The organism is Alteraurantiacibacter lauratis, assembly GCF_037154155.1.
In the GTDB taxonomy this organism is placed as follows: domain Bacteria; phylum Pseudomonadota; class Alphaproteobacteria; order Sphingomonadales; family Sphingomonadaceae; genus Alteraurantiacibacter; species Alteraurantiacibacter lauratis.
Genome location: NZ_JBANRN010000001.1, coordinates 229,942 through 286,860, shown reverse-complemented (window position 1 = coordinate 286,860; position 56,919 = coordinate 229,942). Strand labels below are relative to the sequence as shown.

The window sequence follows — 56,919 nt, the reverse complement described above, 5'->3', positions numbered from 1 at the left end:
GGCACCGATGAACGCGCCTATCACCACCTTGCCGCCGAAGTGCTCGACAACGCGATGGACGAGGCGGTGGCAGGCCATGCGACCCGCATCGAAATGGTGCTGGAGGAAGTGGACGGCCAGCCCCGCCGCCTGACCATCACAGATAACGGCCGCGGAATGCCGGTGGACGAACATCCCAAATTCCCCGGCAAATCCACACTCGAAGTCATCCTGTCTACGCTCCATTCAGGCGGCAAGTTTTCAGGGAAAGCCTATGCCACCAGTGGCGGCCTGCATGGCGTGGGCGTATCGGTGGTGAACGCGCTATCGGTGGAAACGCGGGTCGAGGTCGCACGCGGCAAGGAACTGTATGCGCAAAGCTTCTCACGCGGGGTGCCGCAAGGGCCTTTGCAGCGCCTTGGCGCGGCGCCCAACCGGCGCGGCACGAGCGTGTCTTTCGTGCCCGATGCCGAAATTTTCGGCGACCGCGTGTTCAACGCCAAGCGGCTGTTCAAACTGGCCCGGTCCAAGGCCTATCTGTTTGCCGGCGTCGAAATCCGCTGGCGCTGCTCGCCCTCGCTCGCCAGCGAAGATGTCCCGGCAGAGGCGGTGTTCCAGTTCCCCGGCGGGCTTTCCGATCATTTGCGCGAACAGGTAGGCACGCGCGAATGTGTCACCAGCGATTTCTTCACCGGCAGCCAGGATTTTCCCCTGAACGAGGCGGGAGAGACGCAGGGCCGCGTCGAATGGGCGGTCGCCTGGCCGCTGTGGTCGGATGGATCGACCAGCTGGTATTGCAACACCGTGCCCACCCCCGATGGCGGCACGCACGAGGCGGGCCTGCGCACCGCGCTCACCCGCAGCCTGCGTGCTTTTGGCGAATTGGTGGGGCAGAAAAAGGCCAAGGACATCACGGCGGATGATGTGATGACGGGCGCGGAAGTCATGCTGAGCGTGTTCATCCGCGATCCGCAATTCCAGAGCCAGACGAAGGATCGCCTCACCTCCCCCGAAGCCGCCCGGCTGGTCGAAAACGCGGTGCGCGACCATTTCGATCATTTCCTCGCCGACAATATGGAACGCGGCCGCGCGCTGCTGGGCAGCGTGATGGAGCGGATGGACGAACGCTTGCGTCGCAAGGCGGAACGCGAAATCAAGCGCAAGACCGCCACCAGCGCGAAAAAGCTCCGCCTGCCCGGCAAGCTGACCGATTGCAGCGGCGAAGGTGACGCGGAAACAGAGCTGTTCATCGTCGAAGGCGACAGTGCCGGCGGCAGCGCCAAGCAGGCGCGCGACCGGAAGACGCAGGCGATCCTGCCCATTCGCGGCAAGATCCTGAATGTTGCCTCAGCCAGCGCCGACAAGATCCGCGCCAACAGTGAAATCGCTGATCTCGCTCTCGCGCTCGGCTGCGGGATGCGCAAGGATTGCGACCCGTCGCAGCTCAGATACGACCGCGTCATCATCATGACCGATGCCGATGTCGACGGCGCGCATATCGCCACGCTGTTGATGACATTCTTCTTTCAGGAAATGCCCGAACTGGTGCGGCAGGGGCATCTCTATCTGGCGCAGCCGCCGCTCTACCGCCTGACCGCGGGCAAGGAGAGCGCCTATGCCCGCGACGACGCGCATCGGGCGGAACTGGAGGCAGGCCGGTTCAAGGGCAAGAAGGTCGAGGTCAGCCGGTTCAAGGGCCTTGGCGAGATGAATCCGCAGCAATTGCGCGAAACCACGATGGATCCGGCCACGCGCAGCTTGATCCGCATCACCCTGCCCGCCGAACATGAACAGCGTTACGCGGTGAAGGAACTGGTCGACCAGCTGATGGGCAAGAACCCCGAACACCGGTTCAATTTCATCCAGAACCGCGCCGGAGAAGTGGACCGCGACCTGATCGACGCCTGAATTCCGTCCGGCTCAGACCTGATAGGAAATCTCGTAATCGCCCCAGCGGCGGCCGTTGATGATGATCGGCACATTGACCTGCCGCACCACGATATAGCCATTGCCGTTCCCTTCGTGGCGGTACACCGCCATCGTATAGTCGGCGTTGCTCTGCTTGATGCGCTTGTCCATCTCGCTGATGATCAGGCGCCCGTTGCGGCAAAAGGCGGTGTCATGCGCCAGATCCCCAGTAGGCGTGCGGCTGCGCTCGGTCAGATGCGTGGGCAAATAGCCGTTGCGGTCGTCGCATACGGTGGTGAGTATCGCCGGGTCGGACGCCTTCACCTTGTCGAGCACCGGGCGCCAGTGCTGGTGCGCCCAGTCGCAGAAGCGGTTGCGGAAACGCGGCGGATTGCTGCCGGGGATTTCGATGTAGTTTTCGTCATACAGCGCATCGGCGGTGATCTCGCCCCGCGCCAGCGCGGCAGAGGCAAGATCGGCCACTTCCTTTGCGGCTTTCTTGGCAGCTTCGACCATGTCCAGATCGCGCGGGCACAGGCCGGCATGGACAATGCGGTCGAACATCAGGTTCGACATTTCCTCCAGATCGACGATGCGCGTGCGTGCCTGCGCCAAACGCGCCTCGTTATCGAGCGCAGCCTTGTTGAATCCTTCGATCGTGTCCTGCACGGTCAGCACATGATGCGTCATCATGCTGGAGGCGCGGGCAATCTGGTCGTTCTGGTCATCGACTTCCTCGACCAGACGGACAACGTCACTGATCGTTTCCTCGATGCGGCTGACCGAATTGCGCGCGGTCTGGCTGGCCTGCGAGCCGTTTTCGATCTGGCCGATCACCTGGCTTGCCTCGATCCCCAGCGCATCGACCGTGCGGGTGATTTCGTCGGTTGCCTTGTGCGTCTTGAACGCCAGCTCCTTCACTTCGGATGCAACCACGGCAAATCCGCGCCCGGCTTCACCTGCCCGCGCCGCCTCGATCGTGGCGTTGAGTGCGAGGATGTTGGTCGTCTCGGCAAGGTCGGCAATATCGCGCGAACAGCGCTGTACCTGCTGCATGGCGGCGGCAAAGCCGGTAACATGGAGGGACAATGCCTCCACCAGTTCCACCAGCGAGGTGATCTGCCCCAGCGAGGACTGGATCAGGCTCGCCCCTTCGCCAAGGCTGGCGAGCGCGCGCTGCGACAGCAGGCGCGATTCGTCGCAGGCCTGCGCGACCTGCCGCTGATCGGCTTCCAGCGTGGATATCGTGCCCTGCAAAGCCTGGTGCTCGTCACGCAGGCGGCTGGATGCTTCCATCACCGATTGCACGATCCCGGCCAGATCGGCACATCCGACGATGACTTCGCCGCAGCTATCGGGAATAAGGTCGATAGCTTCGTGGCCCGATAATTCGATCTTGCCCAGTTCCATGTCCCGTTCCCCGGAGTAGGTTATTCTCTCGTGCCAAGGGGGCTAAACAAGTCTGGTTACTTTTATGATAACGCTGCCTGTCTGTTCTTTCCGCCGCCTGTGCGCCATCCTTCTGGCATTGCTGACAATTCCAGCGAGCGGCGCGGTGGTTTCCACCGCTGCGCAGAGCGAGGCGGAATTGCGCCAGCGCGCGGCCGATGTGGTGGCGGTGATCGCGGGCGAGAAACCCTATGCCGAGGTTTTCGCCGACAGTTTCGTGATGGCGGTGCCCGAAGCGCAATTTGCCATGATCGGCCGGCAATTGACCGCGCAGGTTGGCGCACTGGTGGGGCTCGATGCGGTCGAACCGGGCGCGCAGCGCGGCGCGGCCACCGTTTCCATCCGGTTTGAACGCGCGATCGTGCGCGGGCCGATGCAACTGGAAGGCACCGCGCCTTACCGTGTGGCGGGCTTGCTGCTCAACGATCTTGCGCCAGTGAACGATCGCGGCCTTTCAATGGAAGAACAATTGCGCGAATTGCGGGGCGATACCGCGATGCTGTTCGCGCGGCTGGACGGAAGCGAAGTGATCGCCGCGCATAACGCCGACCAGCAATTTGCCGTCGGCTCCACTTTCAAACTTTACGTCCTGTCCGCGCTCTCCCGCTCGATTGCGCGGGGCGAGCGGCGCTGGCATGATGTGGTGGAATTGACCGAGCGCAGCTTTCCCAGCGGGCAGATGCAGGATTGGCCGCGCGGCAGCCCGGTGACGCTGCACACGCTGGCCACGATGATGATTTCGATCAGCGACAACACCGCCACCGATCAGCTTATGGCAGTTCTGGGGCGCGAAGCGGTGGAGGCGGAACTCGTCGAATCGGGCCATTCGGCGCCTGCGGCTACCCTGCCCTATCTCACCACGCGCGAACTGTTCCTGCTGAAGCTGGGGGAGGACGCCGCACTGGCCCGGTATGAAGCAGCCGACGAGGCGGAGCGGCGCGCCATTCTGGCAGGATTGCAAGACAGGCAGCTCGACATGGCCGATATCCAGCGCGTGTTCGCATCGGGCCCGCGTTTCATCGGCGTCGAATGGTTCGCCAGCGCGCAGGATATCGCGCGCATCTATGCTCGCCTTGTCGAAGTTCCCGTTGCGCTGGATATTCTGGGCGTGAACCTCGGCATGGATCGGCAACGCTTTTCCGGCTGGAACTATGCCGGATACAAGGGCGGGTCGGAACCGGGCGTGCTCAATTTCAGCTGGTTGCTGCGCGACGATGCCGGGGCGTGGTGGGTTCTGGCGATGAGCTGGAACAACCCGGCCGCACCGGTTTCGGAAATGGAGTTTCTGGCGCTGGCGCAGGCGGCGCTGGCAGAACGCGAAAGACGCTAGACCTCGGCCTAAAATTCCCGCGGCACATTTGCGAACAGGCGCTGCACTTGTGGGCGCGCGTTGATCTGTTCGATCCAGCGCACCAGATGCGGCGCGTCTTCGCGGTTCACCATGTCTGCAAACCCCTTCTCCATGCCGTTGGCGATGGAGAAATTGCAGATATCGGCCAGCGAATAGACGCCGCCCGCCAGCCATTCATTATCCGCCAGATGATCGTCCAGCTTGCGCACACTGACCGCAATCTTGCGCATTTCTTCGTCGAGCAGGTCCTGCGGGAAGCCTTCGCGCGCGCGGCGCCATTTCACCTGCTGTTCGGGGATAGGCACGCGGGCAACCATTTCCTCGAACTCGGCATCGGAGAGGTTTTCGACCATTTTCGAGACATGGCGGTGCCAGCCAATCGTGGACACGCACCAGCAGAAATATTCGTCCACCCACTTCGTCCAGATGCGCATCTGCGCGACATCATAAGGATCGGCGGGGCGCAGTTTCAGCGCCGTGGGATGCGCGTCCTCCAGATATTCGCAGATCACCGTGCTTTCGGTGATGATGCGCCCCTTATCTTCCAGCGCAGGGACTTGGCCGCGTGGATTGATCGCCTTGTACCAATCCAAATGGTGCTCGAACTTGCGCGGGTTCAGCAGCTTGTGCTCAAACTCCAGCTCCTTTTCGTAAAGGGCCAGCATGGGCTTCAAGGAATTGGCACCGGGGCCGAAGCTGTAGAATCTGAGCATATGCGTCCTCTCCCACACATGGGATAACCCGGCATTGCGCCAAGACAAGAACCTTAATCAGCGCTCCTTCGCGCGGCCAGATACAGCCAATCGCCCTGCCCCAGCCATTTGCCCAGCACCGCCACCGGCGCAAACGCGAGCGCATAGGGCACCATTTTGGGGCTGACTTTCCAGCTGGCAGGGGTGCCGAAGGTGTAATCAAGCCCTATCATCGTCCGGTCGGCGCGTGTCACATCAAGGCCCGCCCTTTGCGTCATCGCGGACAAGGTGCGGGCGGAGAACTGGAACAGGTGCCAGGGCGGCTCCGGGTGCGGCCAGTAGTCAATCGCCTTCGCCACTTTCAGCGACACACGGGGGAACAGCCCGTCGATATCAGGCGTGGATTGCAGCAACAGCCCGCCCGGCTTTAGCAGGCGCCGCACTTCGCGCAGTTCGGCCATCGGATCGGTCAGATGTTCGATCACGTCGAACAGAGTCACCACATCGAAACTGGCATCCGCATATCCGGCATTGCGCCAGTCCCCGGTATGCACCGGCAGGCCGAAATGCGTGCGCGCAAACGCCGATGTTTCGGGCGAAAGTTCGGCACCGTGGGCATCGTATCCCGCCTTTCGCGCTTCATCGAGAAACAGCCCGTTCGCGCAACCGATATCGAGAAGGCGCAGCCCCTTTGCCGCGCCGATACTGCGGGCGAGGATGGCGATATGCTGCCGGGCAATAGCGCGCATCCGGGCAAACGATGCGGATGCGGGGTCGAGCAGGTCGTCGTGATAGGATGCCTTGGCGGTGTAGAGAGCGGTTATGGCCGCGGCATCGGGCGGGTTGGCAATGAAGGCAAGGTCGCAGGATTGACACATGACAAGCCGGTATCCGGCCTTGGTGAACAGGTGCCGCGCCTCGCGCGCGCCGCACAGATTGCACGGCGGAACGGATTGGGTTGCGGCAGCGGGGGTCAGTGTCGCGGTCTGATCCATCCGCGCGTTGTATCATCGCAGCCAGGACAAATGGTTAAGCCGATGCGCCAAGTCTCCGGCCTAGGCCAGTCGGCCTAGGATCAATACAGCAGCAGATCCGCAATTTCCGCCTGCCACGCCTGTTCATCGCCCGCGGCCAGCGCGTCAAGGTCGCGGGGCGTGGCGGCGGCATCGTCCACCCATTCGCGCAAGGACGGGCCGCCATTGATGACATCGATCGCCAAGCGGTCGAACTCGTATTCATACGGGAAGTCGCGCCAGATTGGGTAATCCGGGTAAAGGCGGCGGATCGCCTTGAACGCCAGCGCCTGCAAGCGCCACGGACGAAACGCGGCGTGATCGTAAAAGCGCCCTTCGGCATGGATCATCAGAGCGCTGCATAACTGGCCCGAATGTTTGTGGAAGGTAGGCGTGAACCAGCATTCGCGGATTGCGCAACCTGCCAGCCAGGCAGGTGCAAGCCGGTGCATTTCGGCCAGCACGGCCCGTGCATCGACATCGGGCGCGCCGAATAGCACTTCCAGCGGACGCGTGGTGCCGCGTCCTTCGGACAGCGTGGTGCCTTCCAGCATCACCGTTCCGGCATAGGCGCGCGCCATGTTGATGCTGGCCGCGTTGGGCGATGGGTTGATCCAGATGCGGCTTTCCGGCCAGCCAAAACCGGGCGCGGCATCGGGCTGCCACCCCTGCATCGAAACCACACGGTATTCCACATCCAGCGCGAACTGGCGAATGAACCAGTGGCCCATTTCGCCCATGGTCAAGCCGTGGCGCATCGGCATGGGGCCGGCGCCGACAAAGCTTTCCTGTCCTGGCAGGAGCGTGGTGCCTTCCACCGGGCGGCCCGCCGGGTTGGGGCGGTCGAGCACCCAGACTTCCTTGCCTGCCTTTGCCGCCTCTTCCAGGAGGTAAAGCAGCGTGGTGACGAAGGTGTAGATGCGGCAGCCCAAATCCTGCAAATCGAACAGGAACACATCCGCGCTGTCCATCATCGCGGGCGTGGGGCGACGCACTTCGCCATACAGGCTGAAGACGGGGATATTGTGCAGCGGATCCAGTTCGTCCGCAGTTTCGACCATATTGTCCTGCTTGTCGCCCTTCAACCCGTGCTGCGGGCCAAAAGCGGACGTGACATTCACCCCTGCCCCGATCAGCGCGTCGAGCGAATGGGTGAGGTCTTCGGTGACCGAAGCCGGATGCGCCACCAGCGCCACGCGGCGTGCCACAAGCGCCGCAAGCAAGTCCTGTTCCGCCAGCAGGCGATCAATTCCGAATTTCATCACACTCCGGTGCCGCAAGTGCCGCGGCGAAGCAAGCGGGCTGGTGGAAATCGGGCTGCGCGCTTTCCCCGTGATCCATCGCCCAAAAAGTCTTTGAATCGCCCTCCTCCTCGATCACGCAGGTAAGCGACAGAGCCGCGGGCAGCGGCGGCAGATCAGCCAGCGGAATGGCCACATCCACGATCAGCACGCCTGCCGCCCGGCGCGGAGTGATGACCGGCGCATGGCTGATAGCGCGCTCCGCCATCCCTTCGCGCCAACCCGCAAAATCATAGGCAGCATAGGCCTCGGACGGGCTGAAATTGTACTCGGCATAGGTTTGCCTGCCCTCTGGCCGGACAAACATCTCGAAACAGGTGGTCTGCCACAGCCCGTCACGCCGCACGCGTCCTGCAAAGGGCGGCACGATCACTCGTGCGGCTCCCTCGACCCGCCAGCGCAATTGCAGCCAGGACCCCACCAAGCCCCAGCGCACCTCCACCGCAGTAACGGAAAGCGGCGCATGCGCACGATGGCAGGACAAGTGGTGTGTTTGCATATGGCGTTGCCGCTTGCTAACCGGCGCGGCAACGAAAAGAGAGAAGCATGAGCCAATTCCAGTCCGACCTGCTCAACCTGCTCGACCAGCGGGGATATATCCACCAAGTAACCGATGCCGGGGCGCTCGACGCACTGGCCGCTGCCCAGGTGGTGCCGGGCTATATCGGCTTCGATGCCACCGCGCCATCCCTTCATGTCGGCAGCCTGGTGCAGATCATGATGCTGCGCCGCCTGCAGCAGACCGGGCACAAGCCGGTGGTGCTGATGGGCGGCGGCACCACGCGCATCGGCGATCCCACCGGGCGCGACGAAAGCCGCAAGATGTTGAGCGACGAGGCGATCGAGGCCAATATCGCGGGCATCCGCAAGGTGTTCGAGAAGCTGCTGGTGTTCGGCGACGGCCCCACCGATGCGGTGATGGTCAACAACCATGACTGGCTGGGCAAGCTCGGCTATATCGAGCTGCTGCAGAAGGTGGGCACGCATTTCACCGTCAACCGGATGCTCACCTTCGATTCGGTGAAGCTGCGGCTGGATCGCGAACAGCCGATGACCTTCCTCGAATTCAACTACATGATCCTGCAGGGCTACGATTTCCGCCATCTGGCGCACGAGATGGGCGTGCGGCTGCAGATGGGCGGGTCGGACCAGTGGGGCAACATCATCAACGGCGTGGAACTGACGCGCCGGATGGACGGGGTGGAGGTATTCGGCCTCACCACTCCGCTGCTGACCACGGCGGACGGGGCGAAGATGGGCAAGACCGCGGCGGGCGCGGTGTGGCTGAACGAGGAGCAATTGCCGGCTTACGATTTCTGGCAATATTGGCGCAATGTCGACGACCGGGATGTGGGCCGCTTCCTGAAGCTGTTCACCGATCTGCCGCTGGACGAGATCGCCCGTCTTGAAGCCCTTCAGGGCAGCGAGATCAACGCCGCCAAGGTGGTGCTTGCCAATGAAGTCACCCGGCTGGTGCGCGGCCGCGATGCGGCGGCGAAGGCGGAAGCAACCGCCGCGCAGACCTTTGGCGAAGGCGGTCTGGGCGGTGACCTGCCGGTTCTGGAGGTGTCGGGCGAAGGCGTGCGCATCGGCAATGCGCTCACCGCGCTGGGTTTCACCGCATCCAATGGCGAGGCCAAGCGCAAGATCGCCGAAGGCGCGGTCAAGCTGGATGACGAGCCGGTGCACGATCCCGCGCAACTGGTGGAACTGTCCGCCGGGCAAGAACGCAAACTCAGCCTCGGGCGCAAGAAGCACGCCGTGCTGCGCGGGGTTTGACCAAACGCAGTTCCGGCGCCTTTACCCTTTATCCAGCTTTTTGCGGCAATGCGTTTTGCGGGTCGGCAATAAACGCAAGGGAGCGCAAAACTATGGGATACGGAGCTCAGCTTTCCGTCACCGATTTGCGGCGTTCATCGCGGCATCCGGTGGATTACCCGGTGATCGCGGAACACCGCGTGGCCGGCGACATGAAGCTGCATGTCTGCAATATCTCCGCGCACGGCTTCATGGTGGACAATGCGCCCGCACTGGCGCGCGGCGACCGACTGATCGTGCGCCTGCCGGTGGTGGGCCGGATCGAGGCCTATTGCATCTGGACGACGGAAGACCGGGCAGGTTTTCAGTTCGAACGCATCATCCGCGTGGATGTGTTCATGGCGATGATCCGCGAGCTTCAGCCCAACCCCAAACTGCGCAGGCGCGGCTGAACTTTCCACCACCAAACGCCTAACTTCTTGGCAAAGACCGGGCGTGCTGCCATGGCGCGGGCGTGACTGACACGCCCGCCCCATCCGCTCATCCGGCTTCCTCCCCCTTCCGCAACCCCAATTTCCGCGCCTTCTGGGTCGCGCGGCTGACGATGACGCTGGCGCAATATGCCATGCTGCTCATCATCGGCTGGCAGACCTATAATCTGGCGCGCGATGGGGGCATGAGTGTAGGCGGCGCGGCGGGCCAGTTGGCGTTCATCGGCCTGTTGCAATTCGCCCCGCTGTTCGTGCTGACGCCGTTTTCCGGCCTCGCCGCTGACCGGTTCGACAGGCGTAATCTGGCGCGGCTGACAATCCTGCTGCAACTCGCCTGCGCGGGCGTGCTCGCCTGGTTGACATGGAGCGCGGCGGTCTCGATCCCGGCATTGTTCGGCGTGGCGATAGCGCTCGGCGTCGCGCGCGCCTTTACCGGCGCATCGCTGGGCGCCTTGGCCCCCAATCTGGTGCCGGCAGGGCAATTGCCGCAAGCGATCGCCTTGTCATCCATTGCCTGGCAGGCGGGCATGATCGTGGGGCCGGCGGTGGGCGGCTATTTCTACGAAATGGCACCGCACCTGCCCTATACGGTGGCGGCGGTACTGTTCGCGCTCGCGTTCTCCGCGCTGGGACTGATCGGGCCGATTCCGCGCCGCGCGCTGACCGGCTCGCAAAACCCTATCGGCCAGATACGCGAGGGGCTGGCCTATGTCTGGCACAACAAGATGGTGCTGGGCTCGATCTCGCTCGATCTGTTTGCCGTATTCCTGGCTGGTTCCACCGCGCTCTTCCCGGTCTATGCGCGCGACATCCTGCAAGTGGGCGCAACCGGCCTGTCGCAACTGGCCATGGCCCCGGCCATTGGCGCGGCGCTGACGGCCATTTTCTTCTCCTTCCGTCCGCTCAAGCACAATGTCGGCCCGCGCATGCTGTATGCGGTGGGGGTATTTGGGTTTGCGACGATTATCTTCGGCCTATCCACCTCGATGCCGCTGAGTCTTGCCATGCTGTTCATCATCGGCTGCGCGGATATGTTCTCGGTCTATATCCGCCAGTCTCTCATCCAGCTGCATACGCCCGATGACAAGCGCGGGCGCGTGTCGGCGGTGTCGCAGATGACGATTTCGGCCTCGAACGAGTTTGGCGATTTCTTTTCCGGCACGCTCGCCTGGCTGATTGGCCCGGTTGCCGCAGTGGTGCTGGGGGGTGCTGGCGCAGTGATTACCGTCGCCGCATGGGCCAAGCTGTTTCCGATCCTCAGAACCACACGAACCTTCGATCCGCCCGAACATGTGGTAGACAACAGTTTGAAAAGCGATTCCAAGGGAGCCTGAGAGATGAAGTTTGGCAGCGTCCTCGACACTATCGGCCATACGCCGCATATCCGGCTGGCCCGCCTGTTCCCCGATCACGAAGTCTGGGTAAAGAGCGAACGCACCAATCCCGGCGGATCGATCAAGGATCGCATCGCGCTTGCCATGGTGGAAGATGCCGAGGCGAGCGGCGCGCTCAAGCCCGGCGGCACGATTGTCGAGCCGACCAGCGGCAATACCGGCATTGGCCTCGCCATGGTGGCGGCGGTCAAGGGCTACAAGCTCATCCTCGTCATGCCCGAAAGCATGAGCGTGGAGCGCCGCCGCCTGATGCTCGCCTATGGCGCGAGTTTTGATCTGACACCGCGAGAAAAGGGCATGAAGGGTGCGCTGGAACGCGCGGCGGAACTTGTGGAACAGACGCCCGGCGCATGGATGCCGCAGCAGTTTGAAAACCCGGCCAATGTGGCCGTGCATGCGCGCACCACCGCGCAGGAGATCCTGGCGGACTTTGCCGATGCGCCGCCAGCGCTCCTCATCACCGGCGTCGGCACGGGCGGGCATCTGACCGCTTGCGCCGAAGTGTTGAAAGAGCACTGGCCCGACATGAAAGCCTATGCGGTGGAGCCGGAACTGTCGCCGGTCATTTCGGGTGGTCAGCCCGGCCCGCACCCGATTCAGGGCATTGGCGCAGGGTTCATCCCCGGCAACCTCCACACCCGCGCGATTGACGGGGCCATTCAGGTAAATGCCGATGCGGCCAAGGAGATGGCCCGCCGCTGTGCGCGCGAAGAAGGGCTGCTGGTCGGCATTTCGAGCGGGGCAACACTGGCCGCGATTGCCACAAAGCTGGAAGGCGCGCCCGCCGGAACGCGCGTGCTCGGCTTCAATTACGATACGGGCGAGCGGTATCTTTCGGTGCCCGATTTCCTGCCGACCGAATAGCGATGGAACAGGTTGCCTATACCGATGGCGCCACCGCACTGACCGGACTGCTGTTCCGGCCGCAGGGGGGCGCGCGCGCGGCAGTGGTCGTGTTCCCGACGATCATGAACCCCACGCCTTCGGTTATCGCCAAGGCGCAGGATCTGGCGGCACATGGCTATCTGGCGCTGGTGGCCGATTTCTATGGCCAGACGCCTGAGGACTTTGACCATTCGCGCCAGCTCGCCGCCGGGATTCGCGCCACTCCTGCTGCCTACCGCCAGCGCCTGCGCGCCAGCCTGAAAGCACTCGCCACCCTGCCCGAAGCCGCAGGCCTGCCCATTGGCGCAATCGGATTTTGCATGGGCGGGCAGGCTGCGCTTGAACTGGCGCGCGAAGGTGCGCCGATGTTTGCCGCGGTGAGTTTCCACGGACTGCTCGGCACCGACCTGCCCGCCGAACCGGGTGCGGTGCGCGCGCGCATTCTGGTGTGCCACGGCGATGCCGACCCCATGGTGCCGCGCAGCCAGGTGATCGCCTTTTGGGAGGAGATGGACGCAGCCGGAGCCAACTGGCACTTCCATTCCTACGCCGGGGTGAAGCACGGCTTCACCAATCCCGGCCCCACAACCAACCCTGCCACCGCCTACGACGCCAGCGCCGACCGGCAGAGCTGGGCGGCGATGTATGCGCTGTTTGACGAGGTTTTGGCCTAGAGCCTCACCCCCGCAGGAACTGCTCCGGCGTCAAAGCCATCATCGCGCCCGCCCCTGCCTTCACCCGGTGGCGCAGCGCGGTGCACAGCGGCAATTGCTGTTCCGCATAGAAGCGGGCGGTCGCCAACTTTGCTTCGAGGAAGGCCGCATCGCCCTCGCCCGCATCCAGCATCGCCTTTGCGGTGGAGGCAAGCTGCAGCCACGCCCAGCCCACGGCCAGCGTTCCGATAAGCTGCAAATAGGCGTATGCGCCGCCCGCCATATCGACCGGATTGGCCCCGGCATGCTCCAGCAGCGCCTTCACCGCCGCTTCGCCGTGATGCACCGCCTTGCCCAGCGGATCGGCGATAAAGGCAAGCGACGGATCGGCCGCCTCACACTCGCCAGCGATCATATGCAGGAAGCCCAAAGCCACCTGCCCGCCATCCTTAGCGGTCTTGCGCGCCGCCAGATCGAGCGCCTGCACGCCGTTTGCGCCTTCATAGATCATCGCGATGCGCGCATCGCGCACGATCTGCTCCATACCCCATTCGGTAACATAGCCGTGCCCGCCCAGCACCTGCTGCATGTTCACCGCAACCTCAAAGCCGCGGTCGCTGCCGAACGCCTTGATGACCGGGGTAAGGAAGGAGACCAACGCATCGGCGCGCTTGCGTTCTTGCGGATCGCTTGCGCCATGCGAGACGTCAATCTGCACCGCGCTCCACAGCACCAGCGCGCGGAAACCTTCGGCAAAGGCACGCGCATCCATCAGCATCCGCCGTATATCGGGATGCACGATCAGCGAATCGGCGGCGGAGTTGGGATCGGGCCGCTGGCCCAGGGCGCGGCCCTGCTTGCGGTCGAGCGCATAGGCGGCGGCGCGCTGGTAAGCGTGTTCAGCATGCGCCAGCCCCTGCACACCCACGGCGAGGCGCGCGGCGTTCATCATGATGAACATGGCGGCGAGGCCCTGATGCGGCTGTCCCAGCAGCCAGCCTTTCGCGCCATCGAAATTGAGCACGCAGGTGGCGCTGCCATGCAGGCCCATCTTGTGTTCGATCGAGCCGACAGACACGCCGTTGCGGCTGCCATCGGGCAGGATCTTGGGCACCAGAAACAGCGATATGCCGCGCGTTCCCGCAGGCGCATCGGGCAGGCGTGCCAGCACCAGATGCACGATATTCTCGGTCAGGTCGTGGTCACCGCCGGAAATGAAAATCTTCTCGCCCGACAGTGCGAACGAACCATCGTCCTGCGGCACGGCTGCGGTCTTCATCAGCCCCAGATCGGTGCCTGCATGGCCTTCGGTCAGCGCCATGGTGGCGAGCCATTCGCCGCTGACCATCTTGGGTAAATACGCCGCCTTCAGCTCGTCCGATCCGGCGGCCTCCACCGTCGCCACCGCGCCTGCCATGATGCCGGGATACATAGTGAAGCCCGCGCAGGAGGAATTGAGATATTCCTCGATCACGGTGAACAGTGCGTGCGGCATCCCCTGCCCGCCCCATTCCTCCGGCTGAGCCAAAGTACCCCACCCCGATTCGGTCCAGGCACGGTAAGCGGCAGCGAACCCTTCGGGCGTGGTCACGCGGCCATCGGCATGGCGGGTGCAGCCCTGCTGGTCGGACATGGTGTTGAGCGGGGCGACGATATCGCGGCAGAAGCGCCCTGCCTCGTGCACCACGGCGTCGATGATATCCTCGTCCACCATGGAATAATTGGCCGGATCCTGCCGGTCCTGCACGCGCAGGACATGCTTGAGGATGAAGGCCACATCCTGGGCCGGCGGATTATACGCAGTCATGATCAGGCTCTCTCCCAGGCGCAATCAATCGGTTGTGAATTAATCCAGGCGCGAAAGGCCGTCCGGACCAAGCTCGCGGTAAAAGCATGTCGGCGCGCCCGTGTGACAGGCAGGCCCGGCGGGCAGCACCTTCAGCACCAGCGCGTCCTGATCGCAATCGACCAGGATCTGCTGCACGAAAAGGAAATGCCCGCTCGTCTCCCCCTTTAGCCACAACTTGCCCCGGCTGCGCGACCAGAAATGCGCCCGGCCCGTGCGGCGTGTCGCGTCGAGCGCCTCGGCATTCATGTAGGCAAACATCAGCACCTCGCCCGATTCGGCGTGTTGGACGATGGCCGCAACCATTCCATTCGCGTCATATTTTGGCAGGAATAGCGATCCGGCTTCGCGCGCCAAGGAATCATTCGTGTCTGTCATGCCCGCCCTTTAGCGCTTTGTTGCAGGATAAACACAGGGATTTGGCAAAATGTATCACATCCCGCATCACCTGTTTGAGTCTTGCCACTTCAATGGAATGAAGAGCTCAGCGGCTGGACGGGCCGCCTTTCGTTTCAGTGGTCGCACTTCGGTGCGGGGCCAAGGATCGGGAGGAATTGGCACTGCCAAAGGCAGGCCGTTCATGAGGGATTGGAGCCCGCTGCTGACTGGGGGGTTTGAAGCGCGGCTCCAGCGATATCGTCACGCGAACGCCCGGTGCTGAGACGCTCCGGGCGTTTTGCGTTTTGCCGCACTAAATGGCCTCGTCCATCACCTGCGCGAAGCAGGCGATATGCACCTGCGCCGCGCCTGCCTGACGCAAGGCATTGCAGCAGGATGTCGTGGTCGCCCCGCTGGTCATCACATCGTCAACCAAGAGGATATTCGCGCCGCGCAGACGCTCAAGGTGTCGCGGATTTGCACGAATTGCGCCGTCCAATACGCGGGCGCGTGCCGCCTTCCCCAGACCGCCAAGGCTGGGCGTGGCACGGTGCCGATGGAGCGCATCGACCACCAAGGTCTTGCCCCGCGCCCGCGCAATTTCCTGTGCCAGCAGGGCAGACTGGTTATAGCCGCGCGTCCACAGGCGGCGGCGGTGTAGCGGGACAGGAACAACCAGCCACTTCCCTTCCAGCACAGGCAGACGCGCGAGCATCAGGCGCGACAACAGCCCTGCCAACGCAAAGCGCCCGCCATGCTTGAACGCCAGCACGAGTTGGCGCGAGGTGTCGTTATATACCGTTGCGGCGCTGATCTGCGTATTCCCTTCGCCTTCGCCTGAGACCGGGAATACCAGTCCCGACCAGCAGGATTGGCACAGCCCGCCGTGCTCGCCCACCGCCTCCCCGCATATCGGACAGCGCGGCGGATAAAGCAGGTCCACTACCGGGGCGAGCGATTGGCGAAGGAGTTTGCGCGTCTGCATAAGGCCAGCCACGCTGCCGCCCGCCGCGGCATCTGGCAAGCGCGGACCGTGCGGCCGTGTTGCGCGGCCACCGCAGAAGGGGCAAAGCGGCGCGCATGACGATGCAATCGGTGCCGCAAATTTTCAGCCGCAAACGCCGCGCCGCGCGCCGCGCGCGCCACCTTGCCTTGCGCGCCGCCGATCCGCAGGCGCAATTCCTGCGCGCGCACATGGCGGCGGAAATCGTCGACCGGTTGGATTTCATGCAGCTCACCCCGGCGCTGGCGCTGGTGCTGGATGACGCGCCCGATCCGCTGGCCGACTTGTTGGCACAAAGGGGCAGCGCCATCGCCGATATGCCACTGCCCGATGAGGAACTGCCCTATCCGCGCGGCGGGTTCGACCTCATTGCCAGCCTGGCCCAACTCGACACGGTGAACGACCTGCCCGGCGCGCTGATCCACGCGCGTGCCGCTCTGGCGCCCGGCGGCCTGTTCATTGCCTGCCTGTGCGGCGCGGGAAGTCTGCCTTCGCTTCGGCAGATCCTCATGGTGGCGGACGGCGAAAGGCCCGCCGCGCGCATCCACCCGCAGATCGACAATCTGGCCGCCAGCGGGCTGATGGGCCGCGCAGGCTTCAGCCGGCAGGTGGTTGATTCGCACAGCCTGACCGTCAGCTATCGCAGCCTTGAGCGGATGCTGGCCGACCTGCGCGCGCAGGGCCTCACCAATGTGCTGGCAGATAGCCCCCCACCGCTGACCCGCGAAGCCATGGCGCGCGCCCGCGCCGCCTTTGCCGAAATGGCAGACAGCGAAGGCCGCGTGACCGAGACCTTCGAGATACTCACCCTGACAGGCTGGCGTTAGCCCAGCGCTGCCTGCGCCGCAGCAAGCCGGGCAATCGGCACCCGATACGGACTGGCCGAGACATAATCGAGCCCTACTTCCTCGCAAAAGCGGATACTGGCCGGGTCGCCGCCATGTTCCCCGCAAATGCCCAGCTTTATGTCGCTGCGCGTGCCCCGGCCCCGTTCGGCGGCAAGGCGCACCAACTGCCCCACACCTTCCACATCGAGGCTGACAAAGGGATCGCGCGGGTAAATGCCCTGCTCCACATAGGGCGCCAGGAACCGGCCCGCATCATCGCGCGAAACGCCCAGCGTCGTCTGCGTCAGGTCGTTGGTGCCGAAGGAGAAGAAACGCGCTTCCTCGGCAATCTCGCCCGCCATAAGCGCGGCGCGCGGCAGTTCGATCATCGTGCCGACGAGGTAATCGAGCGTGCGGCCCTGTTCGGCAAAAACCTCCGCCGCCACCCGGTCCACCAACGCACGCAGGATTTCCAGTTCGCGCTTGGTCGCCACCAGCGGGATCATGACTTCGGGCACCACCGGATCGCCGCCCTTGGCGCTGACCGCACAGGCCGCCTCGAATATGGCGCGCGCCTGCATTTCGTAGATTTCGGGAAAGGTGATGCCCAGGCGGCACCCGCGATGGCCAAGCATCGGGTTGAACTCGTGCAGTTCCTCCGCCCGGCGCTTCAGATGTTCGACACTTACGCCCACATCGGCGGCAAGATCGGCAAATTCCTCGTCCCGCTGCGGGAGGAATTCGTGCAACGGTGGGTCGAGCAGGCGGATCGTGCAAGGCAGTCCCGCCATCGCGGTGAAAATCTGCACGAAATCGGCGCGCTGTTCGGGCAGCAACTTGGCCAGAGCGCGGCGACGCCCCGCCTCGTCATCGGCAAGGATCATCTCGCGCACCGCCATGATCCGGCCTGCGTCAAAGAACATGTGTTCTGTGCGGCACAGGCCGATGCCTTCCGCGCCAAAGGCCAGCGCCATCCGGCAATCTTCGGGCGTTTCGGCATTGGTGCGCACTTTCATGCGGCGATGCTTGTCTGCCCATTGCATCAGCGTGCCGAAATCGCCCGCCAGTTCCGGCTCGATCATTGGGACAAGGCCCGCCATCACCTGGCCGGTGGAGCCGTCAAGCGTGATGAAATCGCCTTCCTTCAGCGCCCGCTCGCCAATTTTCAGGCTGCGCGCGCCCATGTCGATCGAAACCGCAGCCGCGCCCGATACGCAAGGCCGGCCCATGCCGCGCGCCACCACGGCCGCGTGGCTGGTCATCCCGCCGCGCGCGGTCAGGATGCCTTGCGCGGCGTGCATCCCGTGAATGTCTTCGGGCGAGGTTTCCACGCGAACAAGGATCACCTTGTCGCCATTATTCGCCCATTTCTCCGCCAGATCGCTGTCGAGCGCGATCTTGCCGCTGGCCGCACCGGGGCTGGCGGGCAGAGCGGTGGCCAGCACATCGCGCGGCGCATCGGGATCGAGCATGGGGTGGAGCAACTGGTCGAGCGCCATCGGATCGACGCGCTTGATCGCGGTCACTTCGTCGATCAGCCCCTCGCCCACCATGTCCACTGCCATGCGCAGCGCCGCCTTGGCAGTGCGCTTTCCGCTGCGGGTTTGCAGCATCCACAGCTTGCCCCGCTCCACGGTAAACTCGATGTCCTGCATGTCTTTATAATGGCGTTCGAGCAGGTCGAATACGGCCACCAGTTCGGCATAAGCTTCGGGCATGGCTTCTTCCATGCTGGGCAATTCGGCCTTTGCCGCCACGCGCGCATCGCGGGTGAGGTATTGCGGGGTGCGGATGCCCGCCACCACATCCTCGCCCTGCGCATTGACCAGCCATTCGCCGTAATAGGCGCGCTCCCCCGTGGCGGGATCGCGGGTGAAGGCGACGCCGGTGGCGCTGGTGTCGCCCATATTGCCGAACACCATGGCCTGCACATTGACCGCCGTGCCCCAATCGCCCGGAATGTCGTTCAACCGGCGGTAGACCTTGGCCCGGTCGCTGTCCCAGCTGTCGAATACCGCGCGGATCGCGCCCCACAACTGTTCGGTCACATCCTGTGGGAAAGGATGCCCCAGTTCGCCCTCGGCCAGACGCTTGTATTCGGCGACCAGTTCCTGCCAATCCTCGGCCAGCATTTCGGTATCGGACAGGTATCCGCGATCTTCCTTGGCAATTTCCAGCGCTTCCTCGAACATTCCGTGGTCGATGCCGAGCACCACATCCGAATACATCTGGATGAAGCGGCGGTAGGAATCCCATGCAAAGCGGTCGTCCCCGCTGGTAGCGGCAAGCCCCTGCACCGTGGCATCGTTGAGGCCAAGATTGAGCACGGTATCCATCATGCCGGGCATGGACACCCGCGCCCCCGAACGCACCGAAACGAGCAGCGGATCGGCCGCATCCCCGAATGTCTTGCCGACGGCGCGCTCGATATGCGTCAGCGCTGCGGCAACCTCGGTCTTCAAGGCATCGGAAAAGTCGGCGCCATCCTGCAAATAACGCACACATTCTTCGGTGGTGATGGTAAAGCCTGGCGGCACCGGCAGGCCAATGCCCGCCATTTCGGCAAGGTTCGCGCCCTTGCCGCCCACAATGGTCTTGTCCTTTGCGCGCGGGTCGTCATGCACCGCGCCGCCACCGAATGTGTAAACCGACTTCGCCATTACGCTCTCATGTTCCCCGACTGCGGGCGGCGGTGTGCCGCTTCGCCCTTCCACCATCGCCCATAGCGGGACGAGGAGCGCGAAGTCGAATGTTTCAGCGGTGACGGTGGCGCCTCACACTATCAGCATTCAAACGATCCGCGCTCAGCCCTCGATACGGGAGAAATCCGCCACATTGTGCACCGCAGCACGGAATCGCGCAAGCAAGGCAAGCCGGGCGGCGCGTTTGGCCGGATCGGTATCGTTCACCGTCACGCTTTCGAAAAACGCGTCGATGGGCCCGCGCAAGGTGGCGAGCGCGGCCATGGCGGCGGTGAAATCCTCCGCCGCGATGGCGGCGGCGGCCTGCGGCTGCGCGTTGTCGAGCGCGGCGATCAGCGCCGCCTCGGCGGGTTCGGGCGCGTAAGTCAGCGCATGGCGCATCGCCATCTTCTCCGCGATGGCATCGGCCACCAGCGGATCGTCAACACCCGCCAGCGGGTCTTCCTCACCCGTCTGCGCAATCTCGCCTTCGACGCCCTGCCAATCCTCCTTCTTCAGGATATTGGCCGCGCGCTTGTAACCGGCGAGGAGGTTTGCCCCGTCTTCGGTGGTGATGAAGGCTTGCAGGGCATGGACACGGGAGAGCAGGCGGACGAGAGCATCCTCTCCGCCGAGAGCAAACACCGCGTCGATCAAGTCGTGACGGACGCCCGCTTCGCGTTGCTGGACTTTCAGGCGTTCAATGAGGAAGGTGGCAATATCGCGGCCGGCATTTACCGAACCTGTCGGATGCGCCGCCGCCGTGATCAGGTCGAAAATCGATATGCGCAGGCCATTGTCGAGGATGATCCGGAGGATACCCAAGGCGGCGCGGCGAAGGGCGAAGGGGTCTTTCGAGCCGGTGGGCGTCTCGTCAATCTGGAAGAACCCAACCAGCGTATCCAGCTTGTCCGCAAGGCTCACCGCCACCGTCACCGGGGCAGTAGGCACATCGTCGCCCTGCCCCACCGGCTTGTAATGGTCGCGGATGGCATCGGCCACTTCGGCCGGCAGGCCTTCCTTGGCCGCGTAGTATCCGCCCATCAGCCCCTGTAATTCGGGGAATTCGCCCACCATTTCGGTGACGAGATCGGCCTTGCACAGGCGCGCGGCCTGTTCGGCCAGTGCCGGGTCGCCCTTGACGATTCCTTGCTCGCACAGCCAGCGCGCCAGCTTGGCCACCCGCGCGACCTTGTCGGCAACCGTGCCCAGCTTTTCGTGGAAGGTAATTCGGCTCAGTTTCTCGGCGTGGCTTGCCAGCGTCTTTTTCTGGTCCTGTTCCCAGAAGAATCGCGCGTCCGAAAGCCGCGCGGCCAGTACCTTGCGGTTGCCGTCCACCACCACCGCCGGATCGACTGCGGCGATATTGGCGGTGCAGACGAAAGCGTTAGCCAGAGAACCATTGGGCTTTGAGCACACGAAATACTTCTGGTTCACCCGCGCGGTCAGCTGGATGACTTCGGGCGGGACATCCAGAAACGCTTCGTCAAAACGGCCGAGCAGCGGCACCGGCCATTCGGTCAGGCCGGCATTCTCGATCACCAGCCCTTCGTCCTCCACCAGCGCCAGCCCTTCGGCAGCGGCCACGGCAGCGGCCTCGCGCCGGATCGCATCCTGCCGTTCCTCGTGATCCACGATCACATGGCAGGCGCGCAGCTTGTCCTGATAGTCAGCGGCGCTGCCGATGGTGATTTCACCCGGCGAATGGAAACGATGGCCGCGGGTGGCATAGCCGCTGGCGATGCCATCGACTTCGCATTCCACCAGTTCCTCGCCCAGAAGGGCAACAATGCCCGACAGCGGGCGCACCCAGCGCAAGGACTCGGTCGAAAGCGAGGCCGCGCCCCAGCGCATCGATTTGGGCCAGCTGAAGCTGCGGATGATTGCGGGGATCGCCTCGGCCAGCACCTCGGCCACCTTGCGGCCCGGCTTGTCCACAACGGCGAACAGTACCCCGTCGCGTTCCACCAATTGATCGGCGGACAGGCCGGTCTTGCGCAGGAACCCCTCCAGCGCCTGAGGCGGCGCGGCTACACGCGGGCCCTTTGTCTCCTCGCGCACCGCCTCGGTCGTTTCAGGCAGATCGCGGGCAATTAGCGCCAGACGCCGCGGGGTTGACCACACGGTCAGCGTGCCGAAAGAAACACCCGCCGCCTGCATCGCGCCGCGGAACAGCTTTTCCAGTTCCGCGCGCGCACCCGCCTGCATTCGGGCAGGGATTTCTTCGCAGCGCAGCTCAAGAAGGAAATCGCTCACAGGCTCCACTCCGGATAGGCGGCCTGCCATTGCGGAGTCATCTTCGCCGCATATGTCTCGCAGGACGAGCGCGCCAGATCGCGCACGCGGGCCATGTAGCTGGCGCGTTCCTGCACCGAAATCACGCCGCGCGCCTGAAGCAGGTTGAACAGATGGCTCGCCTCCACCGCCTGTTCATACGCGGCAATCGGCACGCCTGCCTCCAGCGAGCGCTTGCACTCTGCCTCGGCCTTGGCGAACAGGTCAAACAGCGCATCGGTATCGGCAACTTCAAAGTTCCATTTCGACATCTGCCGCTCGTTCTCTAGGAACACATCGCCATAGGTTACGCGTCTTTCGCGTCCTACCGCTTCGCTACTTGAGGACGTGCCCCCGTTGAAATTGAGGTCGAACACATTGTCGACGCCCTGAATATACATGGCGAGCCGTTCGAGGCCGTAGGTCAGCTCGCCCGCGACCGGCTTGCAATCGAACCCGCCCATCTGCTGAAAGTAAGTGAACTGGGTCACTTCCATCCCGTCGCACCAGACTTCCCAGCCCAGCCCCCATGCGCCCAGCGTGGGGCTTTCCCAGTCATCCTCGACAAAGCGGATGTCGTGTTTCAGCGGATCGACACCGATCACCGCGAGGCTTTGCAGATACAGATCCTGAATGTCGGGCGGGCTGGGCTTCAGGATGACCTGGTACTGGTAATAATGCTGCAAGCGGTTGGGGTTTTCGCCATAGCGGCCGTCGGTCGGCCGGCGGCAGGGCTGCACGAAGGCGGCATTCCACGGTTCCGGCCCCAGCGCGCGCAGCGTGGTTGCGGTGTGGAATGTGCCTGCGCCCATGCGCATGTCGTAAGGTTGCAGGATCAGGCAGCCTTGCGCGCTCCAGAAATCGTGGAGCGCGAGGATCATGTCCTGAAAGCTGGTGGCCGGATTTCTGTTCATGGTGCCGTTCATGGCTGGCGGCTTTGGCTCAAGGCGCGAAAAGCGTCAATGGGGCGGGCTGGTGCGCTGTGCCCGCTTGACAGGATGCCCCCGTGAAGGCCTGATGCGGCCATGCCTCTTTCGCGGATCGAACACGTCATGCGCGCTGCCCTTGCTGCTGCGGCCTATGCGGCTCTCGCATTTGCCCATCCCGCCGCCGCCCAAGCGAGCAATGCTGCCGACCGGCCCGCTGACTGGTGGGACGATGACGAAGAAATCATCTCAGCTCCCCTGCCGGGCCTATCGCAGGATTACGATCCTGCCCCTGCCCTTTGGCGGCTGAGCGATGATGACACCACGATCTATCTGATGGGCACGGTGCATCTGCTGCCCTCCGGCTTCCGCTGGCGCAATCCGCAGCTTGACGCGGTAGTGGCCGAGGTGGACGAACTGGTGGTGGAAACATCGGATGGCGATGCGCCGCTGATGATGGAGGCCGTTGCCACCAAGTCCGCCAACCTTCTGGCGCAGCGAACCCCAACCTCGCAGCAACTTGCTCCCGCCGCGCGCAGCAAATGGCGCAGCCTGATCGAAATGCAGGGGATGAGCTTTGCCGAAGTCGACCGCCTGCCGGTGATGGTGGCACTGATGGGGTTCGGCATGGGCGACGATTCAGGAGCCTCCTCGTCTTACGAATTCGGGGTGGAGACAATCCTGGAAGCCGAATTCGCGGCAACTGGCAGGCCTGTTCGGTCGATTGAGGATACGGGCCGGGTTGCCCTGTCGCTCTACCGACTCGATGACCGCCTCATCCTTCCTGATCTGGAGCGCGAATTGATCCGCTGGGACGGGCGCAACCTGAACGCCTTCCTGGGCGCCGGAGAGACGTTGGGCGAAGCGGGGAACTGGGAACTGGAACACGCTTGGGCTCGCGGCCAGTTGCAGGATGCGGTAAATCTGGGGCTGGATGATGGCAAGGCCGCTGCGGCCTTTAACCGCGCCCTGCTGACCGATCGTAACCGGCGCTGGGCAGGCTGGCTGGCGCGGCGTCTTGAGCAACCGGGCAAGGTGCTTGTCGCCGTGGGGGCAGCGCATTTCGAGGGGCGGGGATCGTTGCTCGACGGACTGGAAGCTCTGGGTCTATCCGCAGAGAGGCTGAATTCGCCGGTGCCGTAAGCCACCCCGATGTCATCTGTTCGCGACACAATGTAAGGTTATGTTGACATAGTCAACAAGTCACGACATAACGTCATGCATACCTGACACCGAGTCGGGTTGCCATGATGGAGATTGCCGTGAAAACGCCGCCTCAGTCCTGCCGGAACTTGCCTGCCGTTACCGCGCTGGTGATGCTGGCCATGGCTGGCCTTGCGGCCTGTTCCTCCTCTCCGGCGCAGCAACCGGATCAGCCTGTCCTGCCGCTGTTCATGCCGCAACCCGCCTGATCCGCACGCGACGAGACAAGGACTTCGCACCTGTGAACAACCGCCTGAAAGTGCTGCGCGCGGAACGCAACTGGAGCCAGGCCGAGCTTGCCCTGCGGCTCGACGTCTCGCGCCAGGCCGTCAACGCCATTGAGACCGGCAAGCACGACCCCTCGCTGCCACTCGCCTTCCGCATCGCGCGCTTGTTCGAAATGCCGGTCGAGGAGATTTTCCATGATTGATCATGCCGATTCTGCCCTGCCCCCCGCAGACGAAACTTCCGCGCGGCCCCGGCCATTCGTGCTGGCGCTGCTGAGCCTGCTTGCCGTTTTTGCACTGGGCGCGGCCTTCGGCATAGGCAGCACAATGGCAGAGGACGGCGCCACACCTGTTGCGCTTCTTCTGCTGGCCGTGGCGGTCAGCATTGCCGGGCTTACCGCATGGGCCGCTTTCCGGCTCTATGCACGCGCCACAAGCGGGCCGGAATCCCCGCGTGTCCGGTTCAGCCGGATGCTGCTGATCGCGGGCGGTGCAATGGGCCTGGTAATGGGCATCGCCTTCTCGGTCGCCACTGACACCACAGGTTCGGCCGATTTGTTCGGCAGCGGCCCCCTGCCCGGCTGGCTCGCCGCATTGACCATCGCGGTCTATGTGCTGATCGGCGGCGGGTTGACGCTGGCGTGGCTGCGCAGCATTGACGAGCACGAGATGCAGGCCAACAATGCCGGCGCGTTGGCGGGCCTGTGCACTTATCTGTTTGTCGAGCCGAGTTGGTGGCTGGGTGCGCGCGGCGGGTTTCTGCCCGATCAGCAACCGATGGTCACTTTCCTGCTGGTGTTGACCGTCTACACCGCCGTCTGGCTCTGGCATCGCAGCCGCTGAGCAAATCGAAGGTTTCCCTTACTCCGCCTCCCCCTTGGAGCCACCACCATGCGCCTGAAGCCCATCCTTGCCGCTGCCCTTGCCCCCTTTGCCCTTCTGGCTGCCTGTGCCACGCCCGCCGATGCCCTTGCAGAGGATGTGCGCCCGGCTGATGCCGCCCCTGCCCCTGCGCTCTGGCGCCTGGGCGATGCGGACACCACGATCTACCTGTTCGGCACGGTACACGTGCTGCCCGACGGGGTGGACTGGTATGACGCGCGGATCGCCGCCGCCTTCAACGCTTCGGACGAACTCGTGACCGAGGTTGATGTGAGCGACCAGGCCGCGATGGCAGGCTATGTCGCCAGCGCTGCCGCGCTCGATGATCCGCGTGGCCTGCGCGGTCTGATGTCCGAGCAAAGCCGCTCCAGATACGATACGGCCCTGACCGGTCTGGGCCTGCCGGTGGAAGCGTTCGATTCCTATCAGCCGTGGTTTGCCGCGCTCAATCTCAGCGTGTTGCCGCTGCTGCAGGCGGGATATAATCCGGCCGCTGGCGTGGAAATGGCGCTGGCCGCGCGGGCGGGCGGAAAGGCGCGCACGCATCTGGAAACGATCGAGGAACAAATCAGCATCTTCGCCGGGCTGGAGCGCGATTACCAGCTCACCTATCTCGACCTGACGGTGGACGGGATAGACAATGTCGTGCCGATGATCGACGAAATGGTGGCGGTCTGGCTGGAGGGCGATGCCGAAAAGCTGGCCACCATCATGAACAGCGAAATGACCGACGATTATCTCTACAACCGCCTGCTGGTGCAGCGCAATTCCAATTGGGTCAACTGGATCGAGAACCGCCTGGAGCAGCCCGGCACCGTGTTCATTGCCGTGGGAGCAGGGCATCTGGCCGGTCCAGGAAGCGTGCAGGACCAGTTGCAGACCCGTGGGCATCGCGTGGTGCGCATCTGGAAATGAGCGCCCTGCGTCGCCTCGCCCTCGCGCTTGTAGCGGCGCTGTGGCTCAGCGCCTGCGGCGGGACGGACGCGGCGGCGGATCGGGCTTGGCCCCCGCCTGCCCCGGCGCTGTGGGAGGTTGCCGCACCGGGAGGGGAGCGCGCCTGGCTGTTCGGCACGGTTCATTCACTGCCCGAAGGGGTCGAATGGCGCAGCGATGCGGTCGACGCCGCCTTTTCCCAAGCCGGCCTGCTGGTGGTCGAAATCGCCGACCTTGGCGATACGGCCCAGTCCTTTGCAGCGTTTCAGCGCCGCGCCTACAGCTCCGGCCTTCCCCCTCTGATGCGCCGTGTGCCAGCAAACAGGCGGGCCGAAGTGGAAGGCTTGCTCGAAAAAGCGGGCGCGCGCGAAGGGGATTATGCCGAGATGAAGAGCTGGGCCGCCGCCATGGTGCTGGCAGGCGGCCTGCGCATCGGCGATCCCGAACGCGGGGTCGACCGGCAATTGCTCGCGCGCGGCAAGCCGGTGGAAGGGCTGGAAAGCTACGAGGCGCAATTCGCGCTGTTCGATGCGCTGCCCGCGTCCGAACAATCCGACCTGCTGCTCGCCGTGGCGCGCGAGGCGTCCGCGCCCGATCCGGCATTGGGTCTGGTGCATTGGCTGACGGGCGACATGGAAGCGTTGGAGGCATTGGCGCAGGCAGGGATATTGGGCGATCCGGAACTGCGCGCCGCGCTGATGGATGGCCGCAACCGCGCCTGGATCGAACGGCTTGTGCCCCTGATCGACGATGGCCGACATCCCTTCGTGGCGGTAGGCGCAGCGCATATGCTGGGGGAAGCGGGCCTTCCGGCGCTGCTCGCCGCGCGCGGATATGCGGTGCGCCGCATCCAATAGTTGCATTTGCACCGCTTCCTGCTATGCGCGGCGCTCCCCTGTCATGGTCATCCCTGGAGGCGTGGCGGGCGGATAACCAACTCGCATTCGAAAGGCTTGTGTTATGAGCGACGCTCTTACTCTGCCGGCCGAGCTGCGCGAACGGGCTGGCAAGGGAGCCTCCCGTGCACTGCGTCGCGAAGGCCGTGTACCTGCCGTCATCTATGGCGGCAAAGAAGAACCCACCACGATCCACGTGGAAGAAAAGCTGCTGATGAAGCAGCTTATGACCGGGCATTTCATGAACTCGCTCATCATGATCGAGCTGGATGGCAAGACCATCCGCACACAGGCCAAGGACGTGACGCTTCACCCGGTTACCGACCGTCCGGTGCACGCCGATTTCCTGCGCCTGGCCAAGGACGCCAAGGTGGATGTTCAGGTTCCCGTGGTGTTCATCAACGAGGAAAAGAGCCCCGGCCTCAAGCGCGGCGCGGTGCTGAACATCGTTCGCCACGAGCTCGAACTGATCTGCGATGCGGACACGATCCCCAGCGAGATCCAGATCGACGTGACCGGCCTTGATGTCGGCGATTCGATTCACATCAGCAATGTCACCCTGCCCAAGGGCAGCGCCAGCGCCATCACCGACCGCGATTTCACCATCGCCACCGTGGTTGCGCCGTCGGGCCTGAAAAGTCAGGATAACGCCGCCGACGAAGCGGAGGCCGAAGCCTGATCACCGGCAGGCGGTCCCTTCCGCCTGCCTCACACAGGATAAAGGGGGCTGGCAGCAATGCCGGCCCCTTTCCTTTTAACGCCGGAACGGGAATACAACCCGCCATGCAGATCTGGACCGGCCTCGGCAATCCCGGCCCCGCTTACGCCATGCACCGGCACAATGTCGGCTTCATGGCGCTCGACGTGCTGGCAGACATGCATGGCTTTGGCCCGGTGCAGAAGAAGTTCCAGGGTTGGGTGCAGGAAGGGCGCATCGGCACCGAAAAGGTCCTGCTGTTGAAACCCGCCACTTTCATGAACGAAAGCGGCCGCGCCGTGGGCGAGGCGCTGCGGTTCTACAAGCTTGGGCCGGACGCTCTCACCGTCTTTCATGACGAACTCGACCTTGCGCCTTTCAAGGTGAAGGTGAAGCGTGGCGGCGGCACGGCCGGCCATAACGGTCTGCGCTCGATCGATGCGCATATCGGCCCCGATTTTCGCCGCGTGCGCATCGGTATCGGCCATCCGGGGCACAAAGACCGGGTGCATGGCTGGGTGCTGGGCAATTACGCCAAGGCCGAACAGGACGATCTGATCGAAATGCTGGGCGCCATCGGTGCCGAGGCGCATTGGCTGGCGGCAGGTGACGATGCCCGCTTCATGAGCGATGTGGCCTTGCGCCAACAAGGGTAAAGGCCGCCCAATCGTGTCGGTATTCTTGACATGTCCAAACCGCACCCCGATGCGTTAACCAGCCAAACCCGCAGAAATCCACGATTGGCACGGCCTTTGCGAGAAGGTTCCCGTCTGTTTTGGTAACCACTTGTTTCAAATCGCAGGGGAAAGTTCATGATCAAGAAGACCGCCATCGCCCTGGCCCTCGCTTCGGTGGCCACCTGGTCCGTCCCGGCCTCCGCTACCTTCTGGTGGAGCACGTCGGGCAGCACCTGCAAGACGAAGTGCACCGGCAGCACCTCGACTTCCTCGTCGACTTCGACCTCCTCGTCGACCTCGACCTCGACCAGCACTTCCTCGTCGACTTCGGGCGGCACCAGCACCACCAGCGGCACGCAGGTTCCCGAACCCGGCATGCTGGGCATGTTCGGCCTCGGCCTGGCGGGCCTCGCCGTGGCGCGCCGTCGCCGTCGCCGCGCCGCGTAAGCGCTGCACCCCATTCGCCGGTTTTCCGGTGTCTTCGCGGGCGGGTATTCCATCGGGAATGCCCGCCCGAACCCGTTGTGGCGGCCACGCAAGCAGGATTGCCCTTCCCGCCCGCCCGCTCTAAGGCGCGGCCTTCTCCCAATTGAAGGACACGAAACATGGGATTCCGCTGCGGGATCGTGGGACTGCCCAATGTCGGCAAATCCACCCTGTTCAACGCGCTGACCGAAACGCAGGCGGCACAGGCTGCGAATTATCCGTTCTGCACGATCGAGCCGAATGTAGGGCAAGTCGCGGTGCCCGATCCACGGCTGGACAAGATTGCGGCCATTGCCGGCAGCGCGAAGGTCATCCCGACGCAGCTCGGCTTTGTCGATATTGCCGGATTGGTGCGCGGCGCCAGCAAGGGCGAAGGCCTGGGCAACCAGTTCCTTGGCAATATTCGGGAAGTGGACGCCATCGTCCACGTGCTGCGCTGTTTCGAGGACGACGACATCCAGCATGTCGCCAACAAGGTCGATCCGATTGCGGATGCTGAAGTGGTCGAAACCGAACTGATGCTTGCCGATCTCGAAAGCCTCGAAAAGCGCGTGCCTGCAGCGGCCAAGCGCGCCACCTCTGGTGACAAGGAAGCCAAGGCGCTGGCCAGTGTGCTGGGCCAGGCGCTGGAATTGCTGCGCGAGGGCAAGGCCGCGCGGCTGACCGAGCCGAAGGATGACGAGGAAGCGCGGCTGTTCAGGCAGGCGCAGTTGCTCACCGCCAAGCCCGTGCTTTATGTCTGCAACGTGGCCGAAGCTGACGCGGCCAATGGCAATGCCCTGTCAGCCAAGGTGTTCGAGAAGGCCAAGGCCGAAAGTGCGCAGGCGGTCGTCGTCTCTGCCGCAATCGAGGCCGAACTGGTGGGAATGGAGCCGGAGGAGCGGCAATTGTTCCTGGCCGAGCTGGGGCTGGAAGAAACCGGCCTCGCCCGCGTGATCCGTGCCGGTTACGAATTGCTGGGGCTGCGCACCTTCTTCACCGCCGGGCCGAAGGAAGCGCGTGCCTGGACATTTCCGGCCGGCGCCAAGGCTCCGCAGGCAGCGGGCGAAATCCATACCGATTTCGAGAAGGGCTTCATCCGTGCCGAGACGATCGCCTATGACGATTATGTCGCGTTGAAGGGCGAGGCCGGTGCACGCGAGGCGGGCAAGCTGCGCCAGGAAGGCAAGGAATACCTTGTGCAGGATGGCGATGTCATGCTGTTCAAGTTCAACGTCTAATTGAACCGCATCACGAAAAACGGCGCGCCACCCCGCGGTTGCGCGCCGTTCTTATGTCCCGCCTGTGCGTCCGCGGCGGTTAGCCGCGCGTGGCGGCGTAGGCGGCCCACATCCGGGCCACAATCGCGCGCTCGCCGCTCACCTGCGACAGCGTGGCCTGCGCTTCGTCAGCCTTGCCTTGCCACGCCTGCATCATGCCCAGACGGGTCAGGACAGTGTTGTTGTCCACCCCGCCTTTCTGGATCGCCAGCGCATACATTTCCTCGGCACCCGCATAATCGCTGAGCGAATAGAGCACATCGCCTGCTGCGAGCGCATCGCGCCCGGTGGCGGCCCGGCGGGCATCGGCCACCAGATCGGGCGCGTCGGCGCGGTCGCCGGCCATGCGGCTGGCAATGATCGCGCGCACTTCCTCGTAATACTCGTCCGAACGCGAGATGAGGCCGGCATCCGCCGCCGCCGTCAGCACACCGTCCAGTTCGTTGGACATGATCCGCGGATCAGCGCTTTCGATATAGGCGACATATTCACCGCGTTCGGTCAGCGTGTTGGTGACGCGCATGAGGCGGAGCAGATCAAGCCGCGCGCCGTCGTCGAAATCGCCAATCGACATCGCGACCTGCAAGGCGCGCAGCCAGTTGTCGCGCGTCGGGTGCGCCTTCACGAGCATTTCGGAAGCGTCGATCGATTCGGCATTGAGGCGTGCCGTGTACGCGGCTTGCAGCGCGCGCAGCAGCAGGGGTTCGGGGGTCTGCCGCCCGGCAGCTGCGTTCCTCGCCACCTGCTCACGAACATAGGAAAGGCCCGAAGGCACATCGCCGGACTGGTAATATGTGTCGGCGATGATGCCCTCCAGATCGGGGGCCGAATACCCCGCAGCCGCCGCACGTCCGAGTGAGGCGCGTGCACCTGCATAATCGCGCGCATCAAACGCAAGGCGCCCGATGAAATAGTTGAATTCCGCCGCGGTGTCAGGGGCCAGCTTTCCGCTGTTTACCTGCATTTCCAGACCCTGGCGCTGCCAGGCGGGATTGCTCGCCTTGATGCCGGCCTGCAGCAGCAGGCTGCCCGTGGCCAGTTGCTCATCCGCCGATACCGATGCCGCGATGATCGCGGGGAACTGCCCAGCTACCGAAGAGATATCGCCGCCATCGGCGTTCACGACATTGGCAACCGGTTGATAGACCGAGACGAAATTGCGGCTGTAGGATTGCGCGGCAGCAGGGGCGACCAGCACCGAAGACACGGCCATGGTGCCGCCGGCAAGGGCAACTGCCATGGCAAGTGCCGAGGCGAGGCCCTTTTTCCTGAATGTCAGCGCGGTGCTGCTGGAGTGGCGAAGCATCAATCAACTCTCCTGATAAATCCCCGGCCGATACGCCGAACCGGGAACCGAGTGGGGGGATGGAAATGGAGCTGTCTTATCCCGTATTCTGATTTCCGGGGCTACTGCAATGGAATGCGCCGGATTGCAAATGCGTGTTACGGCCAATGGACTGAATGGCGATTGAACACCTGCGCAACCCTCGCGTTCATCATCGGGTTCCCAAATGTGGATAAGACTGCCTAGCGGCCGCTCGAACAGCCGCTTCCGCTGGCCTTACCCTGCCCCTTGGCCTAGGGTCTTGCCGGCCTATTCCCAATCACGAAAACAACGGGCGATATCCGCAGGTGAGCGACGAAACTGATATCCTGACGCCGGGCCCCGGCGAGTATGAACGCATCGACATCGTCGATGAAATGAAATCGAGCTATCTCGATTACGCGATGAGCGTGATCGTGGCGCGCGCGCTGCCCGATGTGCGCGACGGGTTGAAGCCGGTGCACCGCCGCATCCTTTACGCCAGCCAGGAAGGCGGCTTTGTTGCCGGGCGCCCCTACCGCAAGAGCGCCAAGATCGTGGGCGACGTGATGGGTAACTACCACCCGCACGGCGACAGCGCGATCTACGATGCGCTGGCCCGCATGACGCAGGACTGGTCGATGCGCGTGCCGCTGATCGACGGTCAGGGCAATTTCGGCAGCATGGACCCCGATCCGCCCGCCTCGATGCGTTATACCGAAGCGCGGCTGGCGCGCGTGGCCAATTACCTGCTCGACGATCTGGACAAGGACACGGTCGATTTCGTCGACAATTATGACGGCTCGCGGCAGGAGCCTTCGGTTCTCCCCGCCCGATTCCCGAACCTGCTGGTCAACGGCGCGGGCGGCATTGCCGTGGGCATGGCGACCAATATTCCGCCGCACAATCTGGGCGAAGTGATCGACGGCTGCCTTGGCTTTCTCGACAATCCGGGGATTACCTCGGAAGAGCTGATGCAGTTCATCCCCGGCCCCGATTTCCCCACCGCCCCGCTGATCCTGGGGCAGAGCGGTGCGCGCAGTGCCTATACCACTGGCCGCGGTTCCATCCTGATGCGCGCCCGGCACGAGATCGAAACGGGCCGGGGCGACCGCCGGTCGATCGTGCTCACCTCGATCCCGTTTCAGGTCGGCAAGTCGGCGCTGGTCGAAAAGATCGCGGAGGCGGCCAAGGACAAGCGGATCGAAGGCATTTCGGACATCCGCGACGAATCGAGCCGCGAAGGCGTGCGCGTGGTGGTGGATCTGAAGCGCGACGCCTCGCCCGAAGTCGTGCTCAACCAGATCTGGCGCTACACCCCGGCGCAGGCGAGTTTCCCCGCCAATATGCTCGCCATTCGCGGCGGCAGGCCCGAAACGCTCTCGCTGCGCGACATCATCCAGTCCTTCATCACTTTCCGCGAGCAGGTGATTACCCGCCGCACCAAGTTCGAACTCGCCAAGGCGCGCGATCGTGCCCACATCTTGCTGGGCCTGGTGGTGGCGGTGTCGAACCTCGACGAGGTGGTGGCGATGATCCGCTCCTCGCCCAATCCGGCCGAAGCCCGCGCCAAGCTGATGGCAAAGGAATGGCCCATCGGCGACATCGCGCAATATATCGCGCTGGTTGAGGCGATCGAGCCGACCGCCGACGAAGCGGGCGGCACCTATCGCCTGTCCGAACGGCAGGTGAAGGCCATTCTCGACCTGCGCCTGCACCGGCTGACTGCCCTTGGCCGCGACGAAATTGGCGACGAGCTGAAGCAACTGGCCACCGCGATTGCCGAATATCTCGCCATTCTGGGCGACCGCGCGCGCCTTTACGAAGTGCTGCGCGCCGAACTGGTCGAAATCCGCGAGCTGTTCGCCACCCCTCGCCTGTCCGAAATCGCGCCCGCGTGGGACGGTATCGAGGACGAGGACCTGATCGAGCGGGACGAGATGGTCGTCACCGTCACGCTTGACGGCTATATCAAGCGCACCCCGCTATCCACCTTCCGCGCGCAGCATCGCGGCGGCAAGGGTCGCAGCGGCATGAGCACGAAGGACGAGGACGCGGTGTCGAATATGTTCGTCACCAGCACGCACAACCCCGTGCTGTTCTTCTCTACCGCGGGCAAAGTCTATCGCCTGAAAGTGTGGAAGCTGCCCGAAGGCGGACCCAACACGCGCGGGCGTCCCATCGTCAACCTGCTGCCCGCGCTGGACAAGGACGAAACGATTGCTACCGTGCTTCCCTTGCCAGAGGACGAGGCAAGCTGGGGCGCGCTGAGCGTTGTCTTCGCCACGGCCAAGGGCAATGTGCGCCGCAACAGCATGGATGCCTTCGCAAATATCCCCAGCAACGGCAAGTTCGCCATGCGTTTCGAGGAAGGCAGCGAGGACAAGCTGATCGGCGTTGCCCTGCTGGAGCCGAGCGACGATGTGCTGCTCGCCACCCGCGCGGGCAAGGCGATCCGCTTTGCCGGGGACGAAGTGCGCGAATTTGCCAGCCGGACCAGCACCGGCGTGCGCGGCATGACATTAAAGGGCGATGACGAGGTCATTTCCCTCTCGATCCTGCACCGCGTGGGCACCACCAGCGAGGAACGTGAGGAATATGTCCGCTTCGCACCCTGGAAGGGCGAGAAGGAAGGCGAACCCGCGCTCTCGCCCGAACGCATGGCCGAACTCGCTGCGCGCGAGCAATTCATCCTCACCGTCTGCGCCAATGGCTATGGCAAGCTGTCTTCGGCCTACGAATACCGGCGCACGGGTCGCGGCGGGCAAGGGATCACCAATATCGACAATATCGCCCGCAACGGGCCGGTGGTGGCCAGCTTCCCTGCGACACAGGCCGACCAGTTGATGCTGGTGACCGATCAGGCCAAGCTTATCCGCATCGGGCTGGACACGCTGCGCGTGATCGGCCGCAACAGCGCAGGTGTGCGCCTGTTCACCGTGGCCGAGGGCGAACAGGTGGTGAGCGCGGTTCGGCTTGACGAAGAGGAAGAGCCGGAAAACGCGGCCGAAGAAGCCGTAGCGGCGGAAATAGCGGCACGCCCTGGCGGCAATGCGGGTGCGCACGAAGGCAGGGGATGAGCGGCCTGGTTGCGCCGGAGCGCAGGGCCACCGGCCCTGCCCCGGCTGACCTGCCCTTTCCTACACACCCCGCGCTGGCCTAGCGCGCCTGCAGCTCTTGCTCATTGTCCGCCATCTGAACCGCCCGCGTTTGGAAGCGCAAGGATGTCAACTTTGCATTTTTTGCAAAGGTCATTGAATAAAAACGATTTTCCGGCGATTTTGGCGCATGACACCGTGTCAATTTCGTTATCTTCGCATCACTTCACGACGCGCAGTTCCGGCTCCCACTTGCGCAAGGACTGGACCACGCCCGATGCGATCAGGAATATGCCCAGATAATAGGTCGGCCAGATCATGACTTCGGCCATGAAACTGCCTTGCAAGGGCCCCATTCGGGCAAATAAGAGCAAGTCGCTCACCACGAACAGCACGGCCCCCGCCCCCACGCGGTAGCGCGGGAAGCTGCTGGCCCAGGCACTGCCCGCCATGCCGCCCAGCGCCAGAGCGTAGAACGCCACCTGCATCTCCCCCGCCAGCAGCCAGGCGATCAGCGGGGTCAGCAGCAGCAGGGCGGCAGCCAGCGCTTTCTGCGTCGTCGCCATGTCCGGGCGGCGGTGGCGCAGGAACACGCCCATCGCCAGCACGTGAAAACCGAAGAACAGCAGGCCGCCGATCTGCTGATCAACCTCTATCGCCATATCGCCCGCCGATGCCATGCCCAGCGCCCAGGTCAGCAACCGCGCATCGGGGCCCGAATGGCGGACAAAGGCGTAAACCGCCAGCATCGCCACCGCCGCACCCTTCACCGGGATCAGATAGAATTCGGGAAAGGCTGTCCAGCGCAGGTAATAGAACGCCAGCGCTGCCGCCACGCTGAGCAGCAGGAAAGGGCGTCTTTCGGCAAGGGCTTGTCGGCTCATGGGGCAAAGTCTTGACCCGAACGCGCCCGCGCTGCAAGCGGCAGCCATGACTTTCGATGTGCATATCATTGGCGGCGGCCTCGCGGGCAGCGAAGCGGCCTGGCAACTGGCGCAGCGCGGGGCGAAGGTGCGCCTCTCCGAAATGCGCGGAGGCGGCGACATGACGCCCGCGCACCAGACCGATGGGCTGGCCGAACTGGTCTGCTCCAATTCCTTCCGTTCGGACGATGACGAGAGGAACGCGGTCGGCCTGCTGCACCACGAAATGCGGCGGCTCGGCAGCCTGATCATGCAGGCAGGCGAAGTGGCCCGCGTTCCCGCAGGCAGCGCCATGGCGGTGGACCGCGATGTGTTTTCCGCCGAAGTGCAGAAGGCGCTGGAAAGCCACCCCAATGTCACCGTGGTGCGCGAAAGGGTGGACGAATTGCCCGCCAGCGGGCTCACCATCGTCGCCACCGGGCCGCTGACCGCGCCCTCGCTGGCGCAAAGCATTGTGAAGATTACCGGAAAGGATCGCCTCGCCTTTTTCGACGCCATCGCCCCCATCGTCCACCGCGACAGCATCAATATGGACATCTGCTGGATGGCGGCGCGCTGGGACAAGGGGGGCAAGGATTACATCAATTGCCCGATGACGAAGGAGCAATATCTCGCCTTCCATCAGGGCTTGCTGGATGCCGAAAAGGGCGAGTTCAAGGAATGGGAAGCGAACACGCCCTATTTCGAAGGTTGCATGCCGATTGAAGTGATGGCGGAGCGTGGCGTGGAGACGCTGCGCTTTGGCCCGATGAAGCCGGTCGGCCTCGATAACCCGCATTGGGCAACACCGGAGCATCCCAATGGACGTTGGCCCTATGCCGTGGTGCAATTGCGGCAGGACAACAAGCTGGGCACGCTGTGGAACATGGTCGGCTTCCAGACCAAGATGAAATATGCCGAGCAGGTGCGCCTGTTCCGCACCATTCCGGGGCTGGAGAACGCCGAATTTGCCCGGCTGGGGGGTATGCACCGCAACACTTTCATCAATTCCCCCGTGTTGCTCGACCGGCAATTGCGGCTGAAGGGCGCGGAACATATCCGTTTTGCAGGCCAAGTGACGGGCTGCGAAGGCTATGTAGAAAGCAGCGCGGTGGGCCTGATGGCGGGTATGATGGCGGCTGCTGAACTGGCGGGGGTGAACTGGACATCGCCGCCGCGCACTTCCGCGCTGGGCGCGCTGCTTGCGCATGTCACCGGCGATGCCGAGGCGGAAAGCTATCAGCCAATGAACATCAATTTCGGTCTGTTCCCGCCCCTGCCCGATGTGAAGAAGAAGGCGCGCAAGGAGGCTTATACCGAGCGGGCAAAGGCCGATTTCGGCATCTGGCTCGCCAGTCTTGAACGCGTTACCGCCTGACCGATCAGCAGCGGCAGGCCGGGGTTGAGCTGGGACGCGGAGTGGGGGCGCCGCGGGCAAATTCCTCCCGCGAGAGAATGCCGTCGCCGTTGCCATCCAGCCCGTCAAAGCGGGTGGCGGTGGTGACGGCCCATTCCTCGAAGGTCAGCAGATTGTTGCCGTCCTTGTCGAGCGCGCGGAACGCCGGGGTGCGGGTGGAGAGCATTTCGTTGCGGCTGATGCGGTTATCGCGGTTCCGATCGTAGCGGTTGAAGCGCTGCTCCTCGCGCGTCAGTTCGGTCACTTCGGGAGGAGCGGGGCCGCGCAGGCCGGAAATGTCCGCTTCGGGCAATTCGTCGGCCGCCGGGCCCGAAAAGGCGGGCGCAGGCGGAGGCGCGGCTTCTTCCACCTCGGCCCGCCCTTGCAGCCAGAACAGGCTCAGGCCCACCATCACTAGCGCGGCAAACGCCCCCAGCACCACGCGGTTCATAGTGATTCCCTTTCCGGCCCGCGAGGTTAGCGGCCCGTAAGCCCGCTTCGCAAGGCAACAAGTAGCGCGCCTGGCCCGTCGATCAGTTCGGCGGCCCCCCGCTCCAGCGCGCGGCGGCTGAGTGCACGCAAAACGGCAAGCGGCCGCATTCCCCGCCCAAGGCGCAAGGGATGCGCGCGATCGGCCAGCACCCAGCGGCGCGCAGCCTCTGCCTCGCCATCCTGGCCCAGATGCAGCGCCAGATCGGCCAGCGCCCAATCGCGCGCCGCCCGGCCGATGGCACCTGCCTCGTCCGCAGTGCCCAGCGCCGTCCACGCTGCGGCGCGACCGGCAGCAAACTGTTCCATCGCCGACAAAGTGAGATCCTCCGCCAGCAACGCTTCCCACCCATCGACCAGCGGCACCAGGCGCGAAGGGTCGGCGGGCCATGCTCGCAACCGTTCCAGCAAGGGTTCACCAGCGGGCCAATGCGAAGGCGCTTCACCCAGCTGGTCGCGCCACCATGCCAGCTTGATCTGCGCAATCACCGGCTCCCCACCCTGCCGCAGGATCGCGGCCAGACGCTGATCGAGCAGCAGCAGCGTCAGCATCGCCTCGCGCGTGGAGGAAGAGGAGGCATAGGCCAGCGCCAGGCGAAGGCCCAGCGGCAGGGCAGAAAGATCCTCGGCGTGGCTCATGTCCTGCGCGCCTTCCCCCGGACGATGGCACAGGGTCAAGACCTGATTGCCGAATTATTGCCGCGCCCTGGCCCTAACCATGGCTTTAGCTGGGTATTGCATTGGATTTGGCGCGATTCCTCACCAAATTAACCATCTTCATTCGTGATGCCCTTACGCTGCCCGCCCTAGAAGGCGCAGCATGACGCTTCGGCTGTCCTCGTTGCGGCGCCAGCTTGCGCCGATCCGTTCTGTGTGCCGAAAGGCGCAAGGCGGCCTTGCGCGCCTGCGCGGCGATGCCAGCGGCAATGTGATCGTGATCGCTGCGGCTGCCTTGGTCCCCTTGCTTGCGCTGGTTGGCAGCGGCATCGATATGGGGCGCGGCTATCTGGCGCAGACGCGGTTGCAGCAGGCGTGCGATGCGGGCACGCTGGCGGCGCGCAAGCGGTTGGGCACACAGGTGGCGGTGAACGGTGCGGTGCCTGATGCGGTTGCCGACACGGGCCAGCGCTTCTTCAACATCAATTTCCGCAACGACGCCTACGGCTCGCGAAACCGCCAATTCGCAATGGTGCTGGAAGAGGATCTGTCAATCAGCGGCACCGCCACGGCAGAGGTGCCCACAACGATCATGGGGGTGTTCGGCTTCGACAAGCTGGAAGTCAGCGCCAGTTGCTCGGCCCAGATCGACATGGCGAATACCGACATCATGTTGGTGCTCGACACAACGGGTTCCATGATGTGGACCAATCCCGGTGACAGCGAAACCCGGATTCAGGCGCTGCGCAGGACGGTAAAAAGCTTTCATGCGCAGATGGAGGCGAACAAGCCGATAGGCACGCGCATCCGTTATGGCTTTGTGCCCTATGCCACCAATGTGAATGTCGGCCATCTGCTGCGCCCCGAATGGCTGGTTGACAGCTGGGCCTATCAATCGCGCCGCGCCCGCGCCGCCGGCACTACGGAGGAGCGCGAAACGACCGAGGGGCGCTACACCTATGTCAGCGGAAGCTTTACCGACAGCCCGCAGACCATTCAGACGACCTGTCCCACCGATACCGTCATCCATGTGATCGAGGCAGAATGGAAGGATGGAGATGGATGGACCAATCAGCGCATTCTGGAGCGCGGGATCGATTACACCTGCACGCAGGTAGATACCAACCGCTTTCAGGTCACGGCCCGCACCTTCAACGATCACCGCTTCATCTGGGCTTTTCGTGTCACCGGCACAGAGACTGTGGCAGTGGCCGACTGGCGCTATGCCCGCACCACGGTCAATCTCGATTTCCTGCGCACATCGAACAGCACCACGATGAATATTGGCGGCACTCCGTCCAGCCCGCAGCCGGTGACGGTCACCTATCGCGGCTGCATCGAGGAACGCGACACATACGAGATCAGCGATTACAACAATGTCGATCTGAACCGTGCGTTGGATCTGGATATTGACCGGGTGCCCAACCCTAATGATCCGGCAACGCAATGGCGGCCCATGCTGCACGAGCTGAGCTTCATCCGCGAAATCCGCACCAACGGCATGGGGATGTTCACGCCGGGCGTCGTGACCTCGCAATATGAATTCGTTAACGCCTGGTGGTGGGGCTTCAGCGTTTGCCCCTCACCTGCGCGCAAGCTGGCAGAGATGGATGCGGCCAGTGTGGCGAATTATGTCGATAATCTGATCGTCAACGGCAGCACCTATCACGATATCGGCATGATCTGGGGCGGACGGCTGCTGTCCCCGACTGGCCTTTTCGCGGCTGAAAACGCAGATAGCGGTCGGTCGCCCACGAACCGGCACCTGATCTATCTGACCGATGGCGAAACCGCGCCTCTGGATGTGTCCTATGCCAGTTACGGGATCGAACCGCTCGACCGACGCCGCTGGCGCCTGACTTCGAGCCGCACGCTGACGCAGACCGTGGAGAGCCGCTTCAGCTTTGCCTGCGAAGAAGTGAAAAAGCGCAATATCCAGGTCTGGGTCATCAGCTTTGGCAGTGGGGCCAACCCCATCATGGAAGAGTGCGCGGGGCGCGATCGCTATTTCGTGGCCGACAGCGCCGCGGAACTGGAACAGACATTCAGCGACATTGCCCGGCGCATGGGCGATTTGCGGATCATCAACTGATGGCGCAGCATCTATCCCTCACCTGTTCGCTGTCGACGCTGCGCAGCCTGCGGAACGACCAGCGGGGCGCTGCCTTGGTGGAGTTCGCGCTGGTGGCACCCGCGCTGCTGCTCGCGCTGATCGGGCTGTTTGACCTGTCCTACAATGTTTACACATCCTCGCTGCTCCAAGGCTCGATCCAGAAAGCCGCCCGCGATTCCACCATTGAAGGCGCGGCAGGAAATCAGACCGTCATCGATCAGCGGGTGAGCGATGCGGTGCGGAAAATCGTGCCATCTGCGGAAATATCGTTTCAGCGCCGCGCCTATACCGACTTTGCCGATGCCTCACGCCCCGAAGACTACACCGATCTCAACGGTGACGGGCGCTGCAACGATGATGAGCCGTTCGAGGATGTGAACGGAAACGGCATCTGGGACGAGGATCGCGGGAAAAGCGGCATGGGCGGCGCGCGCGACGCGGTGATCTATATCGTCACGGTGGAATACGATCGGCTGTTTCCCGTGCACAAGCTGATGCCGGTGCCGGAAAACATCACCACCGTGGCGCGCACCGTGCTGCGCAATCAGCCTTACGGCCAGCAGGCGCGCGAACCGAGCGTGGGGAACTGCGCATGATGCGTCGCCTCCCCTTAGCGGCAACCGCGACGCGCTGGCGCCGGCTGCTGCGCGATACCGCTGGCCTTGCCGCTACCGAATTCGCGATCATCTTTCCCGCTTTGCTGGGGATGGGCCTGATGGGGCTGGAACTGGCCAACCGCGCCATCGTGCAGATGCAGATCAACCAGCTCGCCATGCAGATCGCGGACAATGCCTCGCGCGTTGGCGAACAGTCACAGCTGACGCAGCGCAAGATTTATGAAAGCGATATTCAGGATCTGTTCTACGGCGCGGAATTGCAGGCCGGCCAGCATCTCGATCTGTATGGCCGGGGCCGGGTAATCCTCAGCAGCCTCGAAGTGGTGCCGGGCACGGTAGACGAGCAATATATCCACTGGCAGCGCTGCATGGGAAACAAGCGGCACAATTCGAGTTACGGTATGGAAGGCGACGGGCTGGACGATGACTTTCCCGGAATGGGGCCGCCGGGCGAGGAAGTGATCGCCTTTGCCGATGAAGCGGTGATGTTCGTGGAAATTGCTTATGATTACCGGCCGTTGATCGGCAATCCTTTTGGCGCTCCCGCAACAATCAAGGCACACGCCAGCTTTACCGTGCGCGATGACCGCGACCTGTCGCAGATATACCAGCGCGACCCCAGCTCGCCCGATCAGCAGGCCGATTGCGGAAGCTTTGGTTCGACCGCCTTCAGTCCGCGCTAGGCTGGCGGTTTGGGGCGAGGGTGCTCGGCCTCGCCCCAAGCCCCATCAATCGCGGTAACACACCTTCTTGGCCGCCGCGACAATCCGGGCTGCGTCAATCAGCGCCAGCTTTTCCAGATTGGCGGCATAGGGCAGCGGCACATCCTCGTTACAGACGCGCAGGACCGGCGCATCGAGCAGGTCAAAGCCCTGCTCCATGCACACAGAGATCACTTCAGATGCGATGGAACAGGCAGGCCAGCCTTCTTCAGCCACCACGAGCCGGTTGGTCTTTGCCAGGCTTTCCAGGATCGTGGCCGTGTCGAGCGGGCGCAGCGTGCGCAGGTCGATCACTTCGGCATCAATGCCTTCTTCGGCCAGTTTTTCCGCAGCTTCCAGCGCAAACTTCACACCGATGCTGTAGGACACGATGGTGACATCCGCGCCTTCGCGCATGATCCGCGCCTTGCCGATGGGCAGAACGTGATCATCCAGCTGGGCGACCTCGAAGCTGTTGCCGTAAACCAGCTCGTTTTCCAGAAACACCACCGGATCATCGCATCGGATCGCCGCCTTGAGCAGGCCCTTGGCATCCGATGCGTCATAGGGCGCAATCACGATCAGGCCGGGGACTGCGGCATACCAGGGGGCAAAGTTCTGGCTGTGCTGCGCCGCCACGCGGCTGGCCGCGCCATTGGGTCCGCGAAACACCACCGGGCAACGCATCTGGCCGCCGCTCATGTAATTTGTCTTGGCCGCGGAATTGATGATGTGGTCAATCGCCTGCATGGCGAAGTTGAATGTCATGAATTCCACGATGGGGCGCAAACCGCCCATCGCCGCGCCCGTGCCGATCCCGGCAAAGCCATATTCGGTGATCGGCGTGTCAATCACGCGCTTGGGGCCGAATTCTTCCAGCAGCCCCTGCGTGACCTTGTAGGCGCCCTGATACTCGGCCACTTCCTCGCCCATCACAAAGACGCGTTCGTCGCGGCGCATTTCCTCGGCCATCGCATCGCGCAGGGCCTCGCGCACGGTCAGCTTGAGCATATTGGTGCCGGCGGGGATTTCCGGATCGGCGGGCCGCTCGGCAGCGGCGGGGCGCTGGGGTGCAGTCTCGCCCTTTGCTTCGGCAGGAGAGGCTTCGGCTGCGGGGGCATCCGCGGGAGCCGAAGCGGGCGCTTCCTCGCCCTCAGCCGTCAGTACCGCGATGACAGTGCCGACTTTCACATTCTCGGAACCTTCGGGCACGAGGATCTTGCCGATCACGCCTTCATCGATGCTTTCAAACTCCATCGTGGCCTTGTCGGTCTCGATCTCGGCCAGCACATCGCCTGCGGAAACGCTGTCGCCTTCCTTCACCAGCCACTTGGCCAGCGTGCCTTCCTCCATCGTGGGGGAGAGAGCGGGCATTTTCAGTTCGATGGCCATCTCAGTAACTCCCCACCAGAACATCGGTGTAGAGCTCGGCCGCATCGGGTTCGGGCGATTTCTCTGCAAATTCGGCGGCTTCGGTCACGGCGCTGCGGATGTCCTTTTCGATGTCCTTCAACCTGTCCTCGGTCACGCCCATTTCCAGCAGTTCGGCCTTCGCCATTTCAATCGGATCGCTCTTCTCGCGCACGCCCTGCACTTCTTCACGTGTGCGGTATTTGGCCGGATCGGACATGGAGTGGCCGCGATAACGGTAGGTGTTGAGTTCCATCAGCACCGGCCCGTTGCCACCGCGCACATGCTCCACCGCGATGCGCGCAGCCTGATGCACTTCGAGCACATCCATGCCGTTCACATCCATGCCGGGGATGCGGAAGGCGGTGCCCCGGCGGTAAAACTCCGTCTCGGCGCTCGACCGCTTGACCGATGTGCCCATGGCATATTGGTTGTTTTCGACGACGAAGATGATCGGCAAATTCCACAGCGCGGCCATGTTCATGGTTTCGTAAACCTGGCCCTGATTGGCCGCGCCATCGCCGAAATAGGCCATGCACAGCCCGCCATCGCCCCGGTACTGGTGAGCAAAGGCGAGGCCGCCGCCCAGCGACACCTGCGCGCCGACAATGCCGTGACCGCCATAGAACGCGTGCTCGGTGCTGAACATATGCATCGAGCCACCCTTGCCGCGGCTGATTCCCGCCTCGCGTCCGGTAAGTTCGGCCATGATGACCTTGGGATCGATGCCATAGGCGAGCATATGGCCATGGTCGCGGTAGCCGGTAATGACGCTATCCTTGCCTTCCTCCAGCGCGCTTTGGAGGCCCACCGCCACCGCTTCCTGCCCGATATACAGGTGGCAGAAACCGCCGATCAGGCCGAGGCCGTAAAGCTGGCCCGCCCGCTCCTCGAACCGGCGGATCAGCAGCATCTTCTGATAGAAGCCAAGAAGCTCCTCGGCAGACGCCTTGAACCGTTTGTCTGCCGCGAACCGATCCTGCAGGCTGCGCAGTTCGAAATTGTCGCCCTCGCCCGCAGCTTTCGTTGATTCTGTCCTTCCATCCGAAGCGGCGGAGGAGGAAGCGGATGATCCTGATTTTCTGGCCAAAACAACCTGTCCCGATGCGCACCGTAAGGGGGCGGTGCCACTTGCGTGACAGGCTATAGGCAAAGGATGCAGGACCTTGCAACGGCCTGCACACATGTTTAACCGATTTGGCAAAAATGACTGGCAGCAGCAACCGTTACGGCTGCATTTCCAAGTCAATCACATATTCATCAGGGTGCACGACATTGAGGTTGCGACGCACCAGTTCGCTCCCCAGATCGGGGTCGACATTGTCGGGGTCGAGCAAGCGGTTCCGATTGTCGAGCACGGCACGCTCCTCCTCCAGAATCGCAATCTGCTGCTTCCGGGCCTCCAGCTTGGCGGAAAGTTCGCTCCACGACAAAAGACCAAACGGCCCCACCAGAGCCAGCGCACCCAGCGCAAGCAACCAACCCAGTGCCAGATACCGAAACAGCTTTTCGCGACGGGCAGGCATTGCGTTCATGCCGTCTAGAGAATCACACTTGGCGTCCCGATTCAAGCCCCTGGCGGTGACTATTCACGACTCGAAGCAGATTGGCCCCCCATGCGGGCCAACACTTGCGGGCAAGCGGTCGCAAGCCTATTGCGCCAAGACCGTGGGATTGCCAGTGTATCCGGCACGAGAGGGAGAGTCTTCACATCATGATCGCGCATCGCGCCGCCGCTGTCCTATCAGGAACATTTGTCTGCGCCTTCGCGCTGGCTGCTCTTGCCACGCCTGGCGCCGCGCAGATTGCCGATGATGTGGCGATCAATATCCTGCGCGAATGTTCGCGCATAGACGATCCATCCGCGCGTCTTGCCTGTTACGACAACAACATCCGCAATGTTGGTGGCGCAGCACGCAACACCATTCCTGGGCAGGTGCAGGCGCAAGGCGGCGCAGCACCCGCAGTGGTTGGCAACGCCGGCGGTGTCAGCGGCTTCGGCCGGGAAGATGTGCGCACGCCCGAACGCTTCAATTCCGCCCCCGCCGGTGAGGCGTTCTCCATCAATGCGCGCGTATCATCGGTCCGCCAGCGGCAGCCGGGAATTTACGCTCTCACGCTGGAAGATGGTGCGGAATGGATTTTCAGCAATTCGGTCAGCGCCAGCTACCGTCCGCCGCAGGCTGGATCAGTCGTGGAAATCCGCAGGGGGGCGCTTGGCAGCTTCCTGATGCGGTTCGACAATCAGGAATCGGTACGCGTCCGCCGCCAGCGCTGAGGCAAGGGCCGAGCCAAAGGCTCACCCTAGCTCTGGTATTTCAGCGGTGTCCCAATTCCTCGAACGCGCGCTCCCGCTCCAATTGAACGATGGCGTTGCGGCGGATCTTGTCAAACGTGGCCAGAAAGGCTTCGCGTTCTGCGGGCGACAGCGGGGACATCAGATAGGTACTGCGCTGGCGGCTTGCCTCCTGAATGATGTCGAACAGACGCTGGCCTTCTGCCGTGGGAGAAAAGCTGCCGTGCCGCCGCCCCGGCCCGCCATGCCGCTCGATAATGCCACGCTCGACCAGCGCGTTCACCGTGCGCCCCGCCTGGCTGTGATCCCGATCCAGTCGCTCGACCAGATCATTCCATTCGATAGGCGAAGCTCGCCCTATCTCGTTGAGCACCCAGGCTTCGAAATTGGATAGTCCCGTCAACCGCTTGAAGGCGAGCGAGCCGCTGCGGCTGAAATAGGAACTGAGCGTCATCAGCGGCGATATGATCCGCGACCGGTCGAGCACGATGCGTTCGCCCGAACGGCTCTCGCTTTCAACGGGCGCGCCGGGACGCGGGAATTGCGGCGTTTCTCCGCCGCCATTGCTGCCCTGACCCAGCTTGCGTTCCTGCTCATACAGCACGACCGCCTGATCCAGCAGTTTCTCGATCCCGGCAAAGAAGGCCTCCAGCTCGGCATCGCCAATGTCGAAGGTAAGCTCACGGTTGCGCAGTTCGGCCAGACGCAGCAGCCGCTCGGAATGTTCGCGGCCCTTGCGGGTCAGACGGAGCGGCGCGCGCAACTGGTCACGCTCCACCATGCGGATGTCGAGCAGGCGCTTGACCGACCGGCTGACCTGCGCCTTGTCCACGCCAACCGCCGCCGAAATTTCTGCCGGCACCATCGGGCCGATATTGTGCAGCAGAAACAGGATGCGACGATCCAGTTCGACCAGGTCAAGCTCGCGCGCATAGGCGAGTTCAGCGCTTTCCCGCACCTTGTAGAGCAATTGCCACAGATCGCTCTGAATCACCGATGCCTGTTGCTTGCGTGCTTGAGGCAACGCATCAGCCCCAGCCGCAATCGCAGCAAGCACCGCAGCAAGGCGACGACTGAATTCCGGTGGCGGATCGCCGGCTGTTCCTGCCTCCATCGCGCGCAAAGTTGCCGCGCCAAAGGCATAAGACTCCACACATTTCACCAGATTATCGGCCAAGGGACCCAATGCCGCCTCGATCGCAGATTGCTGGGTCAATCCGATAGCCGGACCTCCCCCCTTTGCGGCATTCCTGTACCAGGCGTGGGCATGATGGATGAGCAGGTCGCGCCATGCAGGCAAGGTTACGGCTTCTCCGTTCGCCGTGGAGGGGGAGGAAAAATCTGCTTCGCCGCGCCCATCCCGCTTCATATTAACCTCGCAACCAATTCATTTCACTTGCCAATTGCGCCGACCGGTAGCGCTTGGGAGCGTCCGAGGAAACCAATACGCACCGATGGACCTAGTCAATTTCCTCTAACCAAGACGGAAGTTGCCACGGCGATGCAGCTTGGCAACAGTTATTTCCGCCCTGCCATTGTGCGGGTGCCGCAAATTACGGATTTTGCGTATATATTTGCGGTTATGGTTACGCGAGTAACTGCAAACCCTGCACATCCTCTTCCGATTTCCCGGCGCAAACCTTCGCACCGGTTCTTCTTTCCCCAACCGGCTCCGGGAAGCGGGCTAGACACTGTCAACATCACGCAATATGCAAACAAGTCTGCGGTCTTGCCCGATTCAACAGGGGCAAGTCGCTGGGGGAGAGATTGCCTAGAACATCTGGCCGAAACGGCCGTTGATGGAGCCGGAAGCGCCGGCGTTCCTGTTTATCCGACCCCCAAAACGAAGTTCATCTGCCGGGCCGCGAGGCCTTCAGGGGATGGCAGGCGGCGTAACGCCGATGCCCGAAGCCGGCAGGGGGATCTTAAAAATCGCGCGTTTGCCTTCGGGCGGCGTGCGTTCACTGTGAAGGGAGCACCAAGTGAGGAGTTTGAGCAACAAGCAGGTCTTCAAGGCACTGCTGCTGGCCGGTGGGGCCAGCACTTTCGCAATGGCCGCGCCGGTCATGGCGCAAGACGAAGGCGCAAGCAGCGGCGACCGCATCGTGGTCACCGGCTCGCGCATTCAGCGCCAGGATTTCGAAGCGAACAGCCCGATCGTCACGATTGACGAGACGCTGCTGGAGCGCACCTCGACGGCGGCACTTGAATCCAACCTCAACCGTCTGCCGCAGTTCGTTCCGGCCAAGACCCCGACGCAGGGCGGCGACATTCAGCCGACCGCGACCAATACGCCGGGCGGCGCCACGATCTCGCTGCGCGGCATCGGTTCCAACCGTAACCTGGTTCTGCTCGATGGCCGCCGCGCCACTCCGGGCAACGCATCGGGGGTGGTTGACATCAGCACGATCCCGGCAGCTGCTGTCGAGCGCGTTGAAGTCATCACCGGCGGCGCTTCGGCCACCTATGGCGCCGACGCGATCGCGGGTGTGACCAACTTCATCCTGAAGAAGAACGTTAACGGCCTCGAACTCGACGCGCAGGCGAACATCACCCAGGAAGGTGATGGTTTCGAATATTCGCTGTCGGGTATCATGGGCACGGACTTTGCCGATGGCCGCGGCAACATCTCGATTGCCATGTCGCTGAACACGCGCGAAGCGAACTATCAGCGCGACCGCAAGTGGTATCAAGAACTGTGGGCTGATCCGACGACCGGTGGTGGCCGCTTCTTCCCGTTGTATGCCGGTGTTGCGCTGGAAATTGGCAATGCGCCCAACAGCAACACGTTCTACAATACCATTTTTCCGGGCACACGGCCCGACTTTGCCCCACCCGGCAGCACCAACCCGCTTCCGGGTAATCCGTATCCCAACACGGTCAGCGGGTTCAGCTTTGCGCCTGGGCCGAGCTTCTTCAATGTCTACGTGAACCCGTCGGATGGCAGCCTTTTCACCATTGGCCGCAACCAGCAAGGTGCACAGGGCCTTTGGGACGGCACGGTTTACCAGAATGACCTGGTGAAGACGACTGACACAGGCGCGCTGACCTTCGTGGACACAACGCCTTATCTGATCTTGCCGCTGACCCGCTACAACGCGCTGTTCAACGGCAATTACGAAATCAATGACTGGCTTGGCGTGTTTGCCCAGGGCATGTTCAGCCATGTGTCCACTCGCACCACCCAGCAGGGCGGCGCGCTGACAGCGGGTTGGGACGTGTTCTTCCCCTATGGCACCGGCGTTTACACCGGTTCGGCCATCCCCAGCACGGCCTATGGTTCGTACGGTCTGCCCAGTTCGGTCATCCTCAACGGCATGAATGGTTATGTTGACCCCACGCCGGGCGACCTCACTGACAACCCCACCAACCCGGCCTTCAGAAATGCCTATGGCGATAACTTCGCCTGCGCCCTGAATGCGACCGGCGGTTGCACCAACAACGAGCTGTTCGGCCAGTTCCTGCCGGCCGATCTGCGCGCCCTGCTGGATTCGCGTGCGAACCCGAATGGCCGCGTCGATCTGCGCTATGGCGTTCCGGAAAACCGCTCAGGCTTCAACGATGTGCTGACCTATCAGCTCACCGCTGGTCTTGAAGGTTATGTGCCGGGCACCGACTGGACGTGGGAAGTCTTCGTCAACCACGGGGAATCCAACACTCTGTCGCGACAGGAAGGCATCTTCTCGTTGGCACGCACCCGGACGCTCTTCATGGCGCCCGGCTTTGGCCTGGACTTCAACGCCAACTCGAACGATGCTTCACAGCGCTTCCAGTTCGGTGCGAACTTTGCCCGCTGCACCAGCGGCATGAACGTGTTCCAGCTGGAATGGGCCGAAATTTCGGATGACTGTAAGGCTGCTATCAATGCTGACCTGAAGAACCGGTCTTCGATCCGTCAGACTATTGTGGAAGCCAACGTACAGGGTGGCCTGTTCGAACTGCCTGCTGGCCAGCTGCGCTTTGCTCTTGGTGCCAGCTATCGCGAGCAGGATTTCGAGTTCATCAACGACACGCTGACCACTCAGGGTGCATCGTTCCTCGATCAGGCAATCGGCATCTACCCGTCGGCTGACTCGCGCGGCTTCTATGATGTGCATGAATTCTATGGTGAATTGCTGGTTCCGGTTCTCTCGGACCTGCCGCTGATCCAGGAATTCAATCTGGAACTGGGCGGACGCTATTCGGATTACAGCACCACCGGCGGCTCGTGGACCTACAAGATCCTGGGCGACTGGTCCGTGACCGATTGGCTGCGCATTCGTGGCGGTTACAACCGTGCAGAACGTGCACCGAATATTGCCGAACTGTTCCTGGCCCCGCAGCAGACCTTCGCAATCAACGCGCTGGGTGATATCTGCTCGGAAGCCTCGAACTACTTCGTGTCGGCCAATCCGAATGCGCCGGGTAACACTGCAGCGCGTGCCGCTGACGTCAAGGCAGTTTGTACGCAGATCATGGATCTGACGGCAGGTGCTGGACAGGGCGCAGCTTACTACTCGCGTCCGCTGGCTCAGCAGCCGCAGCCTGGTGCTGGCTTCACCTTCCCGACGCTCTACGGCAACCCGAACCTGCGTCCGGAAGTTGCTGACACGTGGACTGCCGGTGTGGTTATCCAGTCGCCCTTCACTTCCGAAGCGTTCTCGCGCATGCGGCTGTCGGTTGACTGGTTCAGCATCAAGTTGAAGAACGCGATCGGTTTCTCGCCGGGTGCGTCGATCCAGCAGTGCCTTGATCCTACCTACAACACCCTCGTCACCGGTGCTGCTAACAGCGCCTCGCAGGCCCTGGCAGCGGCTCAGTCGGCACTCTGCACGGGTGAAACCACCCGCGTGGTGTTTGACTCAGGCTTTGCTGCTCCGGCCCTCGGCAATGTCCGCATGTCGTTCACGAATGACGGCGTGGTGGATATCCAGGGTATCGACGCACAGATTGACTGGGCGTTTGATCTGGGTCCGGGCACGGTCAACTTGAACCTGCTGGGCAACTACTACCTGCACTACAAGGTGGCAGAGCTGTCCAGCAGTCCGATGTTTGACTATGCGGGTACCTTCGGCACCAGTTCGGCTGGTCTGAACCCCGGTGCGTATGAATACCGCATTCTGGCCAATCTCGGCTACCGCTTCGGCGCTGCGGGCATCAACCTGCAGTGGCAGCACCTGCCTTCGGTGGAAGACACCGCCGAAGCCACGCAGCCGACCCCGACCATCGGCGCTCCGTCGTATAACCTGTTCAACCTGAGCGGGACTTATGCGCTGAGCGATGCTGTCAACCTGCGCTTTGGTGTGGACAACCTGTTCAACAAGGCCCCGCCCTATACCGGTGTGAACCCCACCGCGAATGTGGCGGCCGGCCTCCAGTCGGGTGGTTCATTCAACAGCTTGTTCTACGACACGATCGGCCGTCGCTTCTTCCTGGGCGCGAACATTCAGTTCTAACTCAGTCAAGAACGGCAGCAGCCAACAGATCGGGGCCTCTCCTTTGCGGGAGAGGCCCCTTTCTGTTGCGGATCAGGCGTGGCTGGACAGCGCCCCGCCCGCTTGGCAAGACACGCGGCTAGGGAGAGAAACGCCATGACCAGAGTGATCCGTTTTCACGAAACCGGCGGGCCGGAAAAACTGAAGATCGAGGAAATGGAAGTGGGCTCGCCGGGCCGCGGCCATGTCCGCGTCCGCGTGGAAGCGGTAGGCCTTAACCGGGCCGAGGCAATGTATCGCGCAGGCAATTATCCTGTCCGCCCGCACCTCCCCAGCCTGATCGGATATGAAGGCGTTGGCACCATTACCGCGCTGGGCGAAGGCGTGGGGGATTATGCAGTGGGCCAGCGGGTGTGCGTACTGCCCATGATCCAGCAGGGCGAATACGGCATCTGGGCGGACGAAGCGATTGTACCTGCTCGCATTCTGCTCCCCGCGCCCGATTTCCTCTCGATCGAACAGGCTGCGGCGATCTGGATGCAGTATTTCACCGCCTATGCCCTTTACGAAGTGGCGCATATCGGCCCGAACGATGCGGTCATCATTCCGGCCGCTTCCTCCAGTGTGGGGATCGCCGCAATCCAGTTGTGCAACTGGGCAGGCGCTATTCCAATTGCGGCCACGCGCAGCAATGCCAAGGCCGCCGCGCTGACCGAACTGGGTGCGGCGCATGTGATTGCCACGGCGGAGGAGGATCTGGCCGCGCGCGTGATGGAAATTACCGGTGGGAAAGGGGCGGCCTGCGCCTTCGACCCGGTCGGCGGGCCCTATGTCGATACGCTGGCGCGTGCGCTGGGGGAACGCGGCATTCTGTTCGTCTATGGCGGACTGAGCGGCGAGCCGACGCCCTATCCGCACTGGCCGATGGCGTTCAAGGGCGCATCAATGCGTGGCTGGGTGGCAAGCGAAATCTGGAACCACCCCCATCGCTTCGCCGCCGCGCGCGAGAAAATCCTTGCCGGGCTGAAATGCGGCAAGCTGGAACCGGTGATTGCGAGAACCTTCAACGGGCTGGAATCACTGCCCGAAGCCAATGCCTTCCTCGAATCCAATGCGCAAATCGGCAAGGTCGTGGTGCGCTTCTAACCAGGCCCCCTGCCCGCCTTCGAAAGGTTGCCAGCCACCCGGCGCTTTCCTAAAGGGGGCCAAGGCGCGCCCGTAGCTCAGCAGGATAGAGCATCGGATTCCTAATCCGGGGGCCACAGGTTCGAATCCTGTCGGGCGCACCAGCTTCGCGTCAATCCGCACCAAACCTGCCGCGCGTGGCGTCAGCAAAGGCCACCAGTGACAGCATGTCCGGCACCTCGACCAAAACACCCGCGACCGTGGCCAACGCGGCGCCGCTCGAAAGTCCGAACAGGCCTGTTGCCACTGCGACCGCCAATTCAAAGAAGTTTGACGTGCCGATCATCGCGCGAGGCGCCGCGATGTTGAGCGGCACTTTCCACGCCCACGCCCAGGCCGCAGCAAATATCCCATAAGATTGGATGATAATGGGAACCGCGATCAGCCCAATCAGCAGCGGGTTGGATGTGATGGTGCCCGCCTGAAAGGCGAACAGGAGCACTACCGTTGCCAGCAGGCCGGTCACCGACCAAGGCTTCATCGTCGCGGTAAAGGCATCCACCGCCGAGGCATCGCCGCCATGCGCCACGATCACCCTTTCGCGTGCAATGGCACCTGCCACAAGCGGGACCACCACATACAGTACTACCGACAGTAGCAGGGTCTGCCAAGGCACCGCAATATCGGTGACGCCCAGGAGCAGGGCAACGATGGGCGCAAAGGCCACGATCATCACCAGATCGTTCACCGGCACGTGCACCAGCGTATAGGCGGGATCTCCGATGGTCATTTGCGACCGCACGAATACCATCGCGGCGCAGGGTGCTGCCCCCAGCAGGATTAGCCCCGCGATATATTGCCGCGCATCCTCGCGCGGCAGGATCCCCGCATAGAGGTAATCGAAGAACAGAATGGAAATCGCCGCCATCGTGAACGGCTTGACCAGCCAGTTGATCACCAGCGCGATAATCAGGCCCTTGGGCTTCTTGCCGATATTGCGCACGCTCGCGAAATCGACGCCAACCATCATCGGAAAGATCATCGCCCCAATCAGCACGGTCACAACCAGATTGACCGAGGCGAATTCGAGCGATGCCAGCGCCCCCTCCGCATCGGGGGCAATATTGCCAAGGATGATGCCTGCACCAATCGCCAGCGCCACCCACAACGACAGCCAGCGTTCAAACACACCCAAGGGCGATACGGCGGCCTCGTCCCGTGCCATTGGTCAGGCGTCCTTCCCCACACGGCGGCCATCAGCATCGATCTCCTGCTCGCCATCCTCCTTCGCAAAGGCGGCCATCTGTTCCGTCGGAAGAAGGTCGAGCATTTCCTCAGATAAGCGCGGCAAGAAGGTGCGAAAGTGGGGAAGACGGCACGCCCTGTCGTTCCGCAATAGCGCCGGCAATCAGCCCGTCCGGCCCGGCGATGACGAGAAGGCGAAACACCGAAAGCCGGGTATCATGCGCCAAGGCGCCCGGCGCATCCAGCGCCCAGGGCGGCGGCTTCAACTCACCAAGATCTGGCTCGGCCTCCAAAACTACCTTTCGAGAAATACCGAACGATTATTCCGGCACCTGCGTCAAGCGCTTATGTGCAACCGGAGCGGCAAAATCAGTTGATCGCCTTGGGGGGCGCAACCGGAAACGGCAGCGGGGCGATCTCAACCCCTTCGTCAATAAGGCGCCTCGCGTCCTCCAGGCTTGCCTCGCCGTGGATCGGAGCCGGTTCGATCTCGCCGTAATGCATTGCGCGCGCATCCTCGGCGAAGCGCGAGCCGACCCACTTGCTGCCCTTCAGCGCCTTTGCCTGTAACTCGGCCAGCTTGGCGAGGGCGAGCTGCACCTCAGGCGGAACCGGCGCATTGCTCATCTGCTGCAAGGCCGGCCCGGCGTGCGTCGACGCTGGCCCCTCGGCGCGCTGGTTGCCCTTGCGCGGCACGGCGGGGGCCATGGGCGCTTTTTCTACCCTGCCATCGCCACATTGCGGGCACGACAGCAACCCACGCTGCTTCTGCGCGGTAAAATCGTCCGACGAACCAAACCAGCCTTCGAACCGGTGGCCCTGGCCGCAAGAAAGATCGAACACAATCATACAGCATCCGATCTAGGGATCGCGCGACGATTGGCAAGGCTGGGCAATTGCCGCCGCACTTCGCCAATACGGCCCAGATCAAGGTCAGCAAAGCCAAGCCTGGCCTTTTCTCCTCCCAGATCGAGCAGAACTTGCCCCCACGGGTCCACCACGAGCGAATGACCATAGGTCTCGCGCCCGTCCTCATGCCGGCCCACTTGCGCAGCAGATACGACAAAGGCACTTGCCTCGATTGCGCGCGCTCTTTGCAGCACGTGCCAATGCGCCGCGCCCGTTGGCCGGGTGAAGGCGGCGGGAATGGCGATGATGTCGCAGCCGCGGCGTCCCAGTTCGTCAAACAGGGCGGGAAAGCGGATGTCATAACAGATTGCGAGGCCTAGCCGCACCGGCGCACTGCCTTCGCCCAGCGGCAGATCGACATGCACAACGCTATCGCCGGGGGCATAGGCCGCACTCTCGCGCCAGCTCTCGCCGCTCGCCAGCGCGACATCGAACATATGCATCTTGTCGTAAGTAACGAGAATTGATCCGTTTCCACCAATCACGAAGGCGCGGTTGGCATAGCGACCATCCCCGCGCGCCACCGCCAGCGATCCAAGCGCCACGAACAGTCCGGTTCGCGCCGCGGCTTCGCGCACTGCGGCCAGCACCAGATCGGCTTCTGCGGCAACGATCTTGCCTGCCGCCCTTGCCCGGTCGCGGTCTACCAGGCCGCTCATCTCCGGCGTGAACAGCATGCGCGCCCCCCCTGCCGCCGCTTCTTCCACTGCCTGCACCAGCGTGGCTGCGTTGGCGGCGGGATCAATCCCGCTGGTCATCTGAAGCAGGCCGATCCGCATGGCTTTACAAGCCCAGTAGCGCGTCCAGCTTGCCCGCCCGGTCCAGCGCTGCCAGATCGTCCGAACCGCCGATTGCCACATCGTCAATGAAGATTTGCGGCACAGTCACCGCATCGGGCTTGCGTTCCAGCATGGCACGCCTTTCGGGGCCGCCCATCGTGACATCATATTCCGTGTAATCGACCCCCTTGGCATCCAACAGCGCCTTGGCGCGCGCGCAATAGCCGCAAAACATCTTGGTATAGATTTCAACCTTTGGCTGCGCCACGATACTTCCCTTCTCTTTCAGACCCTTGGCCGCACTTGAAAGCGCAAGTCTGTACCCTATCTGAAAAGCGCCGCCAGCGCGAGGTGCTGGCGAAAGCGGCCGGGTGCCATGACGGGCCCGGTTGGCAAACACAAATTGCTCAAAACAGAGGATTTGCTGAATATGAACCGTATCGACCTTACCCCTTATCGTCGCTCCACCGTGGGCTTTGACCGGCTGTTCGACCTGCTGGAAAAGCAGGCGCAGCGCAATGCGGGGGACAATTACCCGCCCTTCAATATCGAACGGCGCGGCCCCGATTCCTATCGCATCACGATTGCTGTCGCCGGTTTCCGGGCGCAGGATCTGGAGATCACCGCGCAGGCCAACATGCTCGTGGTGCAAGGGCGCAAGCGCGAAGAAGAGTCCGGGGGCGAACTGCTGCATGTCGGCATCGCCAATCGCGGTTTTGAACGCCGCTTCGAACTTGCGGACTATGTTCGTGTGGAAGGGGCTGACCTCGCTGATGGTCTGTTGGTCATCGACCTCGTGCGCGAAGTCCCCGATGCGATGAAGCCCCGCAGGATCGCCATTGGTAGGCAGGCCAAACTGGAAGTGGTGAGCAAGGACGACGAGGCGGCTTCGCAAGTCGCCTGACTTCCCTTCGCTTTGCCGTATGGGGCGGCGCTGTTGGTCAGCACCGCCCCTCGGCGCAAAGGCGCCGACCTGTCAACCTGACACCCACCGGGTCGCAGAAGGGGGTGCCGGGCCAACGAGATTATGCTGGCAACGTGTTCACGCTGCCGCATCGCCGCGAATGCAGGGTCATCGCCCTGCCCGCGTCAGTATGTCGTGTTCCACCCCGTCCCCAAGCGCGTTTGTGGCCCTCGGAACGCCCCAAGGCAAGGGAAATATCCTACGAAATTATCCCCAGCTTAACCATCATACCAGGCGGGACTGCTTGACCGCCGCCGCAATGAAGCCGGCGAAAAGCGGGTGCGGATCGAACGGTTTGCTTTTCAGCTCCGGATGGAACTGCACGCCCACGAACCAAGGGTGATCGGGCCGTTCGACGATTTCGGGCAGCAGGCCATCAGGCGACATTCCGGAAAAGACGAGGCCGCCCTTTTCCAGAGGCTCCTTGTAGGCAGAGTTAACCTCGTAACGGTGGCGATGCCGCTCCGAAATCTGCGTGGCCCCGCCGTAAATCTGCGAGACATGGCTGTTGCCAGTCAGCACGGCGTCATAGGCCCCAAGGCGCATGGTGCCGCCCAGATCGGTGTTTGCAGACCGCTGCTGAAGGCCTTCCTTGCTCATCCATTCGGTGATGATGCCCACCACCGGCTCCTTCGTTTCACCAAATTCGGTGGAAGACGCATCGGCAATTCCGGCCGTGTTGCGCGCGCCTTCGATGCAGGCCATCTGCATTCCCAGGCAAATGCCGAAGAACGGCACCCCGCGTTCGCGCGCGAAACGGACGGCGGCAATCTTGCCCTCCGACCCGCGCTCGCCAAAGCCGCCGGGCACGAGGATGCCGTGCATCGGTTCGAGGTGGGCGGCGATATCGCTGTCGGGCAGTTCGAAAATCTCTGCATCAATCCACCGTATGCGCACCTTCACGCGGTTTGCCATTCCGCCATGAACCAGCGCCTCGTTCAGTGATTTATAGGCGTCGAGCAGGCCGACATATTTGCCGACAACGCCAATCGTCACTTCACCTTCGGGGTTCTCGTAGCGGTCAACAATGTCGGCCCAGACCGACATATCGGGTTCGCGCGCGCCTTCGAGCATCCCGAAATGGCGCAGCACCTCGGCATCCAACCCCTCGCGGTGATATTGCAGCGGCACGGCATAGATGCTGGAGGCATCAAGTGCCTGAATCACTGCTTCCTTGCGCACATTGCAGAACAGCGCGATCTTGGCGCGCTCGTTCTCCGGCAGCGGATGTTCGCAGCGGCAAAGCAGCAGGTTGGGTTGCACGCCAAGGCTGGTGAGTTCGCGCACCGAATGCTGGGTGGGCTTGGTCTTCAGCTCGCCCGCCGCGCTGATATAAGGCACCAGCGTGACATGGACGAGACAGGTCTGGTCGATCGGCAATTCGTTGCGCAGCTGGCGGATGGCTTCGATGAAGGGCAGGCTTTCGATGTCG

The 56,919-nt window shown here is 63.1% G+C and carries 52 protein-coding genes, 1 tRNA gene and 1 pseudogene (2 of these 54 cut by a window edge); 28 read left to right on the top strand and 26 right to left on the bottom strand.

The window, feature by feature from the left end; genetic code table 11:
* Positions 1-1,887 carry the 3' portion of a DNA topoisomerase IV subunit B gene (parE, locus tag WFP39_RS01325; RefSeq protein WP_336917316.1) on the top strand. It extends 117 nt beyond the left edge of the window, so the window shows 1,887 of its 2,004 coding nt (coding positions 118-2,004); its start codon lies beyond the left edge, outside the window; its stop codon occupies positions 1,885-1,887.
* Positions 1,888-1,899: 12 nt separating this feature from the next.
* On the opposite strand, the gene WFP39_RS01320 is transcribed toward parE, so the two are convergent.
* Positions 1,900-3,297, bottom strand: a complete 1,398-nt coding sequence (locus tag WFP39_RS01320) for a methyl-accepting chemotaxis protein (RefSeq protein ID WP_336917315.1) — start codon at positions 3,295-3,297, stop codon at positions 1,900-1,902.
* A 64-nt stretch (positions 3,298-3,361) separates the two neighbouring features.
* Between WFP39_RS01320 and WFP39_RS01315 the strand changes: the two genes are divergently transcribed.
* Complete coding sequence (locus tag WFP39_RS01315) at positions 3,362-4,666, top strand: serine hydrolase (RefSeq protein WP_336917314.1); 1,305 nt, start codon at positions 3,362-3,364, stop codon at positions 4,664-4,666.
* 8 nt (positions 4,667-4,674) lie between these two features.
* Here the strand turns inward: WFP39_RS01315 and WFP39_RS01310 are convergent, their stop codons facing one another.
* The 4 genes from WFP39_RS01310 to WFP39_RS01295 form a co-directional block, all read right to left on the bottom strand.
* Positions 4,675-5,400: a glutathione S-transferase family protein gene (locus WFP39_RS01310; RefSeq protein ID WP_336917312.1), complete on the bottom strand. Its 726-nt coding sequence runs from the start codon at positions 5,398-5,400 to the stop codon at positions 4,675-4,677.
* A gap of 53 nt (positions 5,401-5,453) precedes the next feature.
* Positions 5,454-6,374, bottom strand: a complete 921-nt coding sequence (locus WFP39_RS01305; protein WP_336917310.1) for a class I SAM-dependent methyltransferase — start codon at positions 6,372-6,374, stop codon at positions 5,454-5,456.
* Between the two features lie 80 nt (positions 6,375-6,454).
* A complete protein-coding gene (locus WFP39_RS01300; protein WP_336917309.1) occupies positions 6,455-7,654 on the bottom strand; it encodes an exo-beta-N-acetylmuramidase NamZ family protein in 1,200 nt (399 codons plus the stop codon).
* On the bottom strand, positions 7,638-8,192 hold the full coding sequence (locus WFP39_RS01295) for a DOMON-like domain-containing protein (protein WP_336917308.1): 555 nt from the start codon (positions 8,190-8,192) through the stop codon (positions 7,638-7,640). Before WFP39_RS01295 ends, WFP39_RS01300 begins: the two co-directional genes overlap by 17 nt.
* A 47-nt stretch (positions 8,193-8,239) precedes the next feature.
* Here WFP39_RS01295 and tyrS point away from each other — a divergent pair, with 47 nt between their 5' ends.
* The 5 genes from tyrS to WFP39_RS01270 all read left to right on the top strand — a co-directional run bounded on the left by tyrS (position 8,240) and on the right by WFP39_RS01270 (position 12,895).
* The gene (gene tyrS / locus WFP39_RS01290) at positions 8,240-9,472 is read left to right on the top strand and encodes a tyrosine--tRNA ligase (protein ID WP_336917307.1); all 1,233 of its coding nucleotides are present in this window, start codon (positions 8,240-8,242) and stop codon (positions 9,470-9,472) included.
* A 92-nt stretch (positions 9,473-9,564) separates the two neighbouring features.
* Positions 9,565-9,903, top strand: coding sequence for a PilZ domain-containing protein (locus tag WFP39_RS01285; protein ID WP_336917306.1), 339 nt, complete (start codon positions 9,565-9,567; stop codon positions 9,901-9,903).
* Positions 9,904-9,965: 62 nt separating this feature from the next.
* Positions 9,966-11,276 carry an MFS transporter gene (locus WFP39_RS01280; protein WP_336917304.1) on the top strand — a complete coding sequence of 437 codons (1,311 nt, stop codon included), beginning with the start codon at positions 9,966-9,968 and terminating at the stop codon, positions 11,274-11,276.
* Positions 11,277-11,279: 3 nt separating this feature from the next.
* Positions 11,280-12,200: a cysteine synthase A gene (gene cysK / locus WFP39_RS01275; RefSeq protein WP_336917303.1), complete on the top strand. Its 921-nt coding sequence runs from the start codon at positions 11,280-11,282 to the stop codon at positions 12,198-12,200.
* A gap of 2 nt (positions 12,201-12,202) precedes the next feature.
* Positions 12,203-12,895 (top strand): dienelactone hydrolase family protein, encoded by a 693-nt coding sequence (locus tag WFP39_RS01270; RefSeq protein ID WP_336917302.1) that lies wholly within the window; start codon positions 12,203-12,205, stop codon positions 12,893-12,895.
* Positions 12,896-12,899: 4 nt separating this feature from the next.
* Here WFP39_RS01270 and WFP39_RS01265 read toward each other — a convergent pair whose 3' ends face one another.
* The 3 genes from WFP39_RS01265 to WFP39_RS01255 form a co-directional block, all read right to left on the bottom strand.
* On the bottom strand, positions 12,900-14,681 hold the full coding sequence (locus WFP39_RS01265; RefSeq protein WP_336917301.1) for an acyl-CoA dehydrogenase C-terminal domain-containing protein: 1,782 nt from the start codon (positions 14,679-14,681) through the stop codon (positions 12,900-12,902).
* Positions 14,682-14,720: 39 nt separating this feature from the next.
* Positions 14,721-15,098 carry a phosphoribosyl-AMP cyclohydrolase gene (gene hisI, locus WFP39_RS01260; RefSeq protein WP_336917300.1) on the bottom strand — a complete coding sequence of 126 codons (378 nt, stop codon included), beginning with the start codon at positions 15,096-15,098 and terminating at the stop codon, positions 14,721-14,723.
* Positions 15,099-15,411: 313 nt separating this feature from the next.
* Positions 15,412-16,083: a ComF family protein gene (locus WFP39_RS01255; RefSeq protein WP_377923205.1), complete on the bottom strand. Its 672-nt coding sequence runs from the start codon at positions 16,081-16,083 to the stop codon at positions 15,412-15,414.
* Positions 16,084-16,178: 95 nt separating this feature from the next.
* Here WFP39_RS01255 and WFP39_RS01250 point away from each other — a divergent pair, with 95 nt between their 5' ends.
* Positions 16,179-16,928 carry a hypothetical protein gene (locus WFP39_RS01250; RefSeq protein ID WP_336917298.1) on the top strand — a complete coding sequence of 250 codons (750 nt, stop codon included), beginning with the start codon at positions 16,179-16,181 and terminating at the stop codon, positions 16,926-16,928.
* Here WFP39_RS01250 and ppdK read toward each other — a convergent pair.
* The 3 genes from ppdK to WFP39_RS01235 form a co-directional block, all read right to left on the bottom strand.
* Complete coding sequence (gene ppdK, locus WFP39_RS01245) at positions 16,925-19,588, bottom strand: pyruvate, phosphate dikinase (RefSeq protein WP_336917297.1); 2,664 nt, start codon at positions 19,586-19,588, stop codon at positions 16,925-16,927. The genes WFP39_RS01250 and ppdK overlap by 4 nt on opposite strands.
* A 144-nt stretch (positions 19,589-19,732) precedes the next feature.
* Positions 19,733-21,865, bottom strand: a complete 2,133-nt coding sequence (gene glyS / locus WFP39_RS01240) for a glycine--tRNA ligase subunit beta (RefSeq protein WP_336917296.1) — start codon at positions 21,863-21,865, stop codon at positions 19,733-19,735.
* On the bottom strand, positions 21,862-22,797 hold the full coding sequence (locus WFP39_RS01235; protein ID WP_336917527.1) for a glycine--tRNA ligase subunit alpha: 936 nt from the start codon (positions 22,795-22,797) through the stop codon (positions 21,862-21,864). Before WFP39_RS01235 ends, glyS begins: the two co-directional genes overlap by 4 nt.
* Before the next feature lie 111 nt (positions 22,798-22,908).
* Here WFP39_RS01235 and WFP39_RS01230 point away from each other — a divergent pair, with 111 nt between their 5' ends.
* The 10 genes from WFP39_RS01230 to ychF all read left to right on the top strand — a co-directional run bounded on the left by WFP39_RS01230 (position 22,909) and on the right by ychF (position 30,030).
* Positions 22,909-23,952 (top strand): TraB/GumN family protein, encoded by a 1,044-nt coding sequence (locus tag WFP39_RS01230; protein WP_336917295.1) that lies wholly within the window; start codon positions 22,909-22,911, stop codon positions 23,950-23,952.
* A gap of 119 nt (positions 23,953-24,071) precedes the next feature.
* Positions 24,072-24,221, top strand: a complete 150-nt coding sequence (locus WFP39_RS01225) for a hypothetical protein (protein WP_336917294.1) — start codon at positions 24,072-24,074, stop codon at positions 24,219-24,221.
* 32 nt (positions 24,222-24,253) lie between these two features.
* Positions 24,254-24,442: a helix-turn-helix transcriptional regulator gene (locus WFP39_RS01220; protein WP_336917293.1), complete on the top strand. Its 189-nt coding sequence runs from the start codon at positions 24,254-24,256 to the stop codon at positions 24,440-24,442.
* The gene (locus tag WFP39_RS01215; RefSeq protein ID WP_336917292.1) at positions 24,435-25,082 is read left to right on the top strand and encodes a hypothetical protein; all 648 of its coding nucleotides are present in this window, start codon (positions 24,435-24,437) and stop codon (positions 25,080-25,082) included. The genes WFP39_RS01220 and WFP39_RS01215 overlap by 8 nt, the downstream gene beginning before the upstream one ends.
* Before the next feature lie 48 nt (positions 25,083-25,130).
* Entirely contained in the window at positions 25,131-26,036 is a 906-nt protein-coding gene (locus tag WFP39_RS01210; RefSeq protein WP_336917291.1) for a TraB/GumN family protein, read from the top strand.
* Complete coding sequence (locus tag WFP39_RS01205; RefSeq protein WP_336917290.1) at positions 26,033-26,911, top strand: TraB/GumN family protein; 879 nt, start codon at positions 26,033-26,035, stop codon at positions 26,909-26,911. The genes WFP39_RS01210 and WFP39_RS01205 overlap by 4 nt, the downstream gene beginning before the upstream one ends.
* Before the next feature lie 103 nt (positions 26,912-27,014).
* A complete protein-coding gene (locus WFP39_RS01200; RefSeq protein ID WP_336917289.1) occupies positions 27,015-27,629 on the top strand; it encodes a 50S ribosomal protein L25/general stress protein Ctc in 615 nt (204 codons plus the stop codon).
* A gap of 104 nt (positions 27,630-27,733) precedes the next feature.
* A complete protein-coding gene (gene pth, locus WFP39_RS01195) occupies positions 27,734-28,303 on the top strand; it encodes an aminoacyl-tRNA hydrolase (protein ID WP_336917287.1) in 570 nt (189 codons plus the stop codon).
* A gap of 156 nt (positions 28,304-28,459) precedes the next feature.
* Complete coding sequence (locus tag WFP39_RS01190) at positions 28,460-28,771, top strand: PEP-CTERM sorting domain-containing protein (protein WP_336917285.1); 312 nt, start codon at positions 28,460-28,462, stop codon at positions 28,769-28,771.
* 158 nt (positions 28,772-28,929) lie between these two features.
* Complete coding sequence (ychF, locus tag WFP39_RS01185; protein WP_336917283.1) at positions 28,930-30,030, top strand: redox-regulated ATPase YchF; 1,101 nt, start codon at positions 28,930-28,932, stop codon at positions 30,028-30,030.
* A gap of 79 nt (positions 30,031-30,109) precedes the next feature.
* Here the strand turns inward: ychF and WFP39_RS01180 are convergent, their stop codons facing one another.
* A complete protein-coding gene (locus WFP39_RS01180) occupies positions 30,110-31,375 on the bottom strand; it encodes a hypothetical protein (RefSeq protein WP_336917282.1) in 1,266 nt (421 codons plus the stop codon).
* Between the two features lie 326 nt (positions 31,376-31,701).
* On the opposite strand from WFP39_RS01180, the gene gyrA reads away from it, so the two are divergent.
* Entirely contained in the window at positions 31,702-34,452 is a 2,751-nt protein-coding gene (gene gyrA, locus WFP39_RS01175; RefSeq protein WP_336917281.1) for a DNA gyrase subunit A, read from the top strand.
* 239 nt (positions 34,453-34,691) lie between these two features.
* Here the strand turns inward: gyrA and WFP39_RS01170 are convergent, their stop codons facing one another.
* Entirely contained in the window at positions 34,692-35,354 is a 663-nt protein-coding gene (locus tag WFP39_RS01170) for a lysoplasmalogenase family protein (protein WP_336917280.1), read from the bottom strand.
* Positions 35,355-35,400: 46 nt separating this feature from the next.
* Between WFP39_RS01170 and trmFO the strand changes: the two genes are divergently transcribed.
* A complete protein-coding gene (gene trmFO / locus WFP39_RS01165; RefSeq protein WP_336917278.1) occupies positions 35,401-36,750 on the top strand; it encodes a methylenetetrahydrofolate--tRNA-(uracil(54)-C(5))-methyltransferase (FADH(2)-oxidizing) TrmFO in 1,350 nt (449 codons plus the stop codon).
* A 4-nt stretch (positions 36,751-36,754) separates the two neighbouring features.
* On the opposite strand, the gene WFP39_RS01160 is transcribed toward trmFO, so the two are convergent.
* Both WFP39_RS01160 and WFP39_RS01155 read right to left on the bottom strand, forming a co-directional pair.
* The gene (locus WFP39_RS01160) at positions 36,755-37,219 is read right to left on the bottom strand and encodes an EF-hand domain-containing protein (RefSeq protein ID WP_336917277.1); all 465 of its coding nucleotides are present in this window, start codon (positions 37,217-37,219) and stop codon (positions 36,755-36,757) included.
* 26 nt (positions 37,220-37,245) lie between these two features.
* On the bottom strand, positions 37,246-37,896 hold the full coding sequence (locus WFP39_RS01155; protein ID WP_336917276.1) for a hypothetical protein: 651 nt from the start codon (positions 37,894-37,896) through the stop codon (positions 37,246-37,248).
* Between the two features lie 181 nt (positions 37,897-38,077).
* Between WFP39_RS01155 and WFP39_RS01150 the strand changes: the two genes are divergently transcribed.
* From WFP39_RS01150 to WFP39_RS01140, 3 genes are read left to right on the top strand one after another with little or no spacing between them, the layout of a single operon-like run.
* Positions 38,078-40,006 carry a Tad domain-containing protein gene (locus WFP39_RS01150; protein ID WP_336917275.1) on the top strand — a complete coding sequence of 643 codons (1,929 nt, stop codon included), beginning with the start codon at positions 38,078-38,080 and terminating at the stop codon, positions 40,004-40,006.
* On the top strand, positions 40,006-40,623 hold the full coding sequence (locus WFP39_RS01145; protein WP_336917274.1) for a TadE/TadG family type IV pilus assembly protein: 618 nt from the start codon (positions 40,006-40,008) through the stop codon (positions 40,621-40,623). Before WFP39_RS01150 ends, WFP39_RS01145 begins: the two co-directional genes overlap by 1 nt.
* The gene (locus WFP39_RS01140; protein ID WP_336917273.1) at positions 40,620-41,327 is read left to right on the top strand and encodes a TadE/TadG family type IV pilus assembly protein; all 708 of its coding nucleotides are present in this window, start codon (positions 40,620-40,622) and stop codon (positions 41,325-41,327) included. The genes WFP39_RS01145 and WFP39_RS01140 overlap by 4 nt, the downstream gene beginning before the upstream one ends.
* Before the next feature lie 45 nt (positions 41,328-41,372).
* Here WFP39_RS01140 and WFP39_RS01135 read toward each other — a convergent pair whose 3' ends face one another.
* From WFP39_RS01135 to WFP39_RS01125, 3 genes are all read right to left on the bottom strand, one after another.
* Positions 41,373-42,737 (bottom strand): pyruvate dehydrogenase complex E1 component subunit beta, encoded by a 1,365-nt coding sequence (locus tag WFP39_RS01135; protein ID WP_336917271.1) that lies wholly within the window; start codon positions 42,735-42,737, stop codon positions 41,373-41,375.
* Between the two features lies 1 nt (position 42,738).
* A complete protein-coding gene (gene pdhA, locus WFP39_RS01130; RefSeq protein ID WP_336917526.1) occupies positions 42,739-43,749 on the bottom strand; it encodes a pyruvate dehydrogenase (acetyl-transferring) E1 component subunit alpha in 1,011 nt (336 codons plus the stop codon).
* Between the two features lie 232 nt (positions 43,750-43,981).
* Positions 43,982-44,290 carry an FtsB family cell division protein gene (locus WFP39_RS01125; RefSeq protein ID WP_336917270.1) on the bottom strand — a complete coding sequence of 103 codons (309 nt, stop codon included), beginning with the start codon at positions 44,288-44,290 and terminating at the stop codon, positions 43,982-43,984.
* A 179-nt stretch (positions 44,291-44,469) separates the two neighbouring features.
* On the opposite strand from WFP39_RS01125, the gene WFP39_RS01120 reads away from it, so the two are divergent.
* Complete coding sequence (locus WFP39_RS01120; protein ID WP_336917269.1) at positions 44,470-45,033, top strand: hypothetical protein; 564 nt, start codon at positions 44,470-44,472, stop codon at positions 45,031-45,033.
* Positions 45,034-45,073: 40 nt separating this feature from the next.
* On the opposite strand, the gene WFP39_RS01115 is transcribed toward WFP39_RS01120, so the two are convergent.
* Positions 45,074-46,267 (bottom strand): MarR family winged helix-turn-helix transcriptional regulator, encoded by a 1,194-nt coding sequence (locus tag WFP39_RS01115; RefSeq protein ID WP_336917268.1) that lies wholly within the window; start codon positions 46,265-46,267, stop codon positions 45,074-45,076.
* 766 nt (positions 46,268-47,033) lie between these two features.
* Between WFP39_RS01115 and WFP39_RS01110 the strand changes: the two genes are divergently transcribed.
* The 3 genes from WFP39_RS01110 to WFP39_RS01100 all read left to right on the top strand — a co-directional run bounded on the left by WFP39_RS01110 (position 47,034) and on the right by WFP39_RS01100 (position 51,754).
* Positions 47,034-50,486, top strand: a complete 3,453-nt coding sequence (locus WFP39_RS01110; RefSeq protein WP_336917267.1) for a TonB-dependent receptor domain-containing protein — start codon at positions 47,034-47,036, stop codon at positions 50,484-50,486.
* A gap of 135 nt (positions 50,487-50,621) precedes the next feature.
* Positions 50,622-51,611: a zinc-dependent alcohol dehydrogenase family protein gene (locus WFP39_RS01105; RefSeq protein ID WP_336917266.1), complete on the top strand. Its 990-nt coding sequence runs from the start codon at positions 50,622-50,624 to the stop codon at positions 51,609-51,611.
* Between the two features lie 66 nt (positions 51,612-51,677).
* A tRNA-Arg gene (locus WFP39_RS01100) sits at positions 51,678-51,754 on the top strand.
* 8 nt (positions 51,755-51,762) lie between these two features.
* On the opposite strand, the gene arsB is transcribed toward WFP39_RS01100, so the two are convergent.
* The 6 genes and pseudogenes from arsB to grxC form a co-directional block, all read right to left on the bottom strand.
* Positions 51,763-52,815 carry an ACR3 family arsenite efflux transporter gene (gene arsB / locus WFP39_RS01095; protein ID WP_336917265.1) on the bottom strand — a complete coding sequence of 351 codons (1,053 nt, stop codon included), beginning with the start codon at positions 52,813-52,815 and terminating at the stop codon, positions 51,763-51,765.
* A 3-nt stretch (positions 52,816-52,818) separates the two neighbouring features.
* Positions 52,819-52,941 (bottom strand): annotated as a pseudogene (locus WFP39_RS01090) (arsenate reductase); the annotation flags it as partial.
* Entirely contained in the window at positions 52,925-53,101 is a 177-nt protein-coding gene (locus tag WFP39_RS01085) for a hypothetical protein (protein ID WP_336917532.1), read from the bottom strand. The gene WFP39_RS01085 and the pseudogene WFP39_RS01090, both read right to left, overlap by 17 nt.
* Before the next feature lie 103 nt (positions 53,102-53,204).
* Positions 53,205-53,684: a DUF1178 family protein gene (locus WFP39_RS01080; RefSeq protein ID WP_336917264.1), complete on the bottom strand. Its 480-nt coding sequence runs from the start codon at positions 53,682-53,684 to the stop codon at positions 53,205-53,207.
* Complete coding sequence (locus tag WFP39_RS01075; RefSeq protein WP_336917263.1) at positions 53,681-54,523, bottom strand: carbon-nitrogen hydrolase family protein; 843 nt, start codon at positions 54,521-54,523, stop codon at positions 53,681-53,683. The genes WFP39_RS01080 and WFP39_RS01075 overlap by 4 nt, the downstream gene beginning before the upstream one ends.
* 4 nt (positions 54,524-54,527) lie before the next feature.
* Positions 54,528-54,791, bottom strand: coding sequence for a glutaredoxin 3 (gene grxC / locus WFP39_RS01070; RefSeq protein ID WP_336917262.1), 264 nt, complete (start codon positions 54,789-54,791; stop codon positions 54,528-54,530).
* A 162-nt stretch (positions 54,792-54,953) separates the two neighbouring features.
* Between grxC and WFP39_RS01065 the strand changes: the two genes are divergently transcribed.
* Positions 54,954-55,427: an Hsp20 family protein gene (locus WFP39_RS01065; RefSeq protein ID WP_336917261.1), complete on the top strand. Its 474-nt coding sequence runs from the start codon at positions 54,954-54,956 to the stop codon at positions 55,425-55,427.
* Between the two features lie 285 nt (positions 55,428-55,712).
* Here WFP39_RS01065 and WFP39_RS01060 read toward each other — a convergent pair whose 3' ends face one another.
* A protein-coding gene (locus WFP39_RS01060) for a CTP synthase (protein ID WP_336917260.1) crosses the window boundary here: on the bottom strand, positions 55,713-56,919 show its 3' portion. It continues 434 nt past the right edge of the window; only the last 1,207 of its 1,641 coding nucleotides appear in the window; the start codon falls outside the window, past its right edge; it ends in the stop codon at positions 55,713-55,715.

Bases quoted from the DNA above. Each gene is read 5' to 3' on its own strand.
- WFP39_RS01320 (WP_336917315.1), bottom strand. From the start codon at position 3,297: ATGGAACTGGGCAAGATCGAATTATCGGGCCACGAAGCTATCGACCTT.
- WFP39_RS01315 (WP_336917314.1), top strand. From the start codon at position 3,362: ATGATAACGCTGCCTGTCTGTTCTTTCCGCCGCCTGTGCGCCATCCTT.
- WFP39_RS01310 (WP_336917312.1), bottom strand. From the start codon at position 5,400: ATGCTCAGATTCTACAGCTTCGGCCCCGGTGCCAATTCCTTGAAGCCC.
- WFP39_RS01305 (WP_336917310.1), bottom strand. From the start codon at position 6,374: ATGGATCAGACCGCGACACTGACCCCCGCTGCCGCAACCCAATCCGTT.
- WFP39_RS01300 (WP_336917309.1), bottom strand. From the start codon at position 7,654: ATGAAATTCGGAATTGATCGCCTGCTGGCGGAACAGGACTTGCTTGCG.
- WFP39_RS01295 (WP_336917308.1), bottom strand. From the start codon at position 8,192: ATGCAAACACACCACTTGTCCTGCCATCGTGCGCATGCGCCGCTTTCC.
- tyrS (WP_336917307.1), top strand. From the start codon at position 8,240: ATGAGCCAATTCCAGTCCGACCTGCTCAACCTGCTCGACCAGCGGGGA.
- WFP39_RS01285 (WP_336917306.1), top strand. From the start codon at position 9,565: ATGGGATACGGAGCTCAGCTTTCCGTCACCGATTTGCGGCGTTCATCG.
- cysK (WP_336917303.1), top strand. From the start codon at position 11,280: ATGAAGTTTGGCAGCGTCCTCGACACTATCGGCCATACGCCGCATATC.
- WFP39_RS01270 (WP_336917302.1), top strand. From the start codon at position 12,203: ATGGAACAGGTTGCCTATACCGATGGCGCCACCGCACTGACCGGACTG.
- WFP39_RS01265 (WP_336917301.1), bottom strand. From the start codon at position 14,681: ATGACTGCGTATAATCCGCCGGCCCAGGATGTGGCCTTCATCCTCAAG.
- hisI (WP_336917300.1), bottom strand. From the start codon at position 15,098: ATGACAGACACGAATGATTCCTTGGCGCGCGAAGCCGGATCGCTATTC.
- WFP39_RS01255 (WP_377923205.1), bottom strand. From the start codon at position 16,083: ATGCAGACGCGCAAACTCCTTCGCCAATCGCTCGCCCCGGTAGTGGAC.
- WFP39_RS01250 (WP_336917298.1), top strand. From the start codon at position 16,179: ATGACGATGCAATCGGTGCCGCAAATTTTCAGCCGCAAACGCCGCGCC.
- ppdK (WP_336917297.1), bottom strand. From the start codon at position 19,588: ATGGCGAAGTCGGTTTACACATTCGGTGGCGGCGCGGTGCATGACGAC.
- WFP39_RS01235 (WP_336917527.1), bottom strand. From the start codon at position 22,797: ATGAACAGAAATCCGGCCACCAGCTTTCAGGACATGATCCTCGCGCTC.
- WFP39_RS01230 (WP_336917295.1), top strand. From the start codon at position 22,909: ATGCCTCTTTCGCGGATCGAACACGTCATGCGCGCTGCCCTTGCTGCT.
- WFP39_RS01215 (WP_336917292.1), top strand. From the start codon at position 24,435: ATGATTGATCATGCCGATTCTGCCCTGCCCCCCGCAGACGAAACTTCC.
- WFP39_RS01210 (WP_336917291.1), top strand. From the start codon at position 25,131: ATGCGCCTGAAGCCCATCCTTGCCGCTGCCCTTGCCCCCTTTGCCCTT.
- WFP39_RS01205 (WP_336917290.1), top strand. From the start codon at position 26,033: ATGAGCGCCCTGCGTCGCCTCGCCCTCGCGCTTGTAGCGGCGCTGTGG.
- WFP39_RS01200 (WP_336917289.1), top strand. From the start codon at position 27,015: ATGAGCGACGCTCTTACTCTGCCGGCCGAGCTGCGCGAACGGGCTGGC.
- pth (WP_336917287.1), top strand. From the start codon at position 27,734: ATGCAGATCTGGACCGGCCTCGGCAATCCCGGCCCCGCTTACGCCATG.
- WFP39_RS01190 (WP_336917285.1), top strand. From the start codon at position 28,460: ATGATCAAGAAGACCGCCATCGCCCTGGCCCTCGCTTCGGTGGCCACC.
- ychF (WP_336917283.1), top strand. From the start codon at position 28,930: ATGGGATTCCGCTGCGGGATCGTGGGACTGCCCAATGTCGGCAAATCC.
- WFP39_RS01180 (WP_336917282.1), bottom strand. From the start codon at position 31,375: ATGCTTCGCCACTCCAGCAGCACCGCGCTGACATTCAGGAAAAAGGGC.
- WFP39_RS01170 (WP_336917280.1), bottom strand. From the start codon at position 35,354: ATGAGCCGACAAGCCCTTGCCGAAAGACGCCCTTTCCTGCTGCTCAGC.
- trmFO (WP_336917278.1), top strand. From the start codon at position 35,401: ATGACTTTCGATGTGCATATCATTGGCGGCGGCCTCGCGGGCAGCGAA.
- WFP39_RS01160 (WP_336917277.1), bottom strand. From the start codon at position 37,219: ATGAACCGCGTGGTGCTGGGGGCGTTTGCCGCGCTAGTGATGGTGGGC.
- WFP39_RS01155 (WP_336917276.1), bottom strand. From the start codon at position 37,896: ATGAGCCACGCCGAGGATCTTTCTGCCCTGCCGCTGGGCCTTCGCCTG.
- WFP39_RS01150 (WP_336917275.1), top strand. From the start codon at position 38,078: ATGACGCTTCGGCTGTCCTCGTTGCGGCGCCAGCTTGCGCCGATCCGT.
- WFP39_RS01145 (WP_336917274.1), top strand. From the start codon at position 40,006: ATGGCGCAGCATCTATCCCTCACCTGTTCGCTGTCGACGCTGCGCAGC.
- WFP39_RS01140 (WP_336917273.1), top strand. From the start codon at position 40,620: ATGATGCGTCGCCTCCCCTTAGCGGCAACCGCGACGCGCTGGCGCCGG.
- WFP39_RS01135 (WP_336917271.1), bottom strand. From the start codon at position 42,737: ATGGCCATCGAACTGAAAATGCCCGCTCTCTCCCCCACGATGGAGGAA.
- WFP39_RS01125 (WP_336917270.1), bottom strand. From the start codon at position 44,290: ATGAACGCAATGCCTGCCCGTCGCGAAAAGCTGTTTCGGTATCTGGCA.
- WFP39_RS01120 (WP_336917269.1), top strand. From the start codon at position 44,470: ATGATCGCGCATCGCGCCGCCGCTGTCCTATCAGGAACATTTGTCTGC.
- WFP39_RS01105 (WP_336917266.1), top strand. From the start codon at position 50,622: ATGACCAGAGTGATCCGTTTTCACGAAACCGGCGGGCCGGAAAAACTG.
- arsB (WP_336917265.1), bottom strand. From the start codon at position 52,815: ATGGCACGGGACGAGGCCGCCGTATCGCCCTTGGGTGTGTTTGAACGC.
- WFP39_RS01080 (WP_336917264.1), bottom strand. From the start codon at position 53,684: ATGATTGTGTTCGATCTTTCTTGCGGCCAGGGCCACCGGTTCGAAGGC.
- WFP39_RS01075 (WP_336917263.1), bottom strand. From the start codon at position 54,523: ATGCGGATCGGCCTGCTTCAGATGACCAGCGGGATTGATCCCGCCGCC.
- WFP39_RS01065 (WP_336917261.1), top strand. From the start codon at position 54,954: ATGAACCGTATCGACCTTACCCCTTATCGTCGCTCCACCGTGGGCTTT.